Raw genomic sequence first — 57,671 nt, 5'->3', positions numbered from 1 at the left:
CCAGGAGCGCCGTCGTCGACTTGGGCAGCCCGGCCCAGTCCGCGGGCACGCCCTCGACGCTCACGGAGGCGCGCAGCGTGTTGCCGTCCATCAGCTCGACGGCGAGCGCGCCCGCGTCGTTGAACAGGGGCACGGCGGCGGCCGCGGCAGGCAGCGACGGGAAGAAGAGCAGCCCGGCGGTGACTCGCCGGTCCAGCGGCAGCGTGTCGAAGACGACCTCGGAGATGAAGCCGAAGGTGCCCTCGGAGCCGACCATCAGTCCGCGCAGGATCTCCACCGGCGTCGATCCGTCGAGGAACGCGTCCAGGCGATAGCCGTTGGTGTTCTTGATCGCGTACTTGGCGCGGATCCGGGCGACCAGCTCGGGGTCGGACTCGATCTCCGCCTTGAGCTCCATCAGCCCGGCGCACAGGGCCGGTTCGGCGTGCGCCAGATGTTCGTCGGCGTCCGGCTCCGCGGTGTCCACGACCGTGCCGGTCGGCAGCACGAAGGTGAGTGAGGCGAGGGTGCGGTACGAGTTGCGCGTGGTGCCAGCCGTCATGCCGGAGGCGTTGTTCGCGACGACTCCGCCGACGGTGCAGGCGATCGCGCTCGCGGGGTCGGGGCCGAGCACGCGCCCGTGTCGGGCGAGGCTGACGTTGGCGCGGGCGACGGTCGTACCGGGCCCGATGCGGGCCCGCTCGCCGTTGCCGAGCACCTCGACGCCGGTCCAGTGCCTGCGGACGTCCACGAGGATGTCCTCGCCCTGCGCCTGACCGTTGAGCGAGGTCCCGGCCGCGCGGAACACCACCTCACGACCCCTGCCGTGCGCGTACGACAGAACGGCCGAGATGTCGTCGATGTCCTCGGGGACCACGACGACCTGCGGGACGAAACGGTAGGGACTGGCGTCGGAGGCGTACCGGACGAGGTCGGAGATCTTGGTGAGCACCTTGTCGGCGCCGAGCAGCGCGATCAGTTCGCCGCGCAGGGGCTCGGGCGTGCCGTGCGCCCGGTCGTCGGGGACCCGGTCCGGTGCCGGTGCCTCGGGGCGCGCGGCGGGGCGCAGGGCTTCCGGCTCCGGCTCCAGCAACGGCATCGCGCACCACTCCTACCGATTCAGCAGCGGTGCTCCACCCGGGGCATGCCGTCCACCAATGTGTCCAGCAGCCCGCCGAGCACCTCGCGCTGCTCGTCCGTCAATGGAGCCAGGATCTCCTCCGCGGCGGATCGGCGCGCGCCGCGCAGCTCCCGCAGTGCCTTGCGCCCCTCGTCCGTGACCTCGATGCGGATCACGCGCCGGTTGGTGGGGTCGGGGACCCGGCGCACCTTGCCGCTCGCCTCCAGGCCGTCGACCAGGGTGGTCACGGCGCGGGGCACCACCTCCAGGCGCTCGGCGAGATCGGCCATGCGGGGCGGCGAACTGTAGTGCGCGAGCGTGCGCAGCAGCCGGGACTGGGCCGGTGTGATGCCCAGCTCGCGCTGCTCCAGATGGCGCTTCTGGATGCGGTGCACGCGGCGCGTCAGCCGCAGCAACTGCTCGGCGAGCAGGCCGTCGGCGTCGGGGGTGGTCATGCGGGAACAATATCAGGATGCCGTTCATTGTGAGTATAGGTAACAATGAGCTAGGCTCCGCCAGGCGTCGTCGCTCTGTCGCCCGGCGCTCTTGCTTCACTGCTCATCATCGTTGCTCCACCGCTTGTAGCTCGTGCTCCACCGCTCGCAGCCCTTGCTTCACCGTTCATAGCTCCCGCTCCACCGCTCGTAGCACTTGCTCCATGGCTCGTAGCACCTGCTTCACGCTCGCAGTCCGTGCCTCACCGCTCGTCCCAGCCGTCTCATCTCCCGTAGGAGCCCATTGCGTCCCGACCAACCCACCTGGACCCCGTCACCTGCCGATGCGGAACAGCCGCGGCAGGTGCGCCGCATCCTGAAGCTCTTCCGGCCCTACCGTGGCCGCCTCGCGATCGTCGGCCTGCTGGTCGGCGCCGCGTCCCTCGTGTCCGTCGCCACGCCCTTCCTTCTGAGGGCGATCCTGGACGTTGCGATCCCCGAGGGCCGCACCGGTCTGCTCAGCCTGCTCGCGCTCGGCATGATCGTCAGCGCGGTCGTCACCAGCGTCTTCGGTGTGCTGCAGACCCTGATCTCCACGACCGTCGGCCAGCGCGTCATGCACGACCTGCGCACCGCCGTCTACGGCCGGCTCCAGCGCATGTCGCTCGCCTTCTTCACCCGGACCCGCACCGGAGAGGTCCAGTCCCGCATCGCCAACGACATCGGCGGCATGCAGGCGACCGTCACCTCCACCGCCACCTCGCTGGTCTCCAACCTCACCAGTGTCGTCGCCACGATCGTCGCCATGGTCGCCCTGGACTGGCGGCTCACCGCCGTCTCGCTGCTCCTGCTGCCGGTGTTCGTCTGGATCAGCCGCCGCGTCGGCCGTGAGCGCAAGAAGATAGCGACGCAGCGCCAGAAGCAGATGGCCGCCATGGCCGCCACCGTCACCGAGTCGCTCTCCGTCAGCGGCATCCTGCTCGGCCGCACGATGGGGCGTGCCGACTCGCTCACGAAGTCCTTCGCGGACGAGTCCGAGAGCCTCGTCGACCTCGAAGTGAAGTCGAACATGGCGGGTCGCTGGCGCATGTCGGTCATCGGCATCGTCATGGCCGCCATGCCCGCCTTCATCTACTGGACCGCGGGCATCGCCCTCCAGATCGGCGGGCCGTCCATCTCGATCGGCACGCTCGTCGCCTTCGTCTCGCTCCAGCAGGGCCTGTTCCGGCCGACGGTCGGCCTGCTGTCCACGGGCGTCCAGATCCAGACCTCGCTCGCCCTCTTCCAGCGCATCTTCGAGTACCTCGACCTGCCCATCGACATCACCGAGCCGGAGCGTCCGGTCCACCTCGACCAGGTCAAGGGCGAGATCCGCTTCGAGGACGTCGAGTTCCACTACGACGACAAGAGTGGCTCGATCCTCGACGGCATCGACATCACCGTCCCGGCGGGCGGCAGCCTCGCCGTCGTCGGCCCGACCGGCTCGGGCAAGTCCACGCTGAGCTATCTGGTGCCGAGGCTGTACGACGTCACGGGCGGGCGCGTCACCCTCGACGGGGTCGACGTCCGCGACCTGGACTTCGACACGCTCGCGCGCGCGGTCGGCGTTGTCTCCCAGGAGACGTACCTCTTCCACGCCTCGGTCGCCGAGAACTTGCGGTTCGCCAAACCCGACGCCACGGACGAGGAGCTGTACGCGGCGGCGCGGGCCGCCCAGATCCACGACCACATCGCGTCTCTGCCCGACGGGTACGACACGATCGTCGGCGAGCGCGGCCACCGGTTCTCCGGCGGCGAGAAGCAACGCCTCGCCATCGCCCGCACCATCCTGCGCGACCCGCCGGTACTCATCCTCGACGAGGCGACCAGCGCCCTGGACACCCGTACGGAGCATGCCGTCCAGGAGGCCATCGATGCACTGTCGGCCAACCGCACCACGCTCACCATCGCGCACCGGCTGTCCACCATTCGTGACGCCGACCAGATCGTGGTCCTCGACTCCGGTCGCACGGTCGAGCGCGGTACGCACGAGGAGCTGTTGGGGCAGGAAGGGCGCTACGCCGCCCTCGTCCGCCGGGACGCCCAACTGGAGCCGACAAGATGAAGATATGCCGGGTTTGTGACCATTAGCGGGTTACCGTGCCCGCATGCAGATGAACACTCCGCCACGGAGAACGATTCGACTGACGCGTCGGGGCCGGGTCGCCCTCATCGCGACCGGAGCCGTCGTGGCGGCCACCGCCGTGGCGGTGCCGCTGCTGACCACGGGGGGCGGGGACGCGCGGCCCATGTCCCTGGTGATCCCGGAGGGCTGGCGCTCGGGCCAGGTCTACGAGGCCGTCGACAAAGCCCTCCGGGTGCGGCCGGGCACGACCAAGAAGTCCCTCGGCAAGGCCAACCTGAAGCTGCCGAACGACGCGGAGGGCAACCCGGAGGGCTACCTCTTCCCTGCGACGTATCCGATCGACAAGAACGCGACCCCGGAGTCGTTGCTGTCCTTCATGATCGACACCGCGAACCAGAAGTTCAACAGAGCCCCGATCGCCGCCGGGGCGCAGCACAACGCCATGAACGTCTATCAGGCGGTCACCATCGCGAGCATCGTCCAGGCCGAGGCGGCGACCAAGCAGGACATGGGCAAGGTGGCCCGGGTCATCTTCAACCGCCTCGAGCGGGGCATGCCGCTGCAGATGGACTCCACCATCAACTACGTGATGAACCGCTCCACCCTGAACACGAGCCAGAGCGACACGCAGCTCAACAGCCCCTACAACTCGTACCAGCGCATGGGACTGCCTCCCACGCCGATCGCCAACCCCGGCGAGGAGGCGATGCGTGCCGCGATCAACCCGCCCCAGGGTGACTGGCTGTTCTTCGTCACGGTCAAGCCGGGCGTCACGCGCTTCACGGCGAGCTATGAGGAGCACCAGAGGAACGTCGCCGAGTTCAACCAGAACCGCCGGAGCGCGTCCCCCACCGGCACCCCGACCGGCACCCCGACCGGCACCCCCACCGGTACGGCCAGCAGCACCGCCACCGGCACCCCCACCCCCTGAGCACCGTACGGGGCATCAGACGGCGGCCGGCACGCCCGCCAGCAGCCGCCTGATGTCCCGCACCGCGGCGCGCCCGGCCCGGTTGGCGCCGATGGTGCTCGCCGAGGGCCCGTATCCGACCAGATGGATTCGCGGATCGGCGACCGCGCGCGTCCCCTCGACACGGATCCCGCCGCCGGGTTCGCGCAGCCGCAGCGGCGCCAGATGGTCGATGGCGGCCCGGAAGCCGGTCGCCCACAGGATGACGTCCGCGTCGACGTGACGCCCGTCGTCCCACGCGATGCCGTCGGGCGTGATCCGGTCGAACATCGGCTGCCGGTCGAGGACGCCGTCGTCCAGAGCCTGCCGGATCGCGTCGTTCAGCGGCAGCCCGGTCACGGAGACGACGCTCTTGGGCGGCAACCCCTGACGGACCCGTTCCTCGACGAGCGCGACGGCCGCCCGGCCGACGTCCTCGCTGAAGGGGCCCTCGCGGAAGACGGGCGGGCGCCGCGTCACCCACGTGGTCTCCGCCGCGTACGGGGCGATCTCCATCAGATGCTGGGTGCCGGACGCGCCGCCGCCCACGACGACCACCCGCCGCCCGGCGAACTCCTCGGGACCGGGGTACTGCGCCGTGTGCAACTGCCGCCCCCGAAACGTCTCCTGGCCCGGATAGCGCGGCCAGAACGGCCGGTCCCAGGTACCCGTCGCGTTGATCAGCGCCCGCGCCGACCACGTACCGTCGGACGTCTCGACGAGCAGCCGCCCGCCCTCGCCCTCCCGTACCGCTCTCACATCGACCGGCCGCCGTACGCGCAGGCCGAAGGTGCGCTCGTATCTGTCGAAGTACTCGGCGATGACCTCGGAGGACGGGCGCGCCGGGTCCGCGTCCGTCAGTTCCATGCCGGGCAGGGAGTGCATCCCGTGCACCTTGCCGTACGTCAGCGACGGCCAGCGGAACTGCCAGGCGCCGCCCGGGCGCGGCGCGTGGTCCAGGACCACGAAGTCCCGTTCCGGCTCGAAACCGGTGCGTCGCAGGTGATGGGCGCTGGACAGTCCGGCCTGTCCAGCGCCTATGACGACGACATCGACTTCGCGCGCCTGTACCTCGGTGTTGTTCACGATTCGACTAACCGGACCGGGGTCCGGAATCTTCCCGGAGGGTGCCTTCTTGTGAGCCACCCGACGAGCCCCCGTCAGCGGCCACTCGCGACGAGCAGGGGTGCGCCACCTCCCGCGGCCTTGCGGGGCAGCAGCCCCCGAGCCGCCAGATCCGGGATCACGCCCTCCCCGAACCAATACGCCTCCTCCAGATGCGGGTACCCGGACAGCACGAAGTGCTCGATGCCCAGCGCGTGGTACTCCTCGATCCGGTCGGCGACCTCGGCATGGCTGCCCACGAGGGCGGTGCCCGCACCACCCCGTACGAGACCGACGCCCGCCCACAGGTTCGGCGAGATCTCCAGCCGGTCGCGGGAGCCGCCGTGCAGCGCCAGCATGCGCTGCTGGCCCACCGACTCGCTGCGCCCGAGTGCCGACTGCGCGGCCGCGATCGTGTCGGCGTCGAGGTCGTCGAGCAGCCGGTGCGCCGTCGACCACGCCTCGGCCGACGAGTCGCGGGAGATGGTGTGCACCCGGATGCCGAACCGGACCGTGCGCCCCTCGCGCTCGGCGAGCGAGCGAATCCAGTCGATCTTCTCCTCGACCTGCGCCGGAGGCTCACCCCACGTCAGATACACATCCGCGTGCCGGGCCGCGACCGGCCCCGGGGCCGCCGACGAACCGCCGAAGAAGATCTCCGGCAGCGGGTCGGGCGGCAGCGCCGTCAGCCCGCCCTCCACCTGGTAGTGGGCGCCGTCGAAGTCGTACGGCTGCCCGCTCCACACCCCGCGGACGACCGACAGGAACTCGTCCGTACGCGCGTACCGCTGATCGTGGCCGAGACGGTCGCCGAAACGCCGCTGCTCGGTGGAGTCGCCGCCGGTGACGACGTTCAGGAGCAGCCGGCCGCGCGTGATGCGCTGGTACGTCGCCGCCATCTGCGCCGCGAGCGTCGGCGAGATGACGCCCGGCCGGAACGCCACCAGGAACTTCAGCCGCTCGGTGTGCTGGGCGAGCGCCACCGTCGTCAGCCAGGCGTCCTCGCACCAGGTGCCGGTCGGGGTGAGCACCGCCTCGAAGCCCAACTGCTCGGCTGCCTTGGCGATTTGGGCCAGATACTCGATGTCGGGCGCGCGCACCCCGCTGACCGGCCGCGCGCGGTCGACCGGGTTGGCGGCGTAGGCGTGCCGGTCCACGAGGGTGCGACCGTCACCGCCTGTCGGCAGGAACCAGTGGAGATGAACCGTCATGTCACGATTCCTTGGCGGCGCGAGCGGCGGTCGTCGACGGCGGCAGGTCGCTGTTGAACCGCGTGTCCACGAAGCCGGCGAAGTCGACCTTGCGCGGAATGAGCTTGAGAGCGGTGAAGGTGTCGGCGATCTCCTGCTCGGACGCGATCAGCGGCTTGTCGACGGCGACCGCGATCCGGGTGGAGTTGCTGCGCCGCACCGAGGCCAGCGCCACGTCGTACGGGAGTCCGGTGTCCTTCGCCCACACCTTGGCCCACTCCTCCTGGTGGTCGTAGACCCAGTCCTGGGCTCGCCGCAGCCGCTCCAGGTAGTCCTTGATGGCCGCGACCTTCTTCTTGTCCTTCAGCGCGTTCGGCGCCGCCACCTGGAAGTTGAGGCCGTTGACGACGCCCTCACCGCTGGCGAGGACGCGTCCCTGCTTGGCCTGGAGCACCTGCGAGGTGTACGGGTCCCACACCGCCCACGCGTCGACACTGCCGCTGGTGAACGCGGCCAGCGCGTCGGCGGGCTGGAGGTACTTGACCTTCACGTCGCTCAGCTTCAGCCCGGCCTCCTTGAGAGAGGCGATCAACTGGTAGTGCGCGGACGAACCCTGCGCCACGGCAATGGACTTGCCCTTGAGCTCCGCGGGCTTCTTCAGCGACGAGTTCTCCGGTACGAGGATGGCCTCGCCCTTGGACGCGCCGTGCCAGGCGGCCACCACGGTGATCTTGGAGTTGGCCCCGGCGGCGAAGACGGGCGGGGTGTTGCCGACGCCGCCGATGTCGACGGCCTTGGCGTTGACGGCCTCTAGCAGCGGCGGGCCGGAGGTGAACGTCGACCATTTGATCTTGTAGTCGAGGTTCTTGAGTTCTCCGGCGGCGCGCAGTACCGCCTCGGAACCACCCTTCTGGTCCCCGACGTTGAGCGTGAGGGAGCCCTGGCCGTCGGTTCCGGCACCCGCGGCGGTGTCGGCCGCCGAGTTCCCGCCGCAGGCGGCGAGCAGCAGGGTCAGGGGGAGGAGCAGGGCGGCGGGGGCGAGGCGTCGTCGCATGGTGGTTCCGTTCGTCGGGGTTGAACTGAGGGTGTGGGGAGGGGGAGTTCAGGCGGCTTCGGCGGCGGTGTCGACGCCGAGCCGTTCCAGCAGTCCGGCGCGCAGTTCGGCGAACCGGGGGTCGGTGATGTCGCGCGGCCGGTCCAGCTCGACCTTCGTCTCGTACGCGATGACCCCGTCGTCCATGACGAGGACACGGTCGGCGAGCAGCACCGCCTCCTCGACGTCGTGCGTGACCAACAGCACGGCGCAGCCACGGCGCTGCCACAGCTCGCCGACGAGTCGCTGTGCCTTGATACGGGTGAGGGCGTCCAGCGCGCCGAACGGCTCGTCGAGCAGCAGCAGATCCGGCTCGCGGACCAACGCGCGGGCCAGCGAGGCGCGTTGGGCCTCACCGCCGGAGAGCGTCTTGGGCCAGGCGTCCGAGCGGTGGGTGAGCCCGACCTCGGTCAACGCCTGTTCGGCGACGGCGCGTTCGGGTTTGCCGGGCAGGCCGAGCAGGACGTTGCGCCACACCTTCTTCCACGGCATCAGCCGGGGTGCCTGGAACGCGACGGCTTTGCGCCGCGGGACCAGGACGGTGCCCTCGATGTCGCGGTCCAGCCCGGCGAGGATGCGCAGCAGCGTGGACTTGCCGCAGCCGCTGCGACCGAGCAGGGCGACGAACTCTCCCGGCCTGACGTCCAGTTGCAGGTTGTCGATGACGGCGCGGCCGTCGAAGGAGCGGGTCAGCCCCTGGACTCGTACGGCGGAGGCCTGGGTGGGCACGGCCTTCTTGGTGGCCACGGCCTTCTCGGTGGTCACCGGCCCGTGAACGTCGGTCGCCATTGCAGCAACAGCCTTTCGAGGGTGCGGACGATGAAGTCGGCGAGCAGGCCGAGGAAGGCGTAGACGATCAGGCAGACCACGATCACGTCGGTCCGCAGGAAGTCGCGCGCCTGCACCATGAGGAAGCCGATCCCGGCATCCGCGTTGATCTGCTCGGCGAAGACGAGCGCGAGCCAGGCGATGCCGAGGGAGTAGCGCAGCCCGGTCATGGCACCGGGCAGCGCGCCCGGCAGCACGACATGCCGTACGAGCCCCCACCGGGAGAGTCCGAGTGACTCCCCGGCCTCGATCAGCTGGGAATCGACGCCGCGGATACCGGCGTACACGTTCAGATAGAGCGGGAAGGACACGCCGAGCGTGATGATCGCGATCTTCGGGGCCTCGCCGATGCCGAACCAGATGATGAACAGCGGGATCAGCCCGACGAACGGCACGGTTCGCAGCATCTGCACGCTCGCGTCCACGAGATCCTCACCGATCCGGAACAGCCCGGAGATCAGGGCGAGTCCGGTACCGACGACGGCGCCGAGCAGCAGCCCGACCGCGACGCGCTGCAGCGAGACGCCCATCGCGTTCGGGAGTGAGCCGTCCGCGATCAGATCGCGGCCGACCCGCGCGATGGTGCCCGGCGAGGCGAGGACGTCGGAGGTCAACATGCCAGTGGCGCTGAGGAGTTGCCACAGCACGAGCAGCAGGACGGGACCGGAGGTGCGGCGCAGCCAGCGGGGGACGCGGGTGCGGCGCGTGGAGGCGGGGACGATGGGTTCGAGCTCGGGAGACGCCTGTTGCGGCGCTCCCGTCTCGGATATATCCGAAATATCGGGCTCGGACGAGCCCGGCGGGGCATGGCTGATGCTCATGAGTGCTCCACGGGGAGGAGAGCGACCGGAGAGGGATGCGCCACGGCGCCGCCACGTCATGAACTCAGCGTGATATCACATGAGTTCGGGCGTGCGGGTGCGGCGGAACGCGGGCGTGGAGAAGAGGGAGTGAAAGGGCGTCAGCAGCCGCGGCGACACGCGGCGGAGGCCACCCGCAGCAGGTCGATGTGACCGCGCGTGGTGAGCAGGGCTGAACGCAACATGCCGCTGAAAGTAGCCAGCTGGCGCGCGTACGGTCAATGGTGTCTCGCGGAATGGACCCCGCGTATCACCGTACGGGCGGTCGGTCGGGTGCGGAACCCGGCTCATGGGTGAGGATTGAGGCATGTCCGATGCCTTCACCACCCGTGTTCTGAACGTCGCCAGCGGTTCGTCGGAGACGGTCGTCGACCTCACCCGCGACTGCGAGGCCTTCCTCAGGGAGGCGGCGGCCGGCCGCGACGGCCTCCTGAATGTCTTCGTGCCGCACGCGACCGCCGGAATCGCGATCATCGAAACCGGCGCCGGCAGCGACGCCGACCTCCTCGCCGCGCTCCACTCCCTGCTCCCCGCGGACGACCGCTGGCAGCACCGCCACGGCAGCCCCGGCCACGGCCGCGACCACGTACTCCCCGCGATCGTCCCGCCGCATGCGACGCTGCCGGTGCTCGGCGGGAGGCTGGAGCTGGGGACGTGGCAGTCGGTTTGCCTGGTGGATACAAATCGGGATAATCCGAACCGTCGGGTGCGGTTGAGCTTCCTTGGGTGATGTGTCTGCCCTCGGGAGGGGGGTCGGCTTTGAACCGGCAGGCTTGCGGCCGGGGTGGCGGAATCACCGGTCTCTCCTCGGCAACAGTGGCTTGATCGCCGCTCACCGCTGATCCGACACGATCCACGGCGACGCCCGCACGCGTCGGACAACGCCCAACTCATCGTCCAGACACGGCTGTCGAACGCTGATCCATCTCAGTGTGCCAGCCGTGTAAGGGCGCGGGCGCGATCTGGCAGCCATGGCCCACAACCCTCGCACGCGGTCGGCATCCTCGCCGGCCACGGCCTCGCCCGGGCCACCACCGTCACCCTCCATCGCACACTGTTCACTATCCCGGGCCGTCTCGTGCACACAGGCCGACGGCTACGGTTACGACTTCCCACCCGTTGGCCCAGGGCCGACACGTTCACGCACGCCCTCGCGGCCATCACAACACTGCCACGGCACGGTTGAATCCAATCCCAACACACCTACGACCGAGGACCTTGGAGAGGCCGGCAGACCGGCAGATCGCGCACGTCCCGAGCCATCCAGCACACCCGAACCACCCCCGACCACCAGCAGCCGACCACGGCACCGCTCACCGGTGGATCCGGGCTTACTTCTTCCGCGCCACGTAGACGGTGTTGGTTGCGGTTCCGCCCTGGAGCGGGTTGTCGAAGTCGACAACGCGGGCTTCTGGTGCGGCGAAGACGTCCGCGAGTGTGGAGGTGAACTGCTCGTCCGGCGGGTTGTTGGACCACAGGGCGAAGACGCCGTCGGGGTGGAGGCGATCGGCAAGGGTGCGGAGCCCTGGCGGCTGGTAGAGCGAGGCGTGGCGTGGGTTGAGTACGTGGCGCGGGGAGTGGTCGATGTCCAGCAGGATGGCGTGGAAGCGGCGGCCCGGTGACTGCGGGTCGAGGCCGGCGGGATCGGCGACCGCTGCGAAGAAGTCGCCTTGGACCAGTCGGCAGCGGGGGTCCCCGGTCAGGTGTGCGCCGAGCGGTACCAGGTGGCGCCGGTGCCACTCGATCACTTCACCGAGCGCCTCGACCACGATCAGGGAGCGGACACGGCGGTCGTCCAGAGCGGCTTGGGCGGTGTAGCCGAGCCCGAGCCCGCCCACGGCGACGTCGAGTTCGGCGTCCGGCAGCTTTGCCAGACCGAGCCGGGCGAGTGCGATCTCGCCCGCCGTGAAGAGGCTGGACATCAAGAACTCGTCTCCGAGCTTCACCTCGTAGACATCGGTCTCCGACGCCGGATACCGCCGGCGCCGCAGACTGATGTCGCCCAGAGGTGTCGGGCGCCAGGCGATCTCTTCGAAGCGCGCGCTCATGCATGCACCTTTCTCTGCCTGCCACGGTTGGGGGTCGCCGTCTGCCGCGATACCGGCAGCGGTCGGCGGTCCGGCTCGCCGTACGGCGAGCCGCGTTGCACAGCCGGCGGTCGTGCCGGCTCAGGCGTCGATGATGACGGGGATGATGAGGGGCTTGCGGCGGTAGGTGCGGAACGCCCAGGACGCCACGGCGCGGGCGATGAGCTGTTCGAGCTGGTGCGCGTCGCCGACGCCCTCCTCGGCCGCGGTGGCCAACGTCTTCTCGATCACCGGGATGACGGGCTCGAAGGTGGTGTCGTCGTGGACGAATCCGCGGGCCAGGAAGTCGGGGGCCTCGGCGAGGGCGCCGGTGTCGGCGTCGACGATCGCCACCACCGTCACGACGCCTTCGGCGGCGAGGGTGAGGCGGTCCTTGAGGGAGGCTTCGGTGGCGCCGCCGACCTCCATGCCGTCCACGTAGACGTTGCCCGCGGGCACCTTGCCGGTGATGGACGCGCGCCCGTCGACGAGGTCGACGACGACACCGTCCTCGGCGATGACGACCCGGTCGGGATCGACGCCCGTTCGGATGGCGAGGTCGCCGTTGGCCCGCAGGTGGCGCCATTCGCCGTGGACGGGCATGACGTGCCGGGGCTTGATGATGTTGTAGCAGTAGACGAGTTCGCCGGCGCTGGCGTGTCCGGAGACGTGCACCTTGGCGTTGCCCTTGTGGACGACGTGGGCGCCCCACCGGGTCAGCCCGTTGATCACCCGGTAGATGGCGTTCTCGTTGCCAGGAATGAGGGAGCTGGCGAGCAGGACGGTGTCGCCCTCGCCGATGCGGATCACATGGTCGCGATTGGCCATCCGGGAGAGTGCCGCCATCGGCTCACCCTGGGATCCGGTGCACACCAGGGCGATCTTGTGGTCGGGGAGCTTCTCCAGTTCCTTCATGCTGACGACCAGACCGGGCGGAACCTTGAGGTAGCCCAGGTCACGGGCGATGCCCATGTTGCGGACCATGGAGCGGCCCACGAAGGCGACCTTGCGGCCGTGCTGGTGCGCGGCGTCCAGGACCTGCTGGATGCGGTGCACATGGCTGGCGAAACTGGAGACGATGACCCGCCGCGGCGCGGTGCGCAGGACCTGTTCGATCGCCGGGTTCAACTCGCGCTCGGAGGTGGTGAATCCGGGCACTTCGGCGTTGGTGGAGTCGACGAGGAAGAGGTCGACGCCCTCCTCGCCGAGGCGGGCGAAGGCGCGCAGGTCGGTGATGCGGTCGTCCAGCGGGAACTGGTCCATCTTGAAGTCGCCGGTGTGCAGCACCATCCCGGCACCGGTGCGGATCGCGACCGCGAGTCCGTCCGGGATGGAGTGATTCACTGCCACGAACTGGCAGTCGAACGGTCCGAAACCGCGCCGGTCGCCCTCACGTACCCGGACCGTGCGCGGCCGGATGCCGTGTTCCTTGAGCTTGGACTCCAGGAACGCCAGCGTCAGCTTCGACCCGACGACGGGGATGTCGGACCGTTCGCGCAGCAGATATGGCACGCCCCCGATGTGGTCCTCGTGCCCGTGGGTGAGCACCACGGCCACGACGTCGGCCAGACGCTCGCGGATCGAGGTGAAGTCCGGCAGGATCACATCCACGCCGGGCTGGGTCTCCTCGGGGAACAGCACGCCGCAGTCGACGATGAGCAGCTTGCCGGCGTGCTCGAAGACGGTCATGTTGCGGCCGATCTCACCCAGGCCGCCCAGGGCGACGACCCGCAGCCCGCCCTCGGGCAGTGGTGGGGCGGCGGTCAGCTCTGGATGTGGATGGCTCATACCGTGACGTTACCGGAGAGTTGCCAGGGGTGATCCATCACTGTGCGATCTCCCCTTTCCGACGAGAGGCGTCCCCCGCGGCGGATGCCCTGGATCATCCGGATTACACGGAGGGCCGGCACAGCTCGCGGTGCAGGTGATGCCGCTTGCCGTAGGTGAGCCGCACCCCGGGTTTGCTGGAGACGATCTCGTGCCCGTGTCGTGTGCGACTGCCTCGGCCGCCTCCTGGCGGGCTTCGGCGCTGGGCCACTCGGCGTAGAGGAGCGCTCTCGTGCCGTCGGCGCTCAAGCCCGGCGCGGGAAATCCTGCGACCGGATCACCGTCGAACACGCGCTCGCTGACCACAAACGCTGGAAGCAACTCAACCGCTGGACCGACCGCCGAGACGTCCTCCTCGTCAACCACCGGGCCATTGCCGGACTCGTCTCCGACCGCACCGCAAGCGCGTGAACGACACCCCTGGATCAGGCCACCACGGCCGCACTCGCCACCACGCACCAACTCGTTGGAATCAGGCCGGGCACGCGGCGCGCAGCGAGTCGGTGAAGGCACGGGCGCGTCGGGTGATCTCCGGCCAGTCCCCGGCGGCCACCACGGAGGGCGGTACGACTTCCGAACCGGCGCACACCGCACGCGCCCCGGCCATGAGGAAACCGGCCGCGTTGTCCGCGTTGACGCCTCCGGAGGCCACGAGCGGTACGTCCGGGAAAGGACCGGCCAGGTCCTGGAAGTACCGAGGGCCGAAGGCGCGCGCGGGGAAGATCTTCACCGCGTTCGCCCCGAGATCGAGCGCCAGCCCGACCTCTGTCGGGGAGAGGGCGCCCATGACCACCGGCACTCCGGCCGCCGACGTCGCTTTCGCGACGTCCGGGCGGCTGCCAGGCGTGACGAGATACTGAGCCCCCGCGTCGATCAGCTCCTCGGCCTGCTCCGCGGTCATCACCGTGCCCGCGCCGATGCCGTCCGCGCCGAGGGCCACCGCGCGGCGCAGGTGCGTGGCGAGTCCGGGGGTGGTGCGGGTGAACTCGATCCAGCGGATGCCGCCCGCGCGCAGGGCCTGGCACAGCGCTGAGGCGTCCGGGATCTCCGGTGCCCGGACGACGGCGATCACACGGTCCTCCGACAGCTGGGCGAGGAAGTCGGTGTTCATGGGAGAGGTTCTCCTTCGGACGGACGAGAACACGCGGCACAGACGAACGAAGCAGCGGGGACGGACGCGCGGGTGGGCGACGGCCGGTGGGTGCGGGCCGCGACGGCTCCACTCATCGCGGTGCCGTGGCGGCCCAGGCGGTGTCGTCCAGGGCGAGGTAGCGATCGGTCTCCGTGCGCGGCGGCATGACGGGAACGTCATCCCTGGTCCGCAGCGCGGCGGAGGCTGCAAGATGGCCGAGGCGCAGCCGGCACCGTGCGTCGCGGTGCTCCAGGACGCCGGCCAGGTAGCCGGCCGCGAAGGCGTCACCCGCGCCGACCGGTTCGACCACCTTGGTGGGAAGGGCAGGGGCGAACGTCCGGGTACCGCCGGCATAGGAGGTCGCCCCGTGCTCGGCGTCCTTGACGACCACGACCGGGGCGGGTTTGAGCAGGTCAGCGATGTCGTCCGGCCGGGCGGTGCCCCACAACGCCTCGGCCTCGTCCCGTCCGACGAACACGATGTCGGCGGCGCGGGCGAGGGCCAGCAGGTTCCGCGCGGCGTCCGGGGTGCCGCCGCGCCAGAGCGCGGGGCGGTGGTTGACGTCGAAGGAGACGGCCGGTCCACCGGTGGACCGGCCGTCTCCTTCGACACCCCGGCCGGTGGCGCGGTGGACGAGTATCGCCTCCAGCAGCCGGGCGCAGCTGTCGGAGAGCGCCGCGGCGACGCCCGACAGGTGCACGATGCGGGCGCCGCGCAACGCGGGCAGCCGGACCAGATCCGGTCCCATCAGGGTGGCGGCCGATCCGCCTCGGTAGTAGTGGGTGTGGGTACGGTCCGGGCCCGGGTCCTTGAAGTAGACCCCGGTCGGCCGGTCCGGGTCGGTCTCGACGGCTGTGACGTCCACGCCGCGCGCGGTGAGTTCGGCCAGGATGCGGCGCGCGAACGGATCGTCGCCCAGCCGGCTCAGCCATGCGGCACGGTGCCCGAGACCGGCCAGCCCGCAGGCGACGTTCGACTCGGCTCCGCCGATGGCCATCCTGAGCGTCGACTGCTCGGCGAGCGGACGGGCATCCGGCGGGCTGAGGACGGCCATCGTCTCGCCGACACACACGACGTCGGCCACCTGCTGCCGGCTGTCGGCGACGCGGGACGGGAGCGACAAGGACACGGGATTCTCCTGGCGGACGGTGCGTAATGGCGTACGTGGTGACGTGTTGACGTATGGCTACGTGGTGACGTGTCGACGTATGGCGTACGGGGTTGAGTCCGGCCGGCGTCAGGTGCCGGCCAGCCGCAGCATGACCTTGCTGCTGCCGCTCCCCGGGTCGGCGGCGACTGCCAGCGCCTCCTCGGCCCGTTCCAGCGGAAAGCGGTGGGTGATCAGTGGTGTGACGTCCAGACCGTCCCGCAGGGCACGCAGGGCGTCGTCGATCTCCTCGACGAAGCGGTAGGAGCCGATCCAGGTGATTTCGCGGGTCACCAGGTCGCCGAGGGCGGCGGGCACGGCCGTACCGGGCAGGTTGCCGACCTGGACGAGGGTGCCGCCCCGGGCCGTGGCACGCAGCACCGGGCCGAGCGCGGACGGCGCGCCGGAGGCCTCGAAGACCACCTCCACGTCCTCGGGCAGGCCGTCTCCGCGGGAGAGGTCGCGTGTCTCGTCGGCGCCCATGGCGCGGGCGATGGAGAGGGAGGAAGAAGCCAGGTCGGCGGCGATGACCGAGCCGGCCCCGCGGTGCCTGACGGCGGCGACGACCAGGGAGCCGATCGGTCCGGCACCGTTGACCAGGACGGTCCGGCCGCGCAGGTCGGGGACCCGGCCGACGGCGTGCAGGGCGACGGCCAGCGGTTCGGCCAGGGCGCCCTGCTCGGTGTCGACGCCGGCGGGCAGCGGCCGGATCTGGGCCGCACGCACGGCCCGGTACTCGCTGAACCCGCCGTCGGTGTGCGGATCGAAGGCCGCCGAGCCGAAGTAGCGGATGCGCGGGTAGAGGTTGGTGCGTCCGGCGATCCGCTCCGGCAGGACGCCGTCGCCGACCAGTTGCGCCGGGTGGACGGTGACCGGCTGTCCTTCGTCGAGGCCGGTGACCCCGGCGCCGAGCGCGGCGATCCGGCCCGCGACCTCATGGCCCAGCACCAGCGGGTGCGTGAGCGAGGCGGTGCCGGACGCCCCGTTCTTCCAGTAGGCGATGTCGGATCCGCAGATCCCGCCCCACTCCAGGGCCAGCAGCACCTCGCCCGCGCCCGGCACCGGCCGGGCGTGTTCGTCGATGCGTACGTCGCCGGGACCGTGCACCACGACCGCCCTCATACGGCGTCCTCCAGTCGGACCAGGTCGCGTCCGCGTGTCTCGGGCGCGAGGAACGCGCTGACGAAGGTGATGAGCGAATAGACGATGAGCATCGCCGCGATGGGCCACCAGCTGCCGGTGACGGCCGTGAGCGTCGCCGCGAGGACCGGGCCGATCGCGGTGGCGAGGATGCCGCCGATCTCCTTGGCGAGCGCGAGCTGGGTGAACCGGGTACGGGATCCGAAGAGTTCTGCCAGCGTCACGCTTTCCAACGAGAACAGGCCGAGGACACCGATGTTCAGTCCGAGCACCATGCCGATCATCAGCCCCGGAGTTGAGCCGGAGGTGATGAGGAGCATCACCGGGAAGGCGAGGACGGTGGTGAGCAGCGAGAGCGCGAGGTACATCGCTCGGCGTCCGTAGCGGTCGCCGAGCAGACCGACCGCCGGCACGGTGACGAAGCCCAGGAGCGAGCCGTACACGATCGCACTCGTGGGGACGGACCGGCCGACAGCGAGATTGGTGGCGATGTAGCCGACGAGGAACGTCTGGACCAGCCCGGAGTTGCCCGCCTGGCCGAAGCGCAGTCCCAGCGCGAGGAAGAAGGCCTTGCCCTTGCGCTGGCGGATGCCCGCCGTCAGGACACCGCCCTGATGGTTGTCCTCCGCCAGGACGCCGTCCCGGCGTTCGTCGACCGCGGCGATGGCGGACTCGACTTCGCCGCGGGAGAGCGCCACGCCGTCCACGACGTCGGGGCGCTCCTCGAATACCGGGCTCTCCTTGAGGCCGCGGCGCAGCCATACCGCAAAGAACATGAGCGCGAAGCTCAGCAGGAAGGGCAGTCGCCAGCCCCAGGAGAGCAGTTGCTCCTCACTGAGCACCGAGAGCAGGATGGCCCACAGGCCGGAGGCGGCGAGCGTCCCGGAGTTTGTGCCGAGCGACGCGAGAGAGGAGACCAGGCCGCGCCGCCTGACGGGCGCGTACTCGGCGAGCATCACGGTGGCCCCGGCGATCTCGGCGCCGGCTCCGAATCCCTGGATCAGCCGCAGCGCGACGAGCAGGACGGGCGCGACGATGCCGATCGTGGCGTAGGTGGGCAGGGCGCCGATCAGGGTGGTGGAGATGCCCATCAGCATGATGGTGATGTACAGGACCCTCTTGCGGCCGATCCGGTCGCCCATTCGGCCGAAGTAGACGGCACCGGCGAGCCGGGCGACGTAACCGACGCCGTAGGTGGCCATCGCGGCGATCAGCCCGATCGCGGGGCTGACGTCCGGGAAGAAGACCTTGTCGAAGACGATCGCGGCAGCCAGCGAGTAGAGCTGGAAGTCCATGAACTCCATGGCCGTGCCGAGCCAGCCCGAGACGGCGGCCCGGGTCAGATCGCGTGTGGTGCGCTGTGCGGGGCGCGCCTGCTGAGCGGCTATGGCGCTGTCCTTCATCGGTGAACTCCGTTGTTCGGGGACTGAAGTGAGGCTCAGATCTCGATGCGGCCGGCCAGCAGGGCGGGGAGCCGGTCCGCGACCGTGGCGGTGAAGGCGTCCTCGTCCGCCAGGTCCGTCGCGCCGAGGACGCGCAGGAGCGCGCGGACCGTCTCCACGGGACGGATGGCCGGCCCCCAGCAGGCGGCGAGGGCGTCGGCCGCGGGGTCGGTGAGTGCGTCGGCCTGACGGGTACTGTGCGCCCAGGCGGCCAGGGCGAGTTCGAGGACCGGGGTGCTCCTGCCGCGTGCGCGCAGGGTGCGCAGGGCGGGCAGCCAGCGCTCCGTGATCTTCAGTGATCCGTCGGAGCCGATCTGCCGCAGCAGGTGGTGCATGGCGGGATTGCGGAAGCGTACGACGAGGTCGTCGGCGTATGCGTCCGGATCGGGGCCGCCTGCGGGGAGGGTGGGGGCGACCTCCGTGCACAGGGCCCGGACGAGGCGCTCGCCCCAGTCCGCCGCCAAGGTGTCGGCGATGGTGGTGTGGCCCGCGACCATGCCGAGGTGGGCCAGGGCCGAGTGGGAGCCGTTGAGCAGCCGCAGTTTGGTGAACTGGTAGGGCGCGGCGTCCGGGACGAACAGGGCGCCGTCCAGTTCCCAGGGCGGCCGGGGTGCGGCGAAGGAGTCCTCCAGGACCCACTGCCGGTACGGCTCACCCGTCACAGGGAGGGCGTCGTGGACGCCGAGCGCGGCGGCGGCCGCAGCCCGGTCGGCCTTGCTGGTCGCGGGTACGATCCGGTCCACGACTGTCGCGGGGAAGGCCACGGCTTCGGCCATCCGGTCCAGGATCTGTGTACGGTCCGGCCAGGCGGACGCACGGACGAAGTCGCTTACGACCCGGCTCAGCGCGACGCCGTTGTCCGCCATGTTGTCGCAGGACACGACGCTGACCGGGGGCGCGCCCGCGCGCATCCGCGCGGCCAGCCCGGCGGCCAGGCGCCCGACCACCGTGGTGAGGGGGCCGTCGGGGTCCGCCGCGAGGTCGGCGGCGACCGGTGCCGCCGCGGTGTCCAGTCCGCCGGTCCGGGGGGAGCGGTGGTAGCCCTTCTCCGTGATGGTCAGGGTCACCACCGTCACCTCGGGGTCGGTGAGCAGGGCGTCGACGGCCGTGGCGTCCGGGCCCATGGCCAGCGCGCCGGTGAGCGCGCCCACGACGCGGGCGAGGCTGCCGTCCGGGCGGCGTTCGGTGAGCGAGTACAGGCAGTCCTGGTCCCGCAGAGCGTGCACGGTCTCTGCCGAGCGGGGCGCGACGGCGGCGATGCCCCAGGGCTCACCGGACCGGGCGGCGGCTTGCTCGGTGTAGACCGCCTGGTGCGCCCGGTGGAAGGCGCCGAGGCCGAAGTGGACGACGCGGGTGCGCAGATCGGCGGGGTCGGCCGCTGGACGCTGCTCGGGTGCAAGCCGGGAGAGCGCCGCGCGGTCCAGGGCGGGGAGGGCGACGGCGCTCACCAGTCGTGCACCGAGCCGTCGAGGCGGCGCGCGACCGGGAGATAGCGCCGCTGGTAGGGGAAGCGTTCCGCCGCCTTTTCGTCGTACTCGACGCCGAGGCCCGGTTCCTCGGAGGGGTGGAGCATGCCATCGGCGAACGTGACGCCGGTGCGGAACACCTCGGCGGTCTCGTCGGGATGGCCCATATGCTCCTGGATACCGAAGTTCGGCACGGTGACGTCGAGGTGCACGGCGGCGGCCATGCTGACGGGGGAGAGGTCGGTGGCGCCGTGTGAACCGGTCCGTACCTGGTAGAGCGCCGCGAGGTCGAAGATCCGCCGCAGGTGGGTGATGCCGCCCGCGTGGACGACGGTGGTGCGTACGTAGTCGATGAGCTGCTCGGTGATCAGGTGCTGGACGTCCCAGATCGAGTTCATCACCTCGCCGACCGCGATCGGTGTCGTGGTGTGTTGGCGGATGAGCCGGAACGCCTCCTGGTTCTCAGCCGGGGTCGGGTCCTCCATCCAGAACAGTCGGCAGCTCTCGACGCTCTTGCCGAAGCGGGCCGCCTCGATGGGGGTGAGCCGGTGATGGACGTCGTGGAGGAGATGGAAGCCGAAGCCGAAACGCTCCCGAACCGCTTCCAGATAGGTGGGCGCGAAACCGAGGTAGGCCTCGGTGTCCCAGGGCTGCTCGTCGGGCAGCTCGGTCGCGGCCGGTTCGTAGACCTTTCCCTTGCGTACGCCATAGGTGCCGCCGACGTCGGGCACCGCGGCCTGGGCCCGGACGGCCTTGTACCCCAGCTCCAGATGGCGCTCGACGTCGTCCAGCAGCGAGGGCACGTCCGTGCCGCTGGCGTGCGAGTAGACCAGTACGCCGTTCCGGGAGCGGCCGCCGAGGAGCTGGTAGACGGGCAGCCCGGCGGTCTTGCCCTTGATGTCCCACAGCGCGGTGTCGACGGCGGCGATCGCCGTCATGGTGACGGGTCCGCGACGCCAGTACGCGCCCCGGTAGAGGTACTGCCACATGTCCTCGATGCGGGCGGGATCCCTGCCGATCAGCAGCGGGACCACGTGGTCGCGCAGGTAGCTCGCCACGGCCAGCTCGCGACCGTTGAGCGTGGCGTCACCGAGTCCCGTCACGCCGTCCGACGTGGTGATGCGCAGCGTGACGAATGTGCGGCCGGGAGACGCGACGAACACTTCGACGCGCTCGATCTTGCTCACAGGGGCTCCTTACGGCGAACCGAAGAGTCGCCGATTCAGTCGGGCCCGCCGGTCGTGCAGTCGAGGTCGTGCAGTACTTGTATACAAGCACCTGTCGTGCAGCTCGGGCAATACTCGCGTCACCACGTTTTTACCTGCGGGACCGCGCCGACCCGGCGGCTCGCCGACGCGGACGCTCGCGGTCGCGCGGGCGCCCGGCCAACGGTCGGACGCCGGGGGTGCCGACCGGGTCGGCAAAGGCGCCGGTCGGAAGCGTGCCCACCGACTACGTACGATGGGCTCATGGCTCAATCGAACGGGCGGCGGACGAGTCGGCGCGATATCTACCTGAAATTGCGTCAGATGGTCCTGACCCTCGAACTCGCCCCGGGCGCCGCCCTGTCGGAGAACGAACTCGCCGCGGCCCTGGGCGTCAGCCGTACGCCGGTGCGGGAGAGCCTGATCTTGCTGGCCCAGGAGGGCCTGGTGCAGGTTTTTCCGAAGATCGGGTCGTTCGTGTCCCGGGTGGACCCGGCACAGGTCGCCGACGCCCAGTTCCTGCGGGAGGCCGTCGAACTCGCCTCACTGGAGGACCTGCCCACGCCGCTCGATCCCGCGGTCGTCGGGGAACTGCGGGACAACTTGAAACGCCAGCAGCGCGCGGACCTCGACCTGGAGGAGTTCTTCGAACTCGACGAGGCGTTCCATCAGGGTCTGATGCGGCTGAGCGGTCATGGCGACGTCTGGACCACCGTCGCCGCGGCCAAGGGGCACCTGGACCGGGCCAGACGCCTCGGCCTTCACGAGAACGTATCCCCGGCGGTGTTCGCTGCCCAGCACCTCGAAATCTTCGACGCGGTGGTCGGTGGGCACGTCTCGCTCGCCCGCACCGCCATGCGTACTCACCTGCGGGCCGTCTTCAGCGACATCGAACGCATCCGCGCGCACTCACCCGAACTGTTCGCCACCGATCCCTCGACGGTACCGGTGCGACGCAACGTCGTGGTCTGGGAGTGACCGCGCCCGACTGTGCCGTGGCCCGGGGCCCGGCCCATGGCGGGCGTGCTGGCGACGTCCGTCAGGGCGGCGCCGTTGACCTGGCCGACGGGGAGCCGGGCGAAACCATGGCCATCGATCACGGACTTGCCCCGCCACCACCAGCCGTGCAGGGGCTCGTATCCTGGGGTTGCCCTGACGGAGTTTGGTGGACACCAATCGGGACAACTCGAATCGTCAGGTGCGGTTGAGCTTCCTCGCGGGCGAGTGATCTTCGGTATGGATCTTCCAGTCGCCTGCGATGTCGGCATCGGGACGAGGTGCTGAGGACGGAGCCAAGGGCGACCTCTGGACACGATGGGGCATAGTCGTGACGCGATCCGTCCGGAGTGTCGACTCGCCCTGTCACGTGCGGTGTTGAAGACCGAACGGTCCGAGTGACGTCACCTTTCGGTAGTGGCGACGCCGCCACCCAGTTCGTCGGCCAGGCAGGCGAGGTGCAGGGCCATGGTGGTCCGGTACTCACGCAGTGGACGGCCGGTGATCTGCTCGATCTTGTTCATCCGGTAGACGACGGTGTTGCGGTGGATGTGCAGGGCCGCCGACGCCCGTACGAGGTTGAACCCGTTCTCGCACCAGGCGGTGATCGTGTCGCGTAGTACCGGCCAGTCCGGTTCGGCCCGCAGTTTCGCGGCGGTGAGCTCGATCAGGCGGTTGCGGGAGTGACGTACGGCCCTCGCCCGTGGACGGCGCGCACTCGCCGGTCCACGCCTTGTTGTGGCCGCGATGGGGGTGCCGCCGCTGGACAACCTCGACCTGGAAGCGCTCTCGGCCGTGACCGCCGAGGCCGGGCGGTACGAGTTCCTGCTCGTCGTGGCGCCGCTGAACGTTCCGGGCGGGACGGGCTCGCCCGTCAACCCGGTCGCGGTCCTGTGACGGCGCGTGCGGAACCTTGCAAACCGTGACTCATACGGTTAAAAAACGTATTCTCTTCGATATCAGGATATTTGCGAAATTTTGATTTTCGACGACGTGAGTGAGGCGAATCGTGGTTCGGTCCGGCGGGGAACCGGCGCCGGCGGGGCGTGCCACAGGCGGCACGGGGCCCGCCCGTTCCCGTGAGCGGTTTCTGCAGGGCGAGCCGGTCGAGACGGGGGTACGAACATCGATCTTGCATTCGTGGCAGCGCAGCCGATCCCTGGGCCTCTCGCCGGACCAGTCCGACCTTCCCTTCCGGGAGGATTTCGATCGGGACGGTCGGATCGTCCGAGCGGCCGTTCCCGTGCTCGACCGGCTGCGGGCCAGGTTTGCCGGCAGCGCGATGAACATCTCCGTCGCCGATCCGAGCGGGACGGTCCTCCTGCGCCGTTTCGGAGAGGCGTCGGTGGCCAGAAGTCTGCCGGCGATTCAGCGCGTCCCGGGATTCGTTTTCTCCGAGCAGGTCGCCGGTACCAACGGCATCGCTCTCGCGCTGGCGGAGCGGCAACTCATCCGGGTCTATGGTGCCGAGCACTTCGCCGAGCGCTCCCAGGGAAGCGCCTGCCGCGCGCTTCCCATCCGCGACCAGCTGAGCGGCCGCATCGAGGGTGTCCTGTGCTTCGGCTATCCGCGCAGCGCCGAGGACCCGGCGTTGGCCGGCGTGATACGCAAGGCGGCCGAGGCCATCGAGTGGCGGCTGCTGGAGCAGAGTTCCGCGCGCGAGCGCGCTCTGCTGCGGGCGTATCTGGACACCGGAGCCGAAGCCGCCGTCGGCCCTCACCGCATCATCGGGGTGGACGAACTGGCCCTCGAGCTGCACCCCCGTGACCGGGCGATCCTCCTGGAGAAGGCCGCCGAGCTGATCTCCCGTGCGCAGCGGGCCGCCGTCGACGTGTCCCTGCTCGACGGCCGGCAGGTCACGCTCGTGAGCCGTCCGATGACGAGTGGCTCAGGGGTGGAAGGCGTCGCCATCGAGGCCGTGCTCCCCGGCTCCTCACCGCGAGAGCCCCTCGCCATCCCGAGCCAGGTCGACGAGCTGCTGGGCTTCCTCGCCGAGCCTGTCGTCGTCACTGTCGCCCCGCTGTCCGGGGCGGTTTCCGCCACTGTGGCGCCCGGGCATCTCTCCGTCACCCCGCCGTTCAGGCACCTTCCCGACGCCGTACTCGGCCAGTTCGCCACGGCCGGTAGCGGTGGCGTGGTGGACGATCACCCCGACTCGCCGCCCCTGGCAAGGGGGCTCGTGATGGTGGGGGAGCCGAACGTGGGGACGTACGCCCTGGCCGCGCGCCGCCGCCTGGAGCTGCTGTCCGAGGCCAGCGCCCGCATAGGCACCACTCTGGACGTGCGCCGCACCGCCCAGGAACTCGCCGAGACGGCGGTGCCACGACTGGCCGACTTCGTCACGATCGACCTGCCCGAGGCCGTGCTGCGCGGCGAGGAGTCCGCCGACCCCCGCAGTGACCTGCACCGTACGGTGGTCCACGGCATCCGCGACGACTGTCCCTTCACTCCGGTCGGCAAGCGGATCGACTTCGGCCCGACCACGCCCCAGCTGCGTTGTCTGACCAGCGGGCAGGCGGTACTGGAACCGGACCTGAAGGTCGCCGCGGGCTGGCTCGCCCAGGACCCCGAGCACACCGAACGGCTGCTCACCCAGGTCCACTCCCTCATTGCGGTCCCCCTGGTCGCTCGCGGCGTGGTCCTGGGCATCGCCAGCTTCTATCGCGCGCAGGACCCGGCCCCCTTCGGTGACGACGACCGCTCGCTGGCCCTGGAACTCGCCAACCGCGCCGCCCTGTCCATCGACAACGCCCGGCGCTACACGCGCGAACGCACCATGGTCCTGACCCTGCAGCGCAGCCTGCTTCCGCACGGCCTGCCCGATCAGGACGCCGTCGAGGTCGCCCATCGCTACCTGCCCGCCGAATCCGACGTGGGCGGAGACTGGTACGACGTCATCCCCCTCTCCGGCACCCGAGTCGGCCTCTTTGTCGGCGACGTCGTCGGCCACGGCATGCTTTCCGCCGCCACCATGGGCCGGCTGCGGACCGCCGCGCGCAGTTTCGCCGAGCTCGACTTCCCCCCGGACGAAGTCCTCACCCACCTCGACAACCTCGTGGGACGCCTGGACCGGGAGGAGCCCGACGGCGCCGGTATCGGCATCATCGGCGCGACCTGCCTGTACGCCATCTACGACCCGACCTCACAGCAGTGCGCCATGGCCCGCGCCGGGCATCCTCCGCCCGCGCTGGTCCAGCCCGACGGCACTGTGTCGTTCCCCGACCTGCCTGCCGGGCCCCCTCTCGGCCTCGGGGGCCTTCCCTTCGAAGCCGCCGAGATCCACCTCCCCGAGGGCAGCCAGCTGTTCCTTTACACGGACGGACTCATAGAGGACCGGCACCGCGACGTCGACGTGGTCCTCGACCAGCTGCGCGGAGCCCTGGCCCACCCGGAGCGCACACCCGAGGAGACCTGTCAGGCGGTCCTGGACACCGTGGCGCCCGCCCACCCCGGCGACGACATAGCCCTGCTCGTCGCCCGCACCCATGCCCTGGACCCCCACCGGATCGCCACCTGGGACCTGGCCGCCGACCCGGCCCTGGTCAGCGAGGTCCGCGCTGCTGCCCTCCGGCAGTTGGCCGACTGGGGGCTCGACGAGGCCGCGTTCGCCGCGGAGCTGATGCTCAGCGAGCTGGTCACCAACGCCATCCGCCACGGTGCCGGGCCCATCCGGGTACGGCTGGTCCACCACCACACCCTGATCTGCGAGGTTTCCGACACCAGCAACACCGCCCCGCACCTGCGCCGGGCGGCCACCACCGACGAGGGTGGCCGCGGTCTGTTCCTCGTCGCGCAGCTGGCACAGAGCTGGGGTACGCGCTACCTGCCCGAGGGCAAGGTCATCTGGGTCGAGTGCGGGCTCGACGCCGCCTGAGGGGCTGAGTACGGCAATCCGGCGGACGCGACCGTCGTCGGGCACCCGGCACGCGACCGCCGCACACGTGGAATGCCTGGGCGGCCCGCTGGCCCGCTGGCCCGTTGGAGTCACAGAAGCCGGCGAGATGTCTGAAATGCTGTGATTGGCCCTACTAGTATCAACGATGAAGTCGGGAAGAACTCGCCAGGCCGACCCCCGGAGATGTCCGTGCATGACGCTCCCGACACGTCTGCGAAGGCGGTCCCGCCCTTCGGAGCGGAACCTCTGGTCCGCATTCGCGGGCTCTGCAAGCGGTTCGGTGGGACCCTCGCGCTGGCCGGGGTCGACCTCGACGTCCACGCCGGCAGCATCCTCGCCCTCCTCGGTCCCAACGGTGCCGGAAAGTCCACGCTCATCAAGGTGCTCGCCGGCGTCCACCACGCCGACGCGGGGCAGATCACGGTGGCCGGGCACCCGCTCGGGAGCCATGCCGCCTCCCGCAGCATGTCCTTCATCCACCAGGACCTCGGTCTCGTGGAGTGGATGACGGTCGCCGAGAACATCGCCCTGAGCACCGGGTATCCGCGCCGCGCCGGCCTGATCTCCTGGAGGCGGACCCGGGAGCGCTGCACCGACGCCCTGAAGATCGTCGCCGGACATCTCGACCCCGACGCGCCGATCGCCCGGCTCGCCCCGGCCGAGCGTTCGCTGGTCGCCATCGCGCGCGCCCTGGCGGCAGGCGCGAAGCTCATCGTCCTCGACGAGCCCACCGCCCGCCTCCCCGCCGCGGACTGCGCCCGGCTCTTCCGCGTGCTGTACGCCCTGCGCGACCAGGGGCGCGGCATTCTCTACGTCAGTCACCGGCTGGACGAGGTGTACAAGGTCGCCGACACCTTTGCCGTCCTGCGCGACGGCCACCTCGTCAGCCAGGGCCCGCTGGCGGGCCACAGCCCCGCCCGTCTGGTGCACGACATCGTCGGCGAGGAACCAACCGACTTCCGCCCTTCCACGGTTCCGGCCGACGGCCCGGCCGTCCTGACCCTTGACGGCGTACGGACCGCCGGCGCGGGACCGGTCAGCCTGGAACTCAGGGCCGGGGAAGTCCTGGGCCTGGTCGGCCTCTCGGGCGCCGGGCACATGGACCTGGGCCGAGCCCTCGCCGGTTCGCGGCCCGTCCTCGACGGGCGGGTCCTGCTCGGCGACCGGCCGTACAGCCCGCGTTCGGTCGCCGACGCCGTCGGCCTCGGCGTGGGCTTCGTGACCGGCGACAGACAGCGCGAGGGCTGTGCCGCCGCGCTGACCGTACGGGAGAACCTCCTGGCCAACCCCCGCGCGGAAGGTCTGCCGACGCTGCACTGGATCATCCCCCGCCGCGAACGCGCCGAGGCCGCCACCCTGATCGAACGGTTCTCGGTGCGTCCCCGCGACAGCGAGGCTCCCATCGCCACCCTGTCCGGCGGAAACCAGCAGAAGGTCATGATCGGCCGGTGGCTCAGGGTGGGCCTGCGCCTGCTGATCCTCGAGGAGCCGACTGCGAGCGTGGACATCGGCGCCAAGGCCGCGGTCTACCGGCTGCTCGACGATGCGCTGACCGCCGGCCTCGCGGTCCTGCTCATCTCCACCGACTTCGAGGAGGTCGTGGGCGTGTGCCGGCGAGCCCTGGTCTTCGTCCGCGGGTCCGTGACGGCCGAGTTGAGTGGCCCGGCCCTCACGGTCGCCGGGCTCACCCGGGCGGCGTCGGCCATGCCCCTCTCCGGAACCGCGACGAATCCATGACGGCCTCTCCCCCCTCGCCCCGCCCCCGGCCGCAGCGACCGGGTCCGCTGCGCCGCCTCGGCCGACCGGGCAACCCACAGCGACTACGCAGACCGGGCGGGCACTTCATCGGCACGTACGGCCTCCTGGCTCTCACCGCCCTGCTCTTCCTGATCTTCTCCGTCACTCTGCCGCGTACCTTCCCCACGCTGGACACCGTCGACGCGATCCTGTCCACCCAGTCGATCCCGGCCGTCCTCGCGCTCGCCGCCACCGTCCCCATCGTGACGGGCAAATTCGACCTCTCCATCGGCTACGGCCTCGGCCTGGCGCACGTCATGGTGATGCAGCTGGTCGTCAACGACGGGTGGCCCTGGCCGCTCGCCTGCCTCGCGGTGATCACCGGCGGGGCGGTCGTGGGCGTCCTCAACGGGGTCATCGTCGAGTTCGGCCGGATCGACTCCTTCATCGCCACTCTCGGGACCGGCAGCATGCTGTACGCCGTGACCGGCTGGATCACCGACGGTGGCCGGATCGTCCCCGGCCCGCAGGGCCTCCCGGCCGCCTTCACCGACCTCTACGACTCCACGTTCCTCGGCCTCCCCGTCCCCGCCTTCTACGTGCTCGCGCTCGCCGTCGCCCTCTGGCTGATGCTGGAACGGCTGCCGCTCGGCCGGTACCTGTACGTCATCGGCTCGAACCCGCGCGCCGCCGACCTCGTCGGCATCCGGACGCGCAGGTACTCCGTCTACGCCTTCACCGCATCGGGGCTGATCGTCGGCTCCGCCGGTGTGCTGCTCGCGGCCCAGCAGCAGATCGGCAATCCCAGCGTCGGCCTCGACTATCTGCTGCCCGCCTTCGCGGGCGCCCTCCTCGGCTCCACCGCGATCAAACCCGGCCGCCCCAACGCCGTGGGCACCGTCGTCGCCGTTGCAGTCCTCGCCGTCGGCCTCACCGGCATCGGCCAGATGGGCGCCGACTTCTGGACGATTCCGCTGTTCTACGGTGGCACCCTGCTCATGGCTGTCGGCCTGTCCGGCTACTCCGCCCGCCGCCTGCGCACCGGCGCCACAGCGATCCGCGATGCGCCTGCCGCGGCGCCTCCACCGCCGTCCGCCCCAACACGGGGCGGTGGTACAGCGGGCACCACTCCATGACCCATGCCACGGGTACCACCTGCGTGCCCACGGCCGCATCTTCCCGCTCATTACTCCGCGAGGAGCTCCCGTGCACTGCAACCGCAAAGCCACCCCCGGTGTCATCAAGGTTCGGTGCGTCGCCACCCTGCTGGCCGCGGCAACCGTCCTCGCGGGCTGCGAACGCGGCTCGTCGAGCGGCCCGGGGGACTCCACCACGGGCCCGAGCGGCTGCCCTGCGGTCCACGCCCGGGCCCGGGCCGCCGTCAGACAGACGGAGAGGACCGACGTCCCCTGGAACGGGCCGACCAATGGCCCCACGGCGGTGTCCGGTAAGACCATCGTCTACGTCGCCCAGACCATGACCAATCCCGGAGTCGCAGGCGCCGCGAACGCCGTGCGGAATGCCGCACGGGACATCGGCTGGAACGTCCGGGTGATCGACGGAACGGGCACCCCCGCCGGCATCCAGGCGGCCCTGAGCGAGGCCGTGACCCTCAAGCCCTCTGGCATCGTCCTCGGCGGCTTCGACCCCAACGAGACCTCGCAGCAGGTCTCGCGGGCCAACGCGGCGCGCATCCCGCTCATCGGTTGGCACGCGGTCGCGTCCCCCGGCCCCAGCCAGAGGCCCAAGCTCTTCACCAACGTCACCACCCGGGTCGAGGACGTGGCCGCAATCAGCGCGCAGTGGGTCATCGAGCACTCCAACGGCCACGCCGGGGTCGTGCTCATCAGCGACGCCTCCATCCCCTTCGCCAGGAACAAGGCCGAGCTGATCAGGAAGGAGCTCGCCACCTGTTCGGGAGTGAAGCTGCTGGCGCAGGAGAACATCCCGATCCCGGACGCGAGCAGCCGTACCCCCCGGGAGATCTCCGCCCTCCTCTCCCGCTTCCAGGGCAAGTGGACCCACTCCGTCGCCATCAACGACCTGTACTTCGCCGACGCCGCCCCCGCCTTCCGTGCTGCCGGCAGGAAAGGCTCCGGCCCACCCTTCAACATCGGCGCCGGTGACGGCGACCCCTCCGCCTTCCAGCGCATCAACAGCAAGCAGTACCAGGCCGCCACCGTCCCCGAGCCGCTGTCCCTGCAGGGCTGGCAGATCGTCGACGAGTTCAACCGCGCCTTCTCCGGCCGACCCGCCAGCGGATATGTGGCTCCCGTCCACATCGCCACGGCCGCCAACAGCCATGGGGCGACGACCTGGGACCCGTCGGGCTATCGGGAGGCGTACCAGAAGATCTGGGGCAGGTAGCAGCTGCACGACGCCGACCCGCACCAGTCATGGCAACGGGCCGAAGTCGGCGCGTACGGATAGTGGCTCCGTATCCATCTGCGGGGGCGGGGCGTACTCGGTGAGCAGGAGTGCGATGCCGTCCGCCCGGTCGGGGGAGCGGCGGGCGTCCCGCAGCAGCGCGTCGGCCAGATCCTCGATGCGGCAGCCGCCCATGTGGGCCAGTGAGGCCCGCAGCCGGGCGATGCCGGAACCGATGTCCGAGGCGCGCCTGTCGACCAGCCCGTCCGCGTACAGGGCCAGGACCGATCCGGGCACGAGGCACAGTTCCGACTCCCGACAGTCGGCCGTTGCCTCGACGCCGAGCAGAGGGCTGCCGGGCGCATCCAGGATTTCGGCGCGTCCGTCGGGTAGGCGCGGCAGGGGCGGGCAGTGGCCCGCGCGGACGATGCGCACGATCCCCGAGCGGGGGTGGCAGCGGGCGTAGCAGCAGCTGGCGAGCAGCGCGGTGTCGAGGTCCAGAAGGAGCCGGTTGGTGCCGGCGACGACGTCTCTCGGCCGGTGGCCGGCGGTGACGAAGGCACGCACCGCACTGCGCAGCCGGCCCACGACGAGCCCGACTGGCAGTGGGCTCACCGGGCGATCGGCGTCGTCCACCGGCCCGAACACGAAGGTGAGGAAACCGGCCGCCGGCTCCGGCGAAAACGAACATGACGTCCTGGGCGCCGTGGCGGATTTCGGCGACGATGGGTGGCAGGAGCTGCTGGTGATGGCCACGGGAGAGCGACAGGGAGGCGATCCGATCGAGCCGCGAGTGTCCGGGCTGAGGCTGGGGCCATTCGCGGACACCGGTTGGGGGCAGCGCACCCGACACCTTGACCTCGGCGAAATGCGTGACGTCGCCGTTGCCGACTACGATCGCTATCCCGACCTGGCCGCCTTCACCCATCCCGGCGACGGGGTCAATGAGACGCAAGCTCGGCTCGGCAGCAAGGCCGTTGGGCTCGCGAAGCGCGCGGGCACGCAGGGACACGGCGGCCTGGTTGCTTACTTGTGGGGTGCGCCAGTGTTCATGCGGTCGAGGCCGGCCAAAGTGTGGTTGCCCCAAGGGAGTTTGATGGACACGACGGGATAATCTGATCCGTAAGGTGCAGTTGAGCTTCCTGGGATGAGCCGAGCGGGACTGTTCTGGCGACCGTCTGCCCGCCCGTCGGCGGGCAGATCGCGCGCCCTCTACTGTCGGGAGTTCGGCACCTTCAGCCGGTCCCAGCTGACCTTCCCCGGAATCCCGTCCGAGTCCTTGCCCTTGAAGCCCAGTTTGTGCTGCCACGCCGTGTAGGACTTGCGGTCCGCGTCGGTCCAGTCGGGGCTCGGGCCCTCCTCGTAACGGCCGCAGCCCTCCGCGACCAGGCGCTTGCCCATGGCGGTGATCAGCGGGTCGTGGCGGCCGATCTGGAAGAAACCGGCGCCCGGGAACGGCTCGTACTCGGGCCGGGGCTTGGGCTGGGGTTCGGGGTCGGAGCTTCCGCCGCCGTCCGGCTTGCCCTTCAGGCGGTCGGCGATGCGGGAGCGCATGCCGTCCATCGTGAAGCCGCGCGGGTCCTGCTTGCCCGGCTGCCACTCCTTGTGGCCGATGACGGAACGCTCGCTCCAGCCGTGGTGGCGGCAGATCGCGGCCGAGACCTTCTCGATGGCCTCCTTCTGGGCCTCGGGCCAGGGGTCCTTGCCGTTGCCGAGGTTGATGCACTCGAAGCCGTAGAAGTGGCGGTTGCCGTCGGTGTCGGCCTCGTTGTCGTGCGGCAGTTTCGTCTCGTTGACGACGGCGCGCAGTACGTCTCCGTCGCCGAGGCCCGCGTGGTTGGCACGGCCGTTGCCGACCAGGTGGACGTGACCCTTCTTGTCGATCACGCCGTGGCACAGGGGGCCGGGCAGGGCCGTGTAGCCGTCGTAGCAGAGGGCCACGGACGAGTCGGTGCCGGAGGTGACGGTGTGGTGGATCATCACTCCGTTCATCGGACCCCAGGGGCCTTTGGAATTGCGGTTGTGCGTACGCCAGTTGCGTACCTCGTGGACCGTCACACCCTCCGCGCGCAGGATCTCCACCAGCTTGGACGCGCTCAGTGGCTTGGCCATCACTTGTCTCCTTCCACTGCGGCTTCGGCCTCTGCCGTCGTCTGGGACCGGGGGTTGGACGGCCCGTCGATGGCCTCCGCCGCGGATTCCTCCTGGGCCGCGAGGGCCTCGGCGGCCAGCGCCGCCTCGTCCGCGGCCGGGATGCTGTGCGCGAGCGTGGTGAAGGCGAGCCGCAGGTCGACGGGGGCGTCCTCGCCCTTCACCAGGGCCAGCGGCGCGAAGTGCCGCCCGATACCCGCGGGCGCCTGGAGCAGCGGCTTGCGCGCGTCGTTCGTGGGCCACTCGACGCTACCGGTCGCGGAGCGGGCCGGGATGATCCAGTGGTCGCCGGTGCGGTAGGTGCCGCCCTTGGCGAAGTACACCTCGACGCCGTCCTCGAGGGGCAGCCACTCGCCTTCCTCGACGCGGATCGCGCCACCGCTCAGGCCGGCCGTGCGGCCACGGCGCTTGGGGCCCGCCTGGTGGTCCCAGCGGCGCAGGAACGGGTGCAGGTGCGGCAGCCGTCCGACACCGGGCTCCGGCTCGGCGGACAGCCGGACCCGGCGGCCCGGCAGGTCCAGCTCCTCGACCCGCAGCAGAGGGAGTGCCTCCAGCCGCGACGCGTAGGCGGTGTCGGTGAACTCCACCTGGTCGCCCACGTCCAGGTCCAGCTTGTCGTCCTGGCCGAGCGACGCCAACTGCACCCAGGTGCCGTCCAGTTCGTCGACCGGGAAGACGACCGAGCCGTTCTCGCGCGACCACTTGAACGTGGCGTCGGTGGCCGGGCCGCCAGCGTGGACCTCCACCCGGTACAGCTGGTTCTCCGGGCCGCGGTATCGGGCGTCCGGCTTGACCAGGCACGGGTCCTCGTCCGCGTGGTCGGGCCGCTCGGCGCGGGCCGCGAGATGCGCGGAAGGGGTGCTCTGGTCGCGCGCCCACTGGCCGAATTTGGCGCTCACCTGCTCCTTCGACGGGTCGGTCTCCTCGAGGCCGAGCGCGGCGAGGGTCAGCGGAAGGACCTGCCAGACGACCTTCGAGCGGGCCGCCGTGTCCGGCATCGCCGAGCCGAGCGCCACCTCGCGCAGCGCCGGGTCCTCCGCCGCGGTGACCGACCTCTCCCACACCTTCAGATAGACCACGAAGGGCACTTGGGCGGGCGACGGCAGCCGGTCGCCCGGCTTCTCCGGGTCGCGGAAGCCGTCAGGCTGGTCCCAGTACGTCCAGAATGCGGGCGGCGCGGAGGCCTGGGTGTCGTCGTCCGCGGCGTCCTCGTCCGGCACCGGTACGCCGGGCGCGGGCCGGTCCGCGTCGCACAGGATGCCGTCGACGTAGTAGCGGCCGCCATAGATGTTCAGGGTGTCGATGTCGTGCTTGCCGCCCACGTACTGGATGCGGAAGCCCGCGGCGTCGCGCGGGCCGCCGTGCTGGCCTATCAGGTCGGCGGCCAGCGTACGCACCCGGTGGAGCTCGATCGCGGCCTGCTCGTTGGCGTCGGCGTCGAGCTGGACGCGGCCCTGCTGGGCGATGACCGCGGAATAGTGCCGCTCCGGGCGGAAGGTGGAGCGGGAGAGATCAGCGTGCATGAAGGGAATCCCCCTGGTTCAGGAAAGTGCGGGTGGAGGCGAGTCATGGAGGCCGGATCAGGTCACGTAGAAGATCCCGGCGTCCGTGCCCGCGGGCGTGAACTGCGCGAGCCGCGCCCGCAGGCTGTCCTCGCGCTGCGGCCTGTACAGGTCGTGGAAGGCGCCCATCTCGGCCCCGTCCTGCGCGCCGCGCCGGATCTCCTGGGCGCATCGGTCGGCCAACTGCCCGTACCAGGGCGTCCCGTAGCGCTCGGACGTGAACAGCGGCCGTACGCGCGCGGCCTCGTCGCGACCGGCCAGGTCCGGCTGGCAGCGGTACCTGCGCGGCGTACGCGAGCCGGTGGGGACGTACGAGAAACGCAGACAGCCGATGCCGCGTCGCGCCACGTGCAGCCGCCCGGTGAAGACGGAGTCCTCCGCGATCTCCACCGCGTGCGTGTGCACCTCGCCGATGACCGTGGTGCGGTGCGCGTGCAGGACGGCGTGGGCGTGCCGGCAGTCCGGGGCGGACAGGGCCGGGCGTTCGCTCGCGGTGGCGTCCAGGACGCTGTCGCGGAGGTGGATGTCCAGCGGCTCCTCGGACACCTCGTCGCCGATGACCTCGATCGTGCCGAGGATGCTGTCCTCGATCTGCAGACACGCCGTGGTGCGCTCCAGGACGAAGCTCGGCTCCTGCGGGGAGTGCGGATCGCACTCGGACTCCAGGGACCAGCCGGGCACGAGGGTCGAGTGGCGTACGACGACCGCGCCCATCGGGCCCGTCACGTTGATGCCGCGTCCGGCGACGAGGAGTCCGTCCAGGACGATCCGGGGCCGCTCGCCCGGCTCGCAATCCTCCGACACGGCACGGATGTTGAGGGCGTCCGGACGGTTGCTGTACCAGTCCAGGAGGCGGATCACCGGGCGGGTGCCCTCCGCCGCGCGCAGTTCGAGGCGGTCGCCGGGGTCGAGGTCGAAGTCCAGCTGCTCCTGGTAGGCGCCGCTGTGCGTGATCTCGATGATGCCCTCGGGCCCGCAGTCCCCGGCCCGCCGGTCGTGCTGCCAGGCCCGGTACGCGTCCATGATCTGCCGGTACGTCTGCCCGGGCCCGACCCGGTAGAACGCGGCGTCCGGGCGCGCCTGGCGGTCCCGCGGGTACTCGCCGCCGCCCATGTCGGCGCCGAACGCGTAGTGGTAGTCGACCCAGACGCCCTGGCGGGGCGCGGACCGCGAGCCGAACGCGATCCGCCCGAGCTCCGGATCGACGGCGACCTGCCCGCGCTTCGGCCGGTAGCGCCAGTCCGACAGATCGGCCACCACGATGTCGGAAGGAGGTACGGGCTTGTCCTCGCCGTCACGGCGGATGACGAAGCTCTTGCCGGGGCCGTAGTAGTCGGCGAGCCGGTCGTGGAGCCGGCGGCGCCGGATGAACGCCGGGACGTTGTCGATCGTCGCGATGTGCGTCGCCGACGGCTCCGGGACCGGCTTGGTGACCAGTGGGCTGTCGTTGCCGAGGATCGAGAAGGTGTAGAGGTTGCGGGCCCGGTCGATGCAGTACGCGGGGGAGGACGTCAGCGAGTGCGCCTTGAGCCGCCAGACGAAGAGGCCGACTCCGGCAGGTGTCAAACCACCTTGCCTGCGCGGGGAGTTGGCGCTCCGGACGTCGACCGAGCGGGCCACCGTACCGAAGGCGGAGCCCGCCAGGTCGAGCGCCGACCCGTCCCGCAGATCGGCGAGTCGCCCGCGCCGCGAGCGACCCGCGTCCCCAGCCCCGGACCCGTACAGCTTGACCGGCTGCTGGTGGGAGACGAGCCGGGACAGCTCGACCGCCCGCGCCGGCCACTCCGCCACCTGCGCGCAGAGCTCTTCGAGCAGATGCAGCGTGCCCTTGCGGCGCAGGTTCGCGACCGCGGCGGCCACGTCGCGGCGCGGCGCGATCGCCTCCGTCAGCGCGGCCGAACTCCCGCTCCGCAGACCGGTGGTGAGGACGCGCTCATAACCGGGCAGCGTCCGGTAGCCGACCAGATCGCCGAGGTACGGCAGCACCCAGGGCGCCGCCGTCTCCACGAACAGGTCCTCGTAACTCTGCTCGACACCCTCGCGTACGACATCGATCTGCTCGGCCATCACGGCGAGCAGGGCACGCAGCGGCTCGCCCTCGCCGGCGTCCCTGAGGCGGTGCCACTGGGGGAGCAGTTGAGCGAGCCCGTCCGGCTCCCTGGACATCACTTGACCTCCGTCAGAATCAGCGTGTCCGCGGCCTTCGGCGTCAGCAGCGCGAGCTGCGCCGGGCGGATGCCGCGGAAGACGAACACCGAACGGCCCTTGGCGAGGCGCCGCGTATCGGTGATGTCGGGGTTGAGGCGCAGGAGTTCGGCGAGCGGAACGCCGTGCCGGGCACAGATCTCCGACAGGGTCTCGCCGTCCTTCTTGCGCACGGTGTGGATCTTCTCGTCGTACGTCGCCGTGCGCGCCGGGACCGTGGACCTCGGCTCGCCGGGTGTGCCGAGCAGTCGCGTCAGCTCAGCCGCGGTGGCGCCCGCGGCGGCGGACGCGGAGATACCGGTGAACACATCGACGTCCACGTAGTCGACTCCCGGCACCGCGTGTGCCGTCGCCAGAACCTCCGAGAGACGTGCGGGCTGTCCCAACTCCCGTCCCTCGAAGCCGAGTCGACGCAGCAGCGCCTGGCGCAGCCGCGGTTCGACGACCTCCCAGGTGTGGTCGGGTGCGAGCTTCACCTTCGCGGCGATCAGGAGAAGCACCAGCTCGCGCACGTCCACCCGGACGGGCAGACGGGCGTCCCCGTACTCGGTGAGCGAGCCGCGCAGTGCGCGCAGCAGGTCCGAGTCGTCGGCGATCGGCACATCGTCCGTGCCCGCGACCGTGACGTGCAGCACGCGCCGTCGTCCGTCGAAGAGTTCGCGCGCCGCGGCCCGGCCGATCCCGGCACGGGAGCGCGCGAAGTCCTCGTAGTCGGGCACGGACACCAGACGGTCCAGGGCGGCGACGGCGAGCGGCACGGTACGGCGGGTCAGCGCGGGCCCGTCCGCGTCCGCACCGCCGGACGCCGGACGCGGATTGGTCACCGCGGTGACGCCGAGCGGCCGGGTCAGGGCCTGCGAGATGCGCTGCGCCGCCACGTTCGCCGCCTTGCCGGTGCCGAAGCGGTAGCGGGCGCGCACGTTCTCGTGCCCGCTGGGCAGGCGCGCGCCGTGCACACCGTCGCCGAACGTCACCGTCGTACGGCCGTCGCCGGTCGTGCCCGTGATGTAGACCCGCTCGCGCGGTCCGCGCCCCGCGAGGCTGTCGACGGCGTGCCAGAGCAGCCCGTCGACCCGGACCTCCAGCACGGGCGTGGCGCCGAGCGGGGTCTCGGACGCCATCCAGGTGAGCGGCGACTGCCACAGGACGAACGTCTGGTTCGTACGGTCGGCGTCGCCGCTGCCGATCGGCTCGTCCCGGCCCTCGCCGTGCGTCGCCTCCACCACGTTGCCGAGGATCTTCACCGTCTCGCGCCGGTAGCGATACGCGAGATCGGCGGTCAGGGTCAACTTCGTGTGGACGCGGTCGCCGGGCAGTTGCGGATCGAGTGCCGGTTCGGCGGCCGCGATCACCACGACCTCGGTGGCCTCGACGGCGACGGTGCCGGGTATGTCGCTGCGCAGGCCGCTGACGACGAGGGTGCGGCCGGGGTGCAACCCGTCGTACAGCTCGGCCAGTTCGAGTTCGTTGCCGTACACGTCCTCGGCGAGCGGCTCGTTCGCCATGCGCAGCGGTTCACCCGCGGCGTGCACGGTGGTGTCGCGGATGTGCGAGAGCAGCACGTCCTTGTCGTCCAACCACGGGTCGGCGAGGACGAGTTCGGTGCCGCGGCCGGTGATGCCGTAGTTGGTGTACGCGGCCGTGCGCACGGCCACCACCTTCGTGGTGACGAGCTTGAACTTCTTGTCGCCGGGGTGCGCGTCGTCGTCGCCCTTGGCGGGCCTCTCGATCGCGACCCAACTGCCGACGGTGATGCTGTCGTACACGGTGTCCAACTGCACCACACGGCGGTTGGCCGGGGCCGACTTCGTGGCGATGACGATCTCCACGGTGGGGGCGGTGGTGCCGACCGTGTAGCGAAGGGTCACCTCGTACTCGCCGTGCGTGAAACGCACCGGAACGTTGGGGCTGAGGGGGATCTCCCTGGCCACGCCGTTGTACACGCCGACATTGATCACCCCCTCGGCGTCCGGGCGCGACACGAAGAGCGTGCGCTCGGGCAGGCCCGAGTGGAGGCGGGCCGTGACGCCCGGCTCCTGGGAGTCGGCGGGGCGGCGGCTGAGCCAGTTCAGCTCGCGGTCCTGGCTGTTGCGGGTGGACAGCTCGACCTGGCCGGGGCCGAGGGGGAAGCTCTCCGGCTGCGGCACCGGCAGCGGCTTCGCCCGCTGGTCGGAGCCGGCGCCCTCGATGTACTGGAACTCGGCCGTCTGCGGCACCTTGCCCGCGGGGTCGAACACCACGCGCATGCTGGTCAGGACGGCTCCCGTCAGCGGCCAGTCGACGGTGCGGATCACCCGGCCGCTGTCGTCCTGGACCGGCTTGAGGGGGGCCGTCGCACCGAAGGGGACCGCCTTGGCGCGCAGGACGAGCAGCTCGCGCAGGAGGTTCGCGGTGCCGGGAGCCGCGGCCTGCCGCCAGGCCGGGTAGAGGGTGGACAGGGCCGGGTTGAGGGTCTTGAGCAGGCGGGCCTTGTCCGCGCCCGGGGTGGCGGCGAACGTGCCGCCGCTCAGGACGGGAGCCTTTCCGCTCAACGCGGGGAGGAGGGCGGTGAGGGCCTGAAGCGCGGCCTCGTCAGGGCGGGGGAGAGGGGCGGCCGCGTGCGTGCGCGCGGATGCTTGCCCCGGCTGCTTCCCCGCCTCGTCCACCGGTTGGCACGGGGCCAATTCCCCTGCCCGATTCGAGAGTTCGGCCAGCACCGCCTCCAACTGCGCGAACCACTCGGCCACGTCCTCGTACGGCGCAGCCAGGACCTGGACCTCGGCGAGGCGGTTCACGGGCTCCGTGAGGGCGGACATCAGCTGTTCCGGCGTCTTCAGGCCGTCCAGGCCGTCCCGCAGCGGGGCCAGCACCTGGTCGTCGAAGTCGTCGATCAGGCGGCTCACCGGGCGGGGGTTGGGCACTTCGGGCGTGGGCGGCTCGTCGCCGGGCTCGCCCGGAGCCGGGGGCTCGGTGGTCCAGCGGCGTACCTCGTCGACCAGTTCCTTGAGCGTCGGCGGGGCCGACCGGGGCAGGCCGATCGCCGTGATCTCGTCGTCGCGGTCGATGCGTACGCGCGAGACGGGCAGCAACAGCCGCTCGCCGCCCGCCTGTTCGCCGAAGACGAAGAGCAGCTGGTCACCCGTACCAAGGGAGTTCGCCGTGCCTTCGACGAAGAGTTCCGAGCGGCGGGTGAGGTCCTGAGGGGTGATCAGGGAGGGCCGCCTGCGGCGCAGGCGGAGTTCGTTCCAGTCCCAGCGGGCCGTGAGGTCCCGGCTGGTCTCGAACGTCTGCGACTCCTCGTCGGCCGACGCCGGGACACTGTTGCTGCGCGCCCCGCGCGGGATGACGACGGGGAGGGTCTCGGCCCGTGGGTCGCGGTCGAGGGTGTACGCGAGATGCGTGTTCGCGGCGACGCCGGGACGCGGCCGGTGACCGACCAGGCGGCCGAGCAGCACCAGCGAGCGGTGCTCGTTCGCGGTGCGCAGATAGGCCTCGTCGGCGATCCGCTCCGAGTGGAACGTCAGCAGGTCACCGAGGACGGCGGTCGCGTCCAGCAGGCCGATCGCCGGGTCGTCGGGGGTGCGGACGGTCAGCCTGCCGAGCGCCGGGTAGGCGGGGGAGGCAAGGCGGTCGCGCAGGGCGGACAGGAAGGAGCCGTACTCGCCGACGCGGTAGTCGAGGGCGGTGCGGCCCGGCGGGTTGTGCGGCGCGGCGGGTGCCACCCGCTCGTCGTGACCGCCGGCGCAGGTCCCGCCGCAACCGCAGCCGCAGTCGCCGGTGAACTCGTCACCCGTCATCGGGCACCCCCAAGGGATATCGCCAGATGGCCGTTCTCCGGCCGGTCGGGGTCGTTGTCGCAGATGGCGATCTCCAGCGGGCCGAGCCGCAGCACGCCGTCCTCCCTCTCTCCTCGGTCCTCTTCGAACAGCCGTCGCAAACGGGTGACGTGCACGCTCTCCACGCCCTGGACCGCCGCCGCGGCCGCGACCAGGCGGCTGAGCCTGACCGGCTCGCCGAACGTCAGCGCGTCGGGGTGGAAGAAGCCGAGCCGCCCACCCGTGAGCCGGCCGTGGCCGAGCACCCGGTACAGCTCGGCCAGAATCTGCCCCTGCTGGTGTCCGGGCTTCGCGCACACCGACAGCGCGATGTCCAGCGGCACCAGCCGCGCGGGCCCCACCACCACGTCGTGCCCGATGCGCCGGTACGCCTCCAGGGACTGGGCGACGGAGTCGAGCAGCGCGGGCGCCGGAGCCCCGGTGCCGTGGGCGTCGATCGCGATGTGGGCCTCCTGGACGCTGCCCGTCCAGCGCAGTTCCGCCGCCGCCCGCTGCACGCCGGGCAGGGCCGAGGCGAGGGCCGCGTAGTCGTCGGCGGTCACCGCGCGCAGCCGGGTGCGGCGCAGGTCCAACGGCGCCAACTGGCGTACCTGGTCCACGGGTTCGGGCTCGGTGCCGCCGACGGCGGGGAGCGGGTTGCGTACCCCGGCCACCGGAGGCGCTTCGCTCTCTTCGTCGTCGCGGCACAGCACCAGATGGTTGATGGCCTCCGCTCCCACGTTGCCCGCGAGACCGCCGCCCAGCCTGTAGTGGAGTTCCAGGCGCGCCCCGGGCGTCGGCCGCGCGCCGTGCCGCCCGTCGCCGAACCGCAGCGCGAGCCGCCCGTCGTCCTCCAGCTCACCCACGAAGTGCCGGTCGCGGGGCCCGCTGTCGAGCAGGTCGCGGTGCGGCGTCCAGCGCAGCTCGCTCTCGTGGACGCGTACGGCGGGAACGGCACGGCGCGCGTCCTGCGCGAGCCCCGCCGAGGCGGAACCGCGCAGGACCGGCTCTTCGGGGTGGAGGCCCTCCGCGTACGCCGGGCCCCAACTGTGCGCGATCTCCCACGCGATGTGCCCGTCGAGGACCGTCCCCGCGCGGGCGCGCGCGGTCAGAACCTCGACGCGGCGCAGCTTGGAGTCGAGCAACTGGTCACTGCGGTACAGGAGTTCGCGCAGGGCACGGACCGGGTGCAGTCGCAGTTCGAGACGCTCAAGCACCCGCAGGCCGTAGATCACGGTCAGTTCGGCGATCTCCTCGTCAGCGAGCCCGTCGCGGTCCCGGGCGCTGCGCCACAGGTCCACCAGGCGCTGCTTCACCCGGCCCGGGATGGCGCCGATCCGCTCGGCCTGCCCCGCCGAAACGGCCCGCGGGTCGGGGAACAGCACGGCCTGCACCACGGGGGAGCGGCCCAGCAGTGGCCGGAAGCGGGGCGCGATGCCCGGGTAGACGGACTGCGCGAGCAGCGTGCGCAGCGCCGCGGCCTGCGCGTACGCCGTGCCGGGCACGACGCTCCCCCGGCTATCGCCGGGAGGTGCCCCCACCTGCCGCTGCCCGGCCAGCTCCAGGCCGAGTCCCGCACGTGCGGTCGCGTCCTCGCCCACCACGTCGAACAGCTCGCGGACGTCGTCGGCGGTGAGCGCCTCGCCGCACTCCGCCTTGTCCGTAAGGGAGTTGATGAGCCTCGCCGTCGCATTGCCCTCGTCGGGATCCCCGCAGCCGAAGGCGGGCGGGTCGCAGGGGGCCACGACGGCGGGTGCGGGCGGCACGGTCACCGTCTCCGGCAGCGTGTCCCCGCACCAGTGCACGGTACGTCCGTGGTCGACGAGGACCACGTTGCCGCGCGCCAGGCTGACGTCCTCGACCGGCGCGCAGTCGCGTCCGCCGCGTGTGGTCAGGCAGAGCGGGAAGCGCAGCGCGTCCTCGGCGGCCCAGGTGACCTCCAGGACCGGCTGGTCCTCGATGCGGTCCACACTCGGTGTCACGGAGGTGAGGCGCACGGCCTGCCGGTGCGCGGGGTCGGCGTCGCCCGGTGTCCCGGTGCGCGGCCCCTTCACCTCCTCCAGGACGAGCAAGTCACCCGCACGAAGCTCGAGTTGACGCCCCTCACAGGTCTCCGCGTCCCGCCACTCGTCGCGCAGGGTCGCCGCCGTGGCCCCCTTCGGCAGCGCGCGCACGTCGCCGCCCCAGGTCCACAGCCGTATCGCGTTGTGCGCGTCGCGCAGTTCGAGCGCATCCCCGGCCGCGACCGGCTCGAAGACCTCGACGCTGCCGCGCTCGGCCAGGTCGGCCAGGTCCCGGTCGTCGATGACCGTCCCGGGCGCGGGACGGTCGTGCGGATCGAGGGCTCGTACGTCGACGGAGGCGAAGCGGAACGTGCCCGCGGGCAGCGTGTGTTCACCCGCCGTCTCCACGGTCACGTACGCGCGAGCGGTGCAGCCGTCGTGCATCGCGTAGTCGATGAGCCGGACATGACGTCGTACGGAGACCCGGCGGCGCGCGGTGTCGAGATACGCCTCCGTGGCGACCGCGTCCTGCTGGTAGCTGATCTGGTCGCCGGTGTACGCGAGCAGCTCGACGAGGGTCATGCCCAGGTCGGCCGGGTTGCGCTCGATCCAGTCGGGTGTCGTGAGGGCCAGCCGGTCCAGGAGGAGCTTGCGGATGGTGGCGTAGTCGCGGGCCGTGTAGTCGACGACCGGTGTCCGGGGGAAGGCGGGTTCCTCCACCGCCCCGTCCTCGCAGTCGAAGGGCGTGGGACAGTCGGGCCGGAAGGTGAACGCCGCGCTGTGGTAGCGCTGGTCGAAGCCGCGGAAGGGCTCCGTGCCGGGCCGTCCGTACGGGTCGGTCTCGACCAGGGAGAGCCGGTAGCGGGAGGTGTCGCCGGCCCTGTCGAGCGTGACGTACAGCCGGTCGTCGAGCTCGGGGTCCTCCTCGCGCTCCACGCTCACACCGACGGCCTCGATGCCGGTGATCCGGCGGCCGCCGTCGACGCGGACGTTCTGCGCGCACAGGCCGTGCGGGGCCTTGCCGAGGAAGCTGACGGTGAGCAGGAGCCCGTCGTCACTCACCTCCACGGCGTCAACTCCGTTGAGCTGCGCCGTCCTCACCTTGGCCCGGCGAGTGGACACGGGACCGGTCACGCCTCGGCCCTCCCTTCGAAGACGTCGTCACGACGGCTCCCGGTGGAGCGCACGGCGTACGACAGATACACACGGACCACGTTCTCCTCGCTCACCACGTCGAGGCCCGCCACCTCGATGAGGTCGCCGAGCCAGCGCTGCAGCGACGCCTGCACCGAGAGCTCCAACGCGCTCGCCAGCTCCGGGCTGTTGGGAGTGAAGACCAGATCCAGCAGGCCGCAGCCGAAGTCGGGGCGCATCACCCGCTCGCCGGGGCTGGTGAACAGCAACTGCTCGATCAGGTCGCGGACATGCTCGTCGCGGTCGGCGTGCGCGCTGCGCCCCCGCCGGTCGACCCGGAACGGGAAGGCGAGGTCACTGCGGACGCGGGTGCGTGGGCTCATCGGACGGTCACCTCTCGTTGCGCGGGCTGGACGAACGGCGGACCCTGCGGCACGAACGCCGCCGTGACGCACTGGGCCGCGGAGGTGTCGAGCAGTACCGGAGCGCCGTCGACCGTGATGCCGGAGGCGTCCGCGGTCCAGCGCACGGCGACACAGGGCTCGGGGATGCCGCCGACGGTGTGGGGGCAGCCGACGACGACGTAACGGTGCGAGGTCGTGGCGACGGGCGCGCCGTCGACGAGCACCGCTCGGTCCGATGCGCCGGTCGTCGCGGTGGCGCGGCCGCCGTGCGGGCAGCTGATCATGGTGCCGGAGCCGGTGGTGAGAAGATTCCCGGATATTCCGGTTGTCCCGGACATTCTGGTTGTTCCCCCGTCTTCTATCGCTTTGCGGCCATCGACAACTGGCCCTTGTTGATGGTCACTTCCTTGCCGCGCAGGATGACTTCGGCGCCTTCACCGGTCGCGATGACCACGGCTTCCTTGGTGATACGGATGTACGCGCCGCCCTGCGCCTGGAGGAGAATCCCCTGCTCGGGCGCGTCGTTCATCACGATCTTGTGGTCCCCCGGCGTCTGGACGACGACCGGCTTGTTCGGTGAGTTCTGCTGCACCGCGGCGCGCGCGTCCGGTGGAAGCTCGGCCTCCGCCCCGTACCAGCACCCCGTCCACACCGGGAAGCTCGGATCGCCCTGCTCGAATTCGACCCACACGCCCGCGCCCGGCGGCGGCACCACGAACTGGCCGGCCTGCTGTCCGGTGAAGGGCAGACAGGGCAGCGCCCACGTCGACGGTTCGTCACCCAGGACGTCCGGGACCTCGGCCGTGAGCCGGCCGATGTGCAGCGGGTCGTTGTTGTCGACGACGCGGCCGCGGAACTTGCCGAGGTAGCGATTGCTGGGTGCCGCCATGCTGAACTGCTCCTGGTTCGTGGGATGTTGCCCGGCGATGTGGGTGTGGAGGGCGGGCCGTCAGGGCCTGACGTAGGCGCTGCGCGCTTCGAGCCCCTCTCGCGAGAGCGTGAAGTTCTGCTGGAAGGAGCCCGGCCGCAGGTTGTGCGTCACGGACTTGACGTAGTAGTCGCCGTCGTACGCCCGCCCGGAGCCGCGTACGCCGACCAGCTGGCGCGGCTGCAGGAGGTAGCCGTGCCGGTTGACGTCGAGAGAGCCCGACCCGGAGATGACGTCGGCGGACACGGCCGCCCGCGCGAGCAGCTCGGCCTCGGCGGCCTCGCGCTGCTGCTTGGCGGTGCCGGCGAGCGTCTTGCGCTTGAGCGCGGGAGTCGGCCGCTTGCCGAGCGGCGGGCGCAAGGGGCTGATGACCGGCTGGGGGAGCAGGGTGGATTGCCGGGTTCCCGGGTCCTGCCAGCGGGCCTGCGGCTCCTCGCGGGCCGTTCCGTCGTACGCGAACGTCAGCTGGTCCACCGTGGAGTTGGCGTCCATGTTGACGTTCAGGGCGTGCTGGCGGATGCCGAGCCGGACCTCGGGACCCCAACGGGCCGACGACTGGCCGGGGTTGGGGCCCGGCTCCAGGTAGAAGGTGTACCCGTTGGCACGGGCCAGCTCGGTCACGTACTGCAGATCGGTGCCCGTCTGGTAGTGGACGCGCAGGTTCTCGTGCGGGGGCTGGGCGATCTTCTCCGCGTACACGTCCGGCCGGATGCCGTAGTCCGAGTAGCGGCGCAGGATCGCGAGCACACGCTCGGACGGCGGCAGGTTGGGATACCGGTCCGTGCGCTCCTCCAGGTCCATGAGCAGCGTCAGGTCCTCGCCGGTGACGGTCAGGGTGGAGTGTCCCGGCTGGTTGCTGGCGCCGACTTCCTGACGCACGATCAGCCCGTCGAAGAGGACCTCAGGGGTGCCCTTGACCGTGACGGTGACGATCACGCGGTTCTTCGGATCGAAGAACCCCTCAGGGAGCAGGGTGCGGTTGATGAGACCGTTCTTGGTCAGGTCGAAGGCGAGCTGGAATCCGCTGCGCTCACCCGCGGTCGCGGTGATCTGTGCCGACAGGAGCGCCTCGGCCACCTCGGCGGGGACCGGGCGGGCCAGCTGCGGTCCCATGGAGAGGGTGATGTGGACCGGGCCCTGGCCCACGGGCAGTTCAGACACGCCGGTCTCCCCGGGGGAAGGCGCCGGCGCGCGGAATGTCGATCTCGCCGCCGGGTTCGGCGGTCAGCTCGCGCGGGTCGAGGACGGGGTTGGCGTCGGCGATCTGCCACCACTGGGCGGGGTCGCCGAAGTAGCGCTGTCCCAGGAGGTCGGGGCGCTCGCCGGTGCTGACGGTGTGCGGCTGGGTGTCCTCGGCGTCGGTCGCAATCGGGGGCAGCAACCGGCGCTTGGCGTACCGGACTTCGGTCCCGTCCGGCTGCAGGTGCACACCGATCTCGGCGTCGTGGTAGCGGCTGGAGCGGGGATAGGGGTGGGCGCCGGGTATCGCGTCCAGGGCGTTCTCGTACGGTTCCGTGCCGGCCATGGTCTCCGGTCAGCTCCTTCCCATGCCGATGTCGCCGGGGGTGAGCCCGAGCGTGCCGAGACTCCCCGCACGCGCGGCGCCTGCCAGCCGCTCCTTCTGCGCGAGGTGCGCGAAGTACAGTTCGGCACCGCGGTGTCCGGCCGGCAGGTCGCTGACCGTGAGCACCTTCAGGCCGATGCTCAGCGAGGCCCGGATCGGGTTCAGATTCACGTCGAAGGCGGATTCATTGATGGACAGTTCGGTCAGCCGCACGGGCATGACGCGCTTGCTGCCCCAGGTGAAGAGGGTCAGCGGCATCTCGATCGGGCTGATCTCGATGGTCCCGTTCTTGGACAGCCGGCTCGCTTCCCGCAGTTGGGCCGAGGTCGGCTGCACGAGCATTTCGAGGACGGCCAGTTGGGGGTGGATCCCGTCCGGTGCGGCGATCTCGAACTGATCGGTGGCGTCGATCTCGGCGGTGAACTTCCAGGTCTCCTGCGCGGGGCCTTTCAGGCGTAGGGCCTCGTTGCGGTCCCCTCCGCTGCCGCTTCCTCCACCGCTGGCATCGCCGCTGCCTCCAGCCGATTGGGGGGCGAGGCTGCGTTCCAGGGTGTCGGGATTGAACTGCAGCACGATGATGCGCTGGGGGGTTCCGCGTTCGGGGTCGACTATGACGATGCCGGAGCGGATGGGCTTGGGTATCTCCCGATAGCTCATGAGTCGATTGCTCCGAACTCATCCAAGATGATCTGGGCGGTATCTTCCAATGGTTCGCTCAGCCCCTCCCGGAGCAGGTCCCTGATGGGATTCACGTACTGGCCCCACGGTTGGTAGGTCGTGGCGATCAAGGCTGCTTCGCACACGTCTTCACGTTCACTCGTCAGGGCGTCGCACACACGCGAAAAGACTTCTTCATTGAATTCCTTGGGGGCGCCAAGGCCCATCCTCAGGATGGCTTCGGGAAGCTCGTCGGGGTCGCTGTTCGTGTCAACCGCCTTCCAGAGTTCTGGGATTCTCCAGGTATCCAGCACGGTCTCCGTCATCCCAACGAACTCGTGCAGTTCGCGGGGGTCTTCGGCTGTGACAACGACATAGGGAAGTCCGGAGAACATGTCTTCGCGATAGTTCAAAGCCGGACCGGATTCTGAGTGCCAGACAACCTGATGGGGAACGCCTTCCTCCTCGTTTTCTGGAATATCTGCATGCCGGAGCAGGCCGAGCCGGGCAGCGAACTCGTCGACAGAGTCTTCGTCGGTGCCGGGGCGCAGGACCATGCGCCGACTCAGGATCAACTTCACGCCCATGAAGGGACTCCTCCGTGCTGGTTTTCCACTAGTTCAGTCCGTAGAATTCATACATTTTCGCTCGAACTTTATCCTTGAGCTGCTGAAGCGTTGTGATCTTTCCTCCTTCGTCCGTCTTGATGTCGAGAGACTTGAGCCACATCTGAATGGCCAAGATCTCGCGATTTGCCGTCTTCTGTCCTCCTTCCAGGGGTTGGTTCGCGAGCGAGGGGTTGAAAGAGCCACGCCTCTTGAGCTCACTATCCAGATCCATCGCATCTCCCACGGCTCCTTGACCCTCCATGGGGAAGAACTTGAGTGCACGGCCCATGTCGAACTCGCCCTGGTTTCCGACTTTCATCTTCTCCAGACTGTCGTTCGGGGAGCTGAATTCGTCCACGCCGGAGATATCCCTACCCTGCGAAGACATCTGGAAGATCATGGCTGCCGTAACGGCGGCTCGCTTGTTCCTGTGCACCTCCTTGCCGAGCATCAGGGCGCCCACGGTGGCCGCATCGGTTCCGACCCTGCCGCCCACGCGTTCGCCACGGGCCATCCTCTCTACGCCGTCCAGGACGTCTGCGGAGTGCTGCGGGTCGCTGAAGATCTTTTCGTCTATTCCCTTCGTCACCCTTCCCTTCTTGCTTACCCTTTCGCGGTACCTGTCTGCTGCGCGATTCTGCTCCTCGGTGGTTCCGTCGCGTTTCGTCGTCGCAACCCTGGACTTCACCAGCCCTCTCTTCGTGAAGCGATCGAGATTTTCCGTTGCCTGCACGATCTCACGAGTCTTCTCGTCGGGCGCCGCTTCGACCGCGGCCTGGCGTCGATCTCGGTCACGGTTCGGCTCCCTGGGGACGTGGTGCGCCACCATAGGGGCAAAGCCGTCCGAGTCTCCCCGCTCGGCGGACTCGAAGGCGAATATGTCGTAGGCCTTCTCCTTTGACGAGCCCAGCATCTGCTGTCCGTCTTCCCGCATGAAGTTGGCCAGCGAGCCGAAGCCGACACCCTCCGGGATCTCAAACCTGCGCTGATTTCCGTTCGTTTCCGTTTGCTTGATCCGCGCTGCACCAGCCCTTGTCGCGGGATGCTGGAGTATCTCGTCGGATATCTCGTTCAGCATCTCGATCAGTTCTTGCTCGTCCAGGGTCAACCCTTCGGTAACGTCCACCGAAGGGTTGAGCGTGGCGCGGATTTTGAACCGATCGCCCGTTGACGCATCGAGACTCGTCAGTCGGTAGCGGAGGCGCATGGCGGCGAGCACTGTCCGAAGTACCGAACTCCGCGTCCCTTTTCTCAGCATGCGCTCGATGCGAGGACGGATCCGGGTCACGATCTTCCGAAGGCGCTCCTCTTTGGATTTCTGGGAGTTCTCGTCCTTCTTCCGCTCGTCCTTTTTCTCCTGCTTCGCCTTGACCGGGTCCTTGTCCTTCGGCCTGCCGTCCTGGTGCTTGGAGCGCTTAGGCCTGTCGGACCCCTTATTGCCGTGCTTGTCCTTCGGCTTCTTGCCGTCGCCCTTGCCGTCCTTGTCCTTGGGCTTGTTGGGCTTGTCGCCGTCCTTGTCGTGCTTGGGCCTTCCCGGGGTGTCCTTGTCGTCGCCCTTCGGCCTGTTGGGGTCCTTGCCGTCGTCCTTCGGTTTGGCGGGACTGTCCCTGTCGTCCTTGGGCCGGCTCGGGGTGTCGTCCTTCGAACGGGGCTTGGCGGTGTCTGGGTCCGGCTTCGGCTTCGGCTTCGGTTCCGGGTTCGGCTTGGGCTTGGGCTTGGGGGACGGGGTCGGACGGGTGTCCGGCTTGTCGTCCGTCTTGTCTTTCGGCTTGCTGGGGGCGTTGGTGGTCTTGTCGGTGCCAGTGGGCCTCTTCGGATCCGCACCCTTGCCGGTGGTCGGACGGGCGTTCGGGGCTGCCGTGCTCTTCGGGGCGTTCGGTTCCTGCTCCTTGTCGCCCTTCTTGTCCCCGCTCTTGCCACCCCTGTCGTCCGAACCCTCGGCGCCCGAACTCTTGCCGCCGCCTGGCTTGTCCCCTTTGCCCTTGCCAAGCTTGGCGGCGACACCCTTCAGACGCTTGCCGACCTTGGCGACGTACTTGCCGATGCCGTTCAGCAATGCCTGGTAGAGGACTTCGAGGAGCGCGACCACTCCCGCGGCGACGGCCTTCGCGAAGAGGAGGCCCGCGCCGCCCATGCGGACGGCCTTGAGCCAGTCCAGGACCATGGTCAGCGCGCGCAGGATGGCGCTCAGGGCTCCCCACGCCGTACGGATCGCGTCGATCACCGCCATCACCCAGCCCGCGCCGGGGATGAGCTTCGCCACGACCTTGGTCATGACCAGTTCGCCGATGATCAGCGGGAGTTGGGGGACAACGGCGTCCCACGCCTCCTTGACGATCTTGTCCAGCGTAAAGCCGCCGTTGACCAGCTTGTCCAGGATCGCCTTCGGGACGCCGATGATCTCCTGGATCTTGTCCTTGAACCACTGCTTGACGGCCGACGAGACCTCGCGGAACAGGTGGTTCTTCGCGCCGTCCACCGCCGAGTTCTTGGCGCCGCTCAGCCAGCCGCCCGGGTCGGAGAGGAAGTCGACCGCGATGAGCATCCAGTCGCCGAGCGCGCTCAGCAGCTTCGAGGCGAAGTCGAGGACCGCCTTCACCGCGTCCATGACCGCCTTGACCGCGGCTTGGAGCATCTTCTTGAGGATGTCCAGGATGCCGCTCAGGAGCTTGCCGATGGCGTCCAGCAGGTCTCTGACGATCTGCCGCAGCATCGTGGCGAGCCGGTTCACCAGAGCGATCGCCGCCGCGATCAGTGAAGTGATCAGCTTCCGGATGCGGTTGGCGAGTTCGATGACGGCCCGCACCATGTTCTTCGCGAACTCGATCAGATCGTTGATCAGATTCTTGATCGCGTCGACGATGAACTTGCGCGCCTCGTTGATCCAGCGCTCGACCGTATCCTTGAAGTTCTTGATGAACCCGACGACCGCGTCCCGTGCCGCCTTGATGACGCGGACGATCGCGTTCTTGATCTCGATGACCTTCTGCTTGATCCAGTCGAAGGCCTTGCTGACCCAGTTGCCCGAGTCCTGAACGCTGGTGTCGCGCTGCTTCTCGGCGTCCTTCTCGGCCTTGGTGTTCTCGTCCTGGATCTTCTTGTCGCCGTCGTCCTTCTCCTTGGCGACGTCCTTGTCGGTCTTCTCTTCCTTGTCCTTGACGTCCTGGCGGACCTTGTCGTGCCGCTCGGTCTTCTTGGTGCCGAGCTTCTTGAGCTCCCCGTCCTGCTCCGTACGCCAGTCGGCACGCTGTGCGGTGACCTCGGTCAGGGCCTTGTCGCGCTCGCCCGCCTGGCTCTTGGTGTTGGTCTCGACCTCCGCGTCGACCTTCTGCTTGTGCTTCTGCTGCGAGTCGCGGAAGTCCCGGTCCTTGGTCTGCCGGCCTTCGGACATGGACTTCTGGCCCGCGCCGAACGCGGCCTGGAACTGCGGTCCGCGCTCGTGCTCCGCCACCTCGGAGGCGGCCTCCGGCGGTACGGCGCCGGTCCCCGCGCCGGCCTCGGGCGCAGCAGCGTTGCCGCCCTGCGCGCCGGGCACCTTGGCCTGCATCTGCTCCTGGGGAACATCGGGGTAGACCTGGTTCTCGCCCATCGGGCGCCCGGCGTCGTCCCGCCCCGTCGCGACGGTCTCCTGGCCCTTGGCGTCGACAGCGGAGCCCTGTTCGCCCGCCGTCTGCTCCGCGTCGCCCTGCATCTGCACGCCCGGCGCGTTACCTGCCTGGGCCTTCTTGAGCGCCTCGTCCTTCGTCGGCAGCCCGGCGAACTTGGCGGCCAGCTCCTGCGCGTCCACCTTGAAACCGAGCCAGCTCGCCACCTTGCCCAGGCCGAAGCCCAGGGCCATCTTGAAGGTGTCCCAGCCGCTCGGCTCCTCCGCCTTCTCCGCCTCGATCTGGCCCTCGGGCTCCTTGGCGCCCTCGACCTCGGCCTTCTCCTGCTCGGGTGCCTCGGACTTCTGCGCCGGGTCCTGCGCGTACTGGGCCGGGGCGTCGGCCTTCGGCTTGCCCTGCAGGGTCTGCGGCGCACCCGCCGGGCGGGTCATCGAGGGCGGGGCCGCGGCGAGCGACTTGTGCTCGTCGCCGACGGTGCGGTCCACCGCGCCGCCCACACCCGACATGGCCTGAAGTGCCTTGTGGGGCTTGAGTTTTGAGGCGGTGGAGAGGCCGGCCTCCGGAGACACCGTCGACAGGTTCGGGGTCGGCCCCGAGTCCTTCTTGCCCTTGGCCGGTGCGGCGGTCGTGCCACCTCCGCCGCCCCCGCCGCTCGAACCCTTGACGGCGGGCGACGCCTTGGGCGCCGCAGCCGCCTTCGAAGCCTTCGGACCCTTCGGCGCCTGCGGCGCGGCCGGTGCCTCGGGAGTCTGCGCGGGCTGCGCCGGCTGCGCGGCCGCGGGTGCGGATTCCTGCGCCGCCGGTGTCCGGTCGGGAGTCCCTGTCGCGCCCCCGTCCGACGTCTCGCCCCGCGTCCCACTCGCCGCCGCACCGCTGCTCGCCCCACCGGGCGTATCCACGTTGGACCCACCGGACACATGAGTGTCGCGCGCGGGCGAGGGGGACTGCGCGTCGGCGGCCGGTTCGCTCGTACCCGTCGAGGCCGCGCCCGACCGGGACTGATCTGTACTGGCGGCCGATTCCGGTGCCGCCGACTGACCGGCCACCGGCTGCGGAGAGGCCTTCTCCTGAGCGCCTGCGGACGTGTCGCCCGCGGCAGGAGTGCCCTTCTCCTCCTTGGCGGCGCCCTCCTTGGCGTCGCTGCCCGCATCGGCGGACCTGCCTGGCGCCTCCTGCACCGTCGTCTGCGCGGCGACGGGACCGGCCTTCGGATCGGCGCCGCTCTTCGGGTCCCGCGACATCGCATCCGCCGTCGGCGCCTCGGCGGCCTGCTCCAGGGCGAGACCGCCTGCCTGCCCGTCGGCCGAGGCGGCAGCATCCGCCTCGGCCGACGGCTCGGAGTCGGCGGGTGCTGCGGCGCTGTCCTCCTCGGGCCCGGCCTCCGTCGCGTCCTCGACGTCCTCCGCATCCCGCTCGGCCTGCACCTTGTCGGCCTTGGTCACCGGGGGAGCGGGGAACGACAGGGCCGCCGCCGAAGCCGTCGAGGACGGGTCGAGACGGTCCGCGGTCGGCACGCCCGACACATCGAGGTCCTGCTCGGGAAGGAAGTCTTCCGGCTGGAGCTTGACGTCCCAGGCGCTGTTCTCGCCGCCCCCGACCTCGACCTCCGACGCGCTGCCGGAACCGAACGGGTCCTCGTCCGCCTTCTCCTGCGGACCGTCGAGATCCTGGGCGCGAACACCGTCGAGCGTGCTGAACGCGCCCGGCAGCTGAGTGTCCTTGCCAGAAGCCGCGCTCGATCCCTGCGGCCGATCCGACCCCCGCTTGTCCTCCTGCCTCACCTGCCGACCGGCCACGAGCGAATCGACCGCGCCCGGACGGTTCCTGGCCGCGGACTCCTCCTTGCTCGCGGCCGGAGCGCCCTGCTGCTGTGTCCCTTCCTTGCCTTCCTTGCCTTCCGCGCCCGCCTTGCCCGCCTCGGAGCCCGCGGCCGTCCTCTCGCCGCCCTGCTGCCCGCCGGAGGGGGAACTTCCGCTCGCGGACTGCCCTTCCGAGGACGTGGACGCCTCCTGCCGCGGCGCGGCTGCCGACGGCGTCGACTGCTGCCCGCCCGCGGACGAGCCCCCGCTCCCGGCGGTGCCCGGCTTACGCTCCTGCTGACCGCCCTGCGGAGCGGTCCTGTTCTGCGGAGTGCTACCGGGCGCACCCTCCGTGCCGGTCTCGTCCTTCTCCGGACCCGGCGCGGCCGCGGGTTGCCGCTCCTCTTCCCACAGCTCCTCGGTCGAACGGCGCTCGTTCTCGCGCTCGAACCGCAGCTCCTCGGCCGCATCCGGCTCGACGGCCGGGGCGTCGTGGGAGTTCAGCTCCAGCTCGTCGTCGGTGCCGAGCTCGTCGTTGCCCTCGATCTCATCGACGAGATCGAGGACCCGGTCGTGCTCCGAGCTGAGGAGCCTGTTCTCCAGGTTCTCCAGGACGCCGTCCAGCAACTCCTCCGGCAGCCGGGCGAGTTGATTGCGCGTGCGCTTCGACAGGTCTTCCGGGTCGCCGCGCAGTGACCGTACGACCGAGTTCGTCAGCCGGTCCACGAGGGTCGCCGGATCGATCCGCTCCATCCGGTTGCGGTCCGCGTCCACGGTCGCGTACCGCAGCCAACCGGGCGTGGCCTGCCCCTCGTCCACCGCCGGAGACGCCCCTGCGGGCTCGCCCGCCGAAGGACGTACGAGCTCCTGCGCGGCCGACTCCGCCTCCCGTTCGATCGCCTGCTGCGGCAGGCTCACCGCGCCCAGGTCGCGCCCGGCCCGCAGCGCGCCGAGGCCGTGCGGGTTCTGCACAGTGTGCAACAGCTCGTGGGCGAGCAGGCGTTGACCGTCCGCCGTGCCGGGCCGGTAGGCGCCCTCGCCGAAGAAGATGTCCTGGCCGACCGCGACGGCGTCCGCGCCGAGCAGGTCGGTGAGGACGGCCGCGTCCCGGTCGGTGTGCAGGCGCACGCGGCTGAAGTCGTGGCCGAGCTGTTCCTCCAACTCCCGTCGCACACCCATATCGAGGGGCTGCCCCGCGCCGCTGACGATGTCCTTCGGCTCGGGCGTACGGGACTTGGCGGCCCGCTCCTTGCGCTTGCGGCGGCGCTGCTCGGCGGCCTGGTCGGCGCGGGAGTCCTGGGTCGGGGAGCCGGTCATCGGGTCACCTCCCCGCGTCCGGAGAGCCCGGCGTGCACCGCGCGGGCCAGCTCCTGGCCGAGGCGGCGGGCGGACAGGCCCGCGGGCAGCGGCGGAAGTCCGGACAGCGCGTCCACGGCCAGGGCGCCGTCCGACGCGAGCGGGACGCCGTGTTCGCGTACGAGGCGGGTCAGTTCGCGCTCGAAGGACGCCGAGACCCGGTCGGGGTCTACGCGGAAGCCGTCGAGGACGAGTTCGCCGATGTCCACGCGGATCGCGTGGGGTTCGCCGTGCGCGCCAACGCGCTTCACACCCATCCGCGGACCTCCGAAGCAGTCAGCGAGCGCTCCAGCTTCATGTACTCGGTACGGGCCGCGGCGAGCATGTGGCGCATCTGCAGCCGGTCGCCCTCCTCCGCGGCGAGGAACGCCCCCGACAGGGCGATGTTGCGGATGGAGCCGCCCGCGACGGTGAGCTGCGCCAGCAGGTCGGGGTCGAGGCCCTTCGTCGGCGTCTGAGGAGGAATCACCCGGCGCCAGATCTCGGCACGCTCGTGCTCCGCGGGGAACGGGAAGTCGACGACGAAGCGGATACGCCGCATGAACGCCGTGTCCAGGGCCTTCTTCATGTTGGTGGTGAGGATGGCGAGGCCCCGGTAGGCCTCCATGCGCATCAGCAGATAACTGACTTCGAGGTTGGCGTACCGGTCGTGGCTGTCCTTCACCTCGCTGCGCTTGCCGAACAGGGCGTCCGCCTCGTCGAACAGGAGGAGGGCGCCACCGCGTTCGGCCGCGTCGAAGACCTTGCGCAGGTTCTTCTCGGTCTCGCCGATGTATTTACTGACGACCTGCGAGAGGTCGATGACGAACAGGTCGAGCCCGAGCTCCTTCGCCATGACCTCGGCGGCCAGGGTCTTTCCTGTACCGGATCCGCCCGCGAACAGGGCCGTGACGCCGAGGCCACGGCGCAGCGTGGCGGCGAAGCCCCACTCCTGGTGGACGGTCGCCCGGCGGCGCACGTGCGCGACGATCTCCTGCAGGGTGCTGGTCTGTCGCTCGTGCAGCACCAGGTCGTGCCAGCCCGCCTCCGGCTCGATCCGCCGTCCCAGCTCGTCCATGCCGACCCGGGCCTCGTCGAGCCCGGCCCGCCAGGCGAGGGAAGCGGCGTCGAGCTCGTCCTCGCCGGGCAGATCACGGCGTACGGTGTCGGCCGCGGCGCGAATGACGTGCGGCGGAAGCTGGAACTGCGCGACCAGCGACCGCAGTTCGCTCTCCTCGATGTCGGCCACGTCCTCGAACGCGCCCGCCCAGAGCCCGAATTGTTCCTCGTCGTCCAGGCGCGGCACATTCACGCGCTCGCCGCGGGACCGTTCCGTCGGCCGGGGATCGGCACTTGATACGACGACGGGGACGGCGGCACCGGCCAGGAACGCCTCCGTCGCGGCACGCTGATCACGGTCCAGTTCGCCGACCTCGACCAGCAGCGCGGCGGGCAGCAGGATCGCCTCGCGCTGCCACAGCCGGGCGAGGAGGTCGCGCTGTGCGGGATCGGTGGGGATGTCCTCGGCACTCATCTCGTACAGGCCGAGCCCGGAGCGCGCGGCCGCCGCGGCGGCGATGTCGGCCCGGCTGCGCAGATCCCCGCCGACGACCTCGACGAGCCGCGGTGCACCCGGTCGCGCCGTCGTCGTCCAGCCCGCCGTGACGCGGCCCGCGGCAAGGTCGTACGACGGTGACAGCGCGTCCGGCACGGGGGCGCGCCGCAACTGACCGTGCAGCCGGGTGTCCAGATACGGCGAGCCCAGCAGGAAGTGCAGGATCCGCTCGTCGAGCCGCAGCCGGGACCGGGTCAGCCGCGTCTCGTCGTCCAGGTCGACCAGCCGCCACCGGCGCAGCGGCGCGACCGGGGTCAGGGCGCTCCAGTGCGCCCCGTCCAGCGCGGCGAGCGCGAGGGAGAAAGTGGGATGCGCGCGATCGGGATCCCCGCCGGCGACGGCGCAGCGCGCGGCCGTGGTCGGGTCCAGCTCGTAGGCGGCGGTGAGCAGGACGAGGTCCCGCTCGAACGGGGTGAGGCCGAAGCAGGCGGTGAGGGCGTCGAGGGGCGCGATACCTGGACCGTCGATCGCCAAGCCCGTGGTGGAGGGGGAGGGGGAGAGAGTGGGGGCAGGGGTGGTGCCGCGAGGGGCGGGTGCGGCGGTGGGCGTCGCGACGGGGGATCCACTCTCGGGATCGCCCTTGAGACGGTCTTCGGGACCGCCCTTGAGACCGTCTTCGGGGTCACCATCGGAACCGCCGACGAGGCGCCCGCCGGGACCGGGACCGTCACCCGGTCGGTCACTCGGTGCGTCACCGGAGCCGTCAGCCGTGCCCGGCCCCGCCTCCGGCGCCGCGGCGCCGACCCGTGTCGCCCGGGTCGCGTGGACGTCGAGCAGGGTAAGGACGCGCTGGATCTCCGTGTGCAGCGTCATCCCGTCACCCGGCGCGGCCGCCGCGTCCGTCCCGTGCGTACCCATGTCCTTACCTGCCCCCGTCGCGCGCACCCCGCCTCAGCTCTCGTCGCTCTCGGCGCTGCCCGCCTGGGTGGAGGGAGCGTCGGAGGCGGTGCGCTTGGCGGTGCCGTGTGTCGACTTGCGGGTCCGGGCAGCCGTCTTGGCGGGCGCCGCGGTCTTGGCGGGCGCCTTGGCGACAGCCCGCGCGGGCTTCCTGGCGACGGCCTTCGCGGGGGCCTTCGTGTCGGCCTTGGTGTCGGTCTTCGTACCGGGAACCGCGACGGTCTTCGCGGGTGACGGCTCGGTGCTGTCCTCCGCCGCTTCACCTCCGCCGGCCGGGCCAGGCGGAACCGGCGCCCCCGGCGCCCCGAACGGCAGTACCCGAACCGTGCTGCGCTCCACCGGTTTCCCCGGCGTCGGCGTCTCGCGGCCCTCGATGAACACCAGCGCCGCCTGGTAGGTCACGGACAGCGAGTACGGCGTCTGGTTGAGCATCCCCCACAGTTTCGACGTCTCGTCGATGTCCATGACCGTCGGCACCAAGCGCACCGCCTGCGCCGCGTCCGCCAGATCGCTGCCGGCCAAGTAGGGCCGCTCACCGGCCTGTTCGATGATGTCGTGGGGCAGCACGGGTATCTCGTGGAGCGTGCGCACCACGGTGCCGATGAGCCGCTGCCCGACCAGCTCCGTCTCCTCGCCGTAGGCGCTGATCACAAAGTTCAGGTCGAGCGCAGCGGTGGGCCGCTTGAGCAGTGTGCCGTCCGGTGCGCGGGTGACCAGGTCGTTGTTGCGTCGCGAGGTGTTGGGCGTGACCTGGTACAGGAACACGGTGATGGTGGGGTCGGCCGGCGGATCGGCCGGCGGCTTGCGCGTCTCGACCTTGACCGCCATGTCGATCTCGGGCTGCAGATTGGCCTCGATCAGCAGGGCGAGGGCCTGGGTGACGTGGGCGATGGCGAGTGCGTTGCTCATGGCGTCAGTTCCTCGGTCCCTGATCCTCTTCCGAACGTCCGGCTGTCCTTGCGTCGCTCACTCGCGCCCCCGTGCCAGGTACTCCTCCAGGCTCACGGTCGCCCCGGGCCGCCGTACCGCGGGCGCCGGTGTCCGGCCGCCGGCCGAAGGCGAAGGCGCCGCCGTCACCTCGAGCCGCCCGATCTGCACCTGCACCACCTGCTCCGCGCCCCGCCCCGACCGCCTGCCCGCCACCTGCCGTACGGCATCCCGGGCTGCCGCCGTGTCCGCGGCGCTGGGCCGCAGGGGACTCGACACGGCGGCGGAAGCGGGGGGGGGGGGGGGGGGGGGGGGGAGGGGAGGGGGGGGGGGGGGGGGGAGGGCGCCGGGTAGGATGGGCGTGCTCGCGGTCGCCGTCCC

The 57,671-nt window shown here is 70.6% G+C and carries 45 protein-coding genes and 1 pseudogene (1 of these 46 cut by a window edge); 11 read left to right on the top strand and 35 right to left on the bottom strand.

Going from position 1 to position 57,671, the window contains the following annotated elements:
- Together ACZ4WS_RS34395 and ACZ4WS_RS34390 are read right to left on the bottom strand one after the other, a co-directional pair.
- On the bottom strand, window positions 1-1,078 hold the start of the coding sequence (locus tag ACZ4WS_RS34395) for an FAD-binding and (Fe-S)-binding domain-containing protein (RefSeq protein WP_467986696.1). Its footprint begins 1,853 nt before the window's first position; only the first 1,078 of its 2,931 coding nucleotides appear in the window; the start codon lies at window positions 1,076-1,078; its stop codon lies off the left edge, out of view.
- 20 nt (window positions 1,079-1,098) lie between these two features.
- Window positions 1,099-1,554 (bottom strand): MarR family winged helix-turn-helix transcriptional regulator, encoded by a 456-nt coding sequence (locus ACZ4WS_RS34390; protein ID WP_467986695.1) that lies wholly within the window; start codon window positions 1,552-1,554, stop codon window positions 1,099-1,101.
- Window positions 1,555-1,837: 283 nt separating this feature from the next.
- On the opposite strand from ACZ4WS_RS34390, the gene ACZ4WS_RS34385 reads away from it, so the two are divergent.
- Window positions 1,838-3,637, top strand: a complete 1,800-nt coding sequence (locus ACZ4WS_RS34385; RefSeq protein ID WP_467986694.1) for an ABC transporter ATP-binding protein — start codon at window positions 1,838-1,840, stop codon at window positions 3,635-3,637.
- Between the two features lie 43 nt (window positions 3,638-3,680).
- Window positions 3,681-4,589, top strand: coding sequence for an endolytic transglycosylase MltG (mltG, locus tag ACZ4WS_RS34380; RefSeq protein WP_467986693.1), 909 nt, complete (start codon window positions 3,681-3,683; stop codon window positions 4,587-4,589).
- Between the two features lie 15 nt (window positions 4,590-4,604).
- Here mltG and ACZ4WS_RS34375 read toward each other — a convergent pair whose 3' ends face one another.
- From ACZ4WS_RS34375 to ACZ4WS_RS34350, 6 genes are all read right to left on the bottom strand, one after another.
- The gene (locus ACZ4WS_RS34375) at window positions 4,605-5,693 is read right to left on the bottom strand and encodes an NAD(P)-binding domain-containing protein (protein ID WP_467986692.1); all 1,089 of its coding nucleotides are present in this window, start codon (window positions 5,691-5,693) and stop codon (window positions 4,605-4,607) included.
- Between the two features lie 74 nt (window positions 5,694-5,767).
- Window positions 5,768-6,922: an LLM class flavin-dependent oxidoreductase gene (locus ACZ4WS_RS34370; RefSeq protein WP_467986691.1), complete on the bottom strand. Its 1,155-nt coding sequence runs from the start codon at window positions 6,920-6,922 to the stop codon at window positions 5,768-5,770.
- Window position 6,923: 1 nt separating this feature from the next.
- Window positions 6,924-7,955: an ABC transporter substrate-binding protein gene (locus tag ACZ4WS_RS34365; protein ID WP_467986690.1), complete on the bottom strand. Its 1,032-nt coding sequence runs from the start codon at window positions 7,953-7,955 to the stop codon at window positions 6,924-6,926.
- A gap of 48 nt (window positions 7,956-8,003) precedes the next feature.
- Entirely contained in the window at window positions 8,004-8,783 is a 780-nt protein-coding gene (locus ACZ4WS_RS34360; protein WP_467986688.1) for an ABC transporter ATP-binding protein, read from the bottom strand.
- A complete protein-coding gene (locus ACZ4WS_RS34355) occupies window positions 8,756-9,643 on the bottom strand; it encodes an ABC transporter permease (protein ID WP_467986687.1) in 888 nt (295 codons plus the stop codon). Before ACZ4WS_RS34355 ends, ACZ4WS_RS34360 begins: the two co-directional genes overlap by 28 nt.
- Before the next feature lie 140 nt (window positions 9,644-9,783).
- Window positions 9,784-9,867 (bottom strand): putative leader peptide, encoded by an 84-nt coding sequence (locus tag ACZ4WS_RS34350; protein ID WP_349817350.1) that lies wholly within the window; start codon window positions 9,865-9,867, stop codon window positions 9,784-9,786.
- Between the two features lie 122 nt (window positions 9,868-9,989).
- Here ACZ4WS_RS34350 and ACZ4WS_RS34345 point away from each other — a divergent pair, with 122 nt between their 5' ends.
- Complete coding sequence (locus ACZ4WS_RS34345; protein ID WP_467986686.1) at window positions 9,990-10,412, top strand: secondary thiamine-phosphate synthase enzyme YjbQ; 423 nt, start codon at window positions 9,990-9,992, stop codon at window positions 10,410-10,412.
- A gap of 601 nt (window positions 10,413-11,013) precedes the next feature.
- Here ACZ4WS_RS34345 and ACZ4WS_RS34340 read toward each other — a convergent pair.
- Together ACZ4WS_RS34340 and ACZ4WS_RS34335 are read right to left on the bottom strand one after the other, a co-directional pair.
- Window positions 11,014-11,730 carry a polyamine aminopropyltransferase gene (locus ACZ4WS_RS34340; RefSeq protein ID WP_467986684.1) on the bottom strand — a complete coding sequence of 239 codons (717 nt, stop codon included), beginning with the start codon at window positions 11,728-11,730 and terminating at the stop codon, window positions 11,014-11,016.
- A 120-nt stretch (window positions 11,731-11,850) separates the two neighbouring features.
- Window positions 11,851-13,536, bottom strand: a complete 1,686-nt coding sequence (locus ACZ4WS_RS34335; protein ID WP_467986683.1) for a ribonuclease J — start codon at window positions 13,534-13,536, stop codon at window positions 11,851-11,853.
- A 201-nt stretch (window positions 13,537-13,737) separates the two neighbouring features.
- Between ACZ4WS_RS34335 and ACZ4WS_RS34330 the strand changes: the two genes are divergently transcribed.
- Window positions 13,738-13,986 (top strand): transposase, encoded by a 249-nt coding sequence (locus ACZ4WS_RS34330; RefSeq protein WP_467986682.1) that lies wholly within the window; start codon window positions 13,738-13,740, stop codon window positions 13,984-13,986.
- A 61-nt stretch (window positions 13,987-14,047) separates the two neighbouring features.
- On the opposite strand, the gene ACZ4WS_RS34325 is transcribed toward ACZ4WS_RS34330, so the two are convergent.
- The 6 genes from ACZ4WS_RS34325 to manD all read right to left on the bottom strand — a co-directional run bounded on the left by ACZ4WS_RS34325 (window position 14,048) and on the right by manD (window position 21,089).
- Complete coding sequence (locus tag ACZ4WS_RS34325) at window positions 14,048-14,686, bottom strand: bifunctional 4-hydroxy-2-oxoglutarate aldolase/2-dehydro-3-deoxy-phosphogluconate aldolase (RefSeq protein WP_467986680.1); 639 nt, start codon at window positions 14,684-14,686, stop codon at window positions 14,048-14,050.
- Window positions 14,687-14,798: 112 nt separating this feature from the next.
- On the bottom strand, window positions 14,799-15,836 hold the full coding sequence (locus ACZ4WS_RS34320) for a sugar kinase (RefSeq protein ID WP_467986679.1): 1,038 nt from the start codon (window positions 15,834-15,836) through the stop codon (window positions 14,799-14,801).
- Window positions 15,837-15,944: 108 nt separating this feature from the next.
- Complete coding sequence (locus ACZ4WS_RS34315) at window positions 15,945-16,976, bottom strand: L-idonate 5-dehydrogenase (RefSeq protein ID WP_467986678.1); 1,032 nt, start codon at window positions 16,974-16,976, stop codon at window positions 15,945-15,947.
- Window positions 16,973-18,397, bottom strand: coding sequence for an MFS transporter (locus tag ACZ4WS_RS34310; RefSeq protein WP_467986676.1), 1,425 nt, complete (start codon window positions 18,395-18,397; stop codon window positions 16,973-16,975). The genes ACZ4WS_RS34315 and ACZ4WS_RS34310 overlap by 4 nt, the downstream gene beginning before the upstream one ends.
- A gap of 35 nt (window positions 18,398-18,432) precedes the next feature.
- A complete protein-coding gene (locus tag ACZ4WS_RS34305; RefSeq protein ID WP_467986674.1) occupies window positions 18,433-19,884 on the bottom strand; it encodes a mannitol dehydrogenase family protein in 1,452 nt (483 codons plus the stop codon).
- The gene (gene manD / locus ACZ4WS_RS34300) at window positions 19,881-21,089 is read right to left on the bottom strand and encodes a D-mannonate dehydratase ManD (protein ID WP_467986673.1); all 1,209 of its coding nucleotides are present in this window, start codon (window positions 21,087-21,089) and stop codon (window positions 19,881-19,883) included. The genes ACZ4WS_RS34305 and manD overlap by 4 nt, the downstream gene beginning before the upstream one ends.
- A gap of 282 nt (window positions 21,090-21,371) precedes the next feature.
- On the opposite strand from manD, the gene ACZ4WS_RS34295 reads away from it, so the two are divergent.
- Window positions 21,372-22,085: a GntR family transcriptional regulator gene (locus ACZ4WS_RS34295; RefSeq protein WP_467986671.1), complete on the top strand. Its 714-nt coding sequence runs from the start codon at window positions 21,372-21,374 to the stop codon at window positions 22,083-22,085.
- A gap of 422 nt (window positions 22,086-22,507) precedes the next feature.
- On the opposite strand, the gene ACZ4WS_RS34290 is transcribed toward ACZ4WS_RS34295, so the two are convergent.
- Window positions 22,508-22,711, bottom strand: coding sequence for a PucR family transcriptional regulator (locus tag ACZ4WS_RS34290; protein WP_467986887.1), 204 nt, complete (start codon window positions 22,709-22,711; stop codon window positions 22,508-22,510).
- A gap of 62 nt (window positions 22,712-22,773) precedes the next feature.
- Between ACZ4WS_RS34290 and ACZ4WS_RS34285 the strand changes: the two are divergent.
- The 5 genes and pseudogenes from ACZ4WS_RS34285 to ACZ4WS_RS34265 all read left to right on the top strand — a co-directional run.
- Window positions 22,774-23,000 (top strand): annotated as a pseudogene (locus ACZ4WS_RS34285) (cyclase family protein); the annotation flags it as partial.
- 112 nt (window positions 23,001-23,112) lie between these two features.
- Window positions 23,113-25,977: a SpoIIE family protein phosphatase gene (locus ACZ4WS_RS34280; protein WP_467986670.1), complete on the top strand. Its 2,865-nt coding sequence runs from the start codon at window positions 23,113-23,115 to the stop codon at window positions 25,975-25,977.
- A gap of 210 nt (window positions 25,978-26,187) precedes the next feature.
- Window positions 26,188-27,735, top strand: a complete 1,548-nt coding sequence (locus ACZ4WS_RS34275; protein ID WP_467986669.1) for a sugar ABC transporter ATP-binding protein — start codon at window positions 26,188-26,190, stop codon at window positions 27,733-27,735.
- Entirely contained in the window at window positions 27,732-28,871 is a 1,140-nt protein-coding gene (locus ACZ4WS_RS34270) for an ABC transporter permease (RefSeq protein WP_467986667.1), read from the top strand. The genes ACZ4WS_RS34275 and ACZ4WS_RS34270 overlap by 4 nt, the downstream gene beginning before the upstream one ends.
- Before the next feature lie 70 nt (window positions 28,872-28,941).
- Window positions 28,942-30,102 (top strand): substrate-binding domain-containing protein, encoded by a 1,161-nt coding sequence (locus tag ACZ4WS_RS34265; RefSeq protein ID WP_467986666.1) that lies wholly within the window; start codon window positions 28,942-28,944, stop codon window positions 30,100-30,102.
- Between the two features lie 27 nt (window positions 30,103-30,129).
- On the opposite strand, the gene ACZ4WS_RS34260 is transcribed toward ACZ4WS_RS34265, so the two are convergent.
- Window positions 30,130-30,717: a PP2C family protein-serine/threonine phosphatase gene (locus tag ACZ4WS_RS34260; RefSeq protein WP_467986665.1), complete on the bottom strand. Its 588-nt coding sequence runs from the start codon at window positions 30,715-30,717 to the stop codon at window positions 30,130-30,132.
- 91 nt (window positions 30,718-30,808) lie between these two features.
- Between ACZ4WS_RS34260 and ACZ4WS_RS34255 the strand changes: the two genes are divergently transcribed.
- Entirely contained in the window at window positions 30,809-31,216 is a 408-nt protein-coding gene (locus ACZ4WS_RS34255) for a hypothetical protein (RefSeq protein ID WP_467986663.1), read from the top strand.
- A 98-nt stretch (window positions 31,217-31,314) separates the two neighbouring features.
- On the opposite strand, the gene ACZ4WS_RS34250 is transcribed toward ACZ4WS_RS34255, so the two are convergent.
- Genes ACZ4WS_RS34250 through ACZ4WS_RS34170 form a run of 17 tightly spaced genes read right to left on the bottom strand, consistent with a single transcriptional unit; the run spans window position 31,315 to window position 57,569 of the window.
- Window positions 31,315-32,214 carry a peptidoglycan-binding protein gene (locus tag ACZ4WS_RS34250; RefSeq protein WP_467986662.1) on the bottom strand — a complete coding sequence of 300 codons (900 nt, stop codon included), beginning with the start codon at window positions 32,212-32,214 and terminating at the stop codon, window positions 31,315-31,317.
- Entirely contained in the window at window positions 32,214-33,776 is a 1,563-nt protein-coding gene (locus tag ACZ4WS_RS34245; protein ID WP_467986661.1) for a DUF6519 domain-containing protein, read from the bottom strand. Before ACZ4WS_RS34245 ends, ACZ4WS_RS34250 begins: the two co-directional genes overlap by 1 nt.
- A gap of 57 nt (window positions 33,777-33,833) precedes the next feature.
- Window positions 33,834-35,981 (bottom strand): hypothetical protein, encoded by a 2,148-nt coding sequence (locus ACZ4WS_RS34240; RefSeq protein WP_467986659.1) that lies wholly within the window; start codon window positions 35,979-35,981, stop codon window positions 33,834-33,836.
- On the bottom strand, window positions 35,981-39,796 hold the full coding sequence (locus ACZ4WS_RS34235; protein ID WP_467986658.1) for a putative baseplate assembly protein: 3,816 nt from the start codon (window positions 39,794-39,796) through the stop codon (window positions 35,981-35,983). Before ACZ4WS_RS34235 ends, ACZ4WS_RS34240 begins: the two co-directional genes overlap by 1 nt.
- Window positions 39,793-42,951: a putative baseplate assembly protein gene (locus ACZ4WS_RS34230; RefSeq protein ID WP_467986656.1), complete on the bottom strand. Its 3,159-nt coding sequence runs from the start codon at window positions 42,949-42,951 to the stop codon at window positions 39,793-39,795. Before ACZ4WS_RS34230 ends, ACZ4WS_RS34235 begins: the two co-directional genes overlap by 4 nt.
- The gene (locus tag ACZ4WS_RS34225; protein WP_467742931.1) at window positions 42,948-43,334 is read right to left on the bottom strand and encodes a GPW/gp25 family protein; all 387 of its coding nucleotides are present in this window, start codon (window positions 43,332-43,334) and stop codon (window positions 42,948-42,950) included. The genes ACZ4WS_RS34230 and ACZ4WS_RS34225 overlap by 4 nt, the downstream gene beginning before the upstream one ends.
- Window positions 43,331-43,693 carry a hypothetical protein gene (locus ACZ4WS_RS34220; RefSeq protein WP_467986654.1) on the bottom strand — a complete coding sequence of 121 codons (363 nt, stop codon included), beginning with the start codon at window positions 43,691-43,693 and terminating at the stop codon, window positions 43,331-43,333. Before ACZ4WS_RS34220 ends, ACZ4WS_RS34225 begins: the two co-directional genes overlap by 4 nt.
- 20 nt (window positions 43,694-43,713) lie before the next feature.
- Entirely contained in the window at window positions 43,714-44,244 is a 531-nt protein-coding gene (locus ACZ4WS_RS34215) for a phage baseplate assembly protein V (protein ID WP_467986653.1), read from the bottom strand.
- A 60-nt stretch (window positions 44,245-44,304) separates the two neighbouring features.
- Window positions 44,305-45,444, bottom strand: a complete 1,140-nt coding sequence (locus tag ACZ4WS_RS34210) for a hypothetical protein (protein WP_467986651.1) — start codon at window positions 45,442-45,444, stop codon at window positions 44,305-44,307.
- Window positions 45,437-45,808, bottom strand: coding sequence for a LysM peptidoglycan-binding domain-containing protein (locus ACZ4WS_RS34205; protein WP_467986650.1), 372 nt, complete (start codon window positions 45,806-45,808; stop codon window positions 45,437-45,439). The genes ACZ4WS_RS34210 and ACZ4WS_RS34205 overlap by 8 nt, the downstream gene beginning before the upstream one ends.
- A 9-nt stretch (window positions 45,809-45,817) precedes the next feature.
- Window positions 45,818-46,504, bottom strand: a complete 687-nt coding sequence (locus tag ACZ4WS_RS34200) for a hypothetical protein (RefSeq protein ID WP_467986648.1) — start codon at window positions 46,502-46,504, stop codon at window positions 45,818-45,820.
- Window positions 46,501-47,091, bottom strand: coding sequence for a hypothetical protein (locus ACZ4WS_RS34195; RefSeq protein WP_467986647.1), 591 nt, complete (start codon window positions 47,089-47,091; stop codon window positions 46,501-46,503). The genes ACZ4WS_RS34200 and ACZ4WS_RS34195 overlap by 4 nt, the downstream gene beginning before the upstream one ends.
- 28 nt (window positions 47,092-47,119) lie before the next feature.
- On the bottom strand, window positions 47,120-53,833 hold the full coding sequence (locus ACZ4WS_RS34190) for an eCIS core domain-containing protein (RefSeq protein WP_467986645.1): 6,714 nt from the start codon (window positions 53,831-53,833) through the stop codon (window positions 47,120-47,122).
- Window positions 53,830-54,129: a hypothetical protein gene (locus ACZ4WS_RS34185; RefSeq protein WP_467986644.1), complete on the bottom strand. Its 300-nt coding sequence runs from the start codon at window positions 54,127-54,129 to the stop codon at window positions 53,830-53,832. The genes ACZ4WS_RS34190 and ACZ4WS_RS34185 overlap by 4 nt, the downstream gene beginning before the upstream one ends.
- Window positions 54,120-56,324, bottom strand: a complete 2,205-nt coding sequence (locus ACZ4WS_RS34180; RefSeq protein WP_467986643.1) for an ATP-binding protein — start codon at window positions 56,322-56,324, stop codon at window positions 54,120-54,122. Before ACZ4WS_RS34180 ends, ACZ4WS_RS34185 begins: the two co-directional genes overlap by 10 nt.
- Window positions 56,325-56,357: 33 nt before the next feature.
- Window positions 56,358-57,272 carry a Pvc16 family protein gene (locus tag ACZ4WS_RS34175; RefSeq protein ID WP_467986642.1) on the bottom strand — a complete coding sequence of 305 codons (915 nt, stop codon included), beginning with the start codon at window positions 57,270-57,272 and terminating at the stop codon, window positions 56,358-56,360.
- A 57-nt stretch (window positions 57,273-57,329) separates the two neighbouring features.
- Entirely contained in the window at window positions 57,330-57,569 is a 240-nt protein-coding gene (locus ACZ4WS_RS34170; RefSeq protein ID WP_467986641.1) for a hypothetical protein, read from the bottom strand.
- Window positions 57,570-57,671: the final 102 nt, after the last annotated feature.

The organism is Streptomyces sp. NPDC029292 (assembly GCF_055569295.1).
Note: the sequence above shows the minus strand (reverse complement) of the source record. Positions and strands in the feature narration are given on the sequence as shown.

Bases quoted from the DNA above. Each gene is read 5' to 3' on its own strand.
- ACZ4WS_RS34390 (WP_467986695.1), bottom strand. From the start codon at position 1,554: ATGACCACCCCCGACGCCGACGGCCTGCTCGCCGAGCAGTTGCTGCGG.
- mltG (WP_467986693.1), top strand. From the start codon at position 3,681: ATGCAGATGAACACTCCGCCACGGAGAACGATTCGACTGACGCGTCGG.
- ACZ4WS_RS34370 (WP_467986691.1), bottom strand. From the start codon at position 6,922: ATGACGGTTCATCTCCACTGGTTCCTGCCGACAGGCGGTGACGGTCGC.
- ACZ4WS_RS34365 (WP_467986690.1), bottom strand. From the start codon at position 7,955: ATGCGACGACGCCTCGCCCCCGCCGCCCTGCTCCTCCCCCTGACCCTG.
- ACZ4WS_RS34360 (WP_467986688.1), bottom strand. From the start codon at position 8,783: ATGGCGACCGACGTTCACGGGCCGGTGACCACCGAGAAGGCCGTGGCC.
- ACZ4WS_RS34355 (WP_467986687.1), bottom strand. From the start codon at position 9,643: ATGAGCATCAGCCATGCCCCGCCGGGCTCGTCCGAGCCCGATATTTCG.
- ACZ4WS_RS34350 (WP_349817350.1), bottom strand. From the start codon at position 9,867: ATGTTGCGTTCAGCCCTGCTCACCACGCGCGGTCACATCGACCTGCTG.
- ACZ4WS_RS34345 (WP_467986686.1), top strand. From the start codon at position 9,990: ATGTCCGATGCCTTCACCACCCGTGTTCTGAACGTCGCCAGCGGTTCG.
- ACZ4WS_RS34340 (WP_467986684.1), bottom strand. From the start codon at position 11,730: ATGAGCGCGCGCTTCGAAGAGATCGCCTGGCGCCCGACACCTCTGGGC.
- ACZ4WS_RS34335 (WP_467986683.1), bottom strand. From the start codon at position 13,536: ATGAGCCATCCACATCCAGAGCTGACCGCCGCCCCACCACTGCCCGAG.
- ACZ4WS_RS34325 (WP_467986680.1), bottom strand. From the start codon at position 14,686: ATGAACACCGACTTCCTCGCCCAGCTGTCGGAGGACCGTGTGATCGCC.
- ACZ4WS_RS34315 (WP_467986678.1), bottom strand. From the start codon at position 16,976: ATGAGGGCGGTCGTGGTGCACGGTCCCGGCGACGTACGCATCGACGAA.
- ACZ4WS_RS34310 (WP_467986676.1), bottom strand. From the start codon at position 18,397: ATGAAGGACAGCGCCATAGCCGCTCAGCAGGCGCGCCCCGCACAGCGC.
- ACZ4WS_RS34295 (WP_467986671.1), top strand. From the start codon at position 21,372: ATGGCTCAATCGAACGGGCGGCGGACGAGTCGGCGCGATATCTACCTG.
- ACZ4WS_RS34270 (WP_467986667.1), top strand. From the start codon at position 27,732: ATGACGGCCTCTCCCCCCTCGCCCCGCCCCCGGCCGCAGCGACCGGGT.
- ACZ4WS_RS34250 (WP_467986662.1), bottom strand. From the start codon at position 32,214: ATGGCCAAGCCACTGAGCGCGTCCAAGCTGGTGGAGATCCTGCGCGCG.
- ACZ4WS_RS34245 (WP_467986661.1), bottom strand. From the start codon at position 33,776: ATGCACGCTGATCTCTCCCGCTCCACCTTCCGCCCGGAGCGGCACTAT.
- ACZ4WS_RS34240 (WP_467986659.1), bottom strand. From the start codon at position 35,981: ATGTCCAGGGAGCCGGACGGGCTCGCTCAACTGCTCCCCCAGTGGCAC.
- ACZ4WS_RS34235 (WP_467986658.1), bottom strand. From the start codon at position 39,796: ATGACGGGTGACGAGTTCACCGGCGACTGCGGCTGCGGTTGCGGCGGG.
- ACZ4WS_RS34225 (WP_467742931.1), bottom strand. From the start codon at position 43,334: ATGAGCCCACGCACCCGCGTCCGCAGTGACCTCGCCTTCCCGTTCCGG.
- ACZ4WS_RS34220 (WP_467986654.1), bottom strand. From the start codon at position 43,693: ATGTCCGGGACAACCGGAATATCCGGGAATCTTCTCACCACCGGCTCC.
- ACZ4WS_RS34215 (WP_467986653.1), bottom strand. From the start codon at position 44,244: ATGGCGGCACCCAGCAATCGCTACCTCGGCAAGTTCCGCGGCCGCGTC.
- ACZ4WS_RS34205 (WP_467986650.1), bottom strand. From the start codon at position 45,808: ATGGCCGGCACGGAACCGTACGAGAACGCCCTGGACGCGATACCCGGC.
- ACZ4WS_RS34200 (WP_467986648.1), bottom strand. From the start codon at position 46,504: ATGAGCTATCGGGAGATACCCAAGCCCATCCGCTCCGGCATCGTCATA.
- ACZ4WS_RS34195 (WP_467986647.1), bottom strand. From the start codon at position 47,091: ATGGGCGTGAAGTTGATCCTGAGTCGGCGCATGGTCCTGCGCCCCGGC.
- ACZ4WS_RS34190 (WP_467986645.1), bottom strand. From the start codon at position 53,833: ATGACCGGCTCCCCGACCCAGGACTCCCGCGCCGACCAGGCCGCCGAG.
- ACZ4WS_RS34185 (WP_467986644.1), bottom strand. From the start codon at position 54,129: ATGGGTGTGAAGCGCGTTGGCGCGCACGGCGAACCCCACGCGATCCGC.
- ACZ4WS_RS34180 (WP_467986643.1), bottom strand. From the start codon at position 56,324: ATGGGTACGCACGGGACGGACGCGGCGGCCGCGCCGGGTGACGGGATG.
- ACZ4WS_RS34175 (WP_467986642.1), bottom strand. From the start codon at position 57,272: ATGAGCAACGCACTCGCCATCGCCCACGTCACCCAGGCCCTCGCCCTG.